The organism is uncultured Nostoc sp. (genome assembly GCF_937863485.1).
Taxonomy (GTDB): Bacteria; Cyanobacteriota; Cyanobacteriia; order Cyanobacteriales; family Nostocaceae; genus Nostoc.
The window spans coordinates 1-54,348 of record NZ_CALMFY010000118.1 but is presented as its reverse complement, the minus strand read 5'-3'; the positions used below and the strand labels follow the sequence as shown (position 1 = coordinate 54,348).

Sequence of the window (54,348 nt, the reverse complement as noted above, 5' to 3'; positions counted from 1 at the left end):
TCAAGTCGGGAAACCCGCCCAGACGGCTGGCTCCCCTACATATACTTAGATTTTTGAAAAAATCAAATCGGATTACTATATATGAAAAATGTCTTCGTAAAGCCTCTCTTGATCCCCTGCATTTGGTATACAAAGCAATTTTATTGATTCCTGCATCTGTGAACAAAAGTTTTTCATTTTATCACTGAGTGGCTTAAATGTCAAGCAAAATTTAAGAGATTAAGAGTAGCCAAAACAAAAACACGCCTTAAAACTGGAATTTATTTCGCTTTCCCCAAAGATTGGCAAGATGGAAGTCAAAACACCGATAATGGAAAATCGAATTCTTTACGTTCGCCTTCCTTGTAACCCTATCTTTCCCATTGGGGTTGTCTACCTGAGCGATCACGTCCACAAACAGTTTCCTAATATCGAACAGCGCATTTTTGATTTGGGAACAGTGCCACCTTTAGATTACACTTTTGCCTTAGATCGGTGTATCGATGAATTTAAACCGACACTGCTAGTATTTTCTTGGCGGGATATTCAAATTTATGCTCCAGTTGGTGGACGTGGTGGCAACCCACTGCAAAACGCTTTTGAATTTTACTATGCTAAAAATCCTCTTTTGAAACTACGTGGCGGATTGGGCGGTTTACGAATCTTCACCGCTTACTATGTAGAGTTATGGCGTAATCAGGGTTTAATCAAACGCGGTTTAAAGCGTGCCCAAAAATATAATTCTAATGCTCGTGTAGTTGTAGGTGGTGGTGCAGTCAGTGTATTTTATGAACAGCTAGGTAAAAGCTTACCCCAAGGGACAATTATTTCTGTGGGTGAAGGGGAAACCCTGCTGGAAAAACTTTTAAGTGGCAGAGATTTTCGAGATGAACGCTGTTACATTGCAGGAGAAACTCAACCACGCAAACGACTAATTCATGAACAACCCACTCCACTAGAAAAAACAGCCTGTAACTACGACTATATCGAAAGTATTTGGCCGGAATTTAACTATTATCTGCAAGAGCAAGATTTTTATATAGGTGTACAAACTAAGCGTGGTTGTCCTCACAACTGTTGTTATTGCGTCTACACTGTTGTTGAAGGCAAACAAGTACGCATCAACCCAGCAGATGAAGTAGTTGCGGAGATGCGCCAATTATACGATCGCGGCATTCGCAACTTCTGGTTTACCGATGCCCAATTTATCCCAGCGAAAAAATTTATCGACGATGCCATAGAACTCTTGCAAAAAATCGTCGATTCTGGTATGACAGACATCCACTGGGCAGCATATATCAGAGCTGACAATTTGACACCCCAGTTGTGCGACTTGATGGCGAAAACCGGGATGAACTACTTTGAAATAGGGATTACCAGTGGTTCTCAAGAACTCGTGCGGAAAATGCGGATGGGGTATAACCTGCGAAACGTCTTGCAAAACTGCCGTGATTTAAAAGCAGCTGGTTTCAACGACTTAGTTTCTGTCAATTACTCCTTTAACGTCATTGATGAACGTCCCGAAACCATCCGTCAAACCATCGCCTATCACCGGGAACTAGAACGGATTTTTGGTGCTGATAAAGTCGAACCAGCCATCTTCTTTATTGGACTGCAACCCCATACCCATTTAGAAGAATATGCTTTCAAAGAGGGCATCCTCAAACCAGGGTATGATCCAATGAGTTTGATGCCGTGGACAGCCAAAAAACTCCTCTGGAATCCTGAACCCCTGGGTTCATTCTTCGGAGAAGTCTGCTTGCAAGCTTGGCAACAAAACCCCAACGATTTCGGACGTGAAGTCATGAAAATCTTAGAAGAAAAGCTGGGTTGTGCCGACTTAGAAGCAGCACTTACAGCACCAATAGAAACGAAAGAAAAACAGTTAGCAGGTGTATCCTAGAAAATACGAACTCTGAATTTCTCCCCCTCTCTTCCTCTGTGTCGCGCCAGTTGCTTTAAGTCGGGAAACCCGCCCAATGCACTGGCAACTCTATTGCCTCTGCGGTTATTTTTACCAAATCCCATGTTAGAAGGTTCAATCTTACAACAGTTAGAAACATCCCATCGCCATACCACCAGGCCAATTCGATTCGGTGTTTACTACAAAAATACCCTAGTTGCCCTGTGCCATGCTCTAGAAGACCATATCTTAACCGACGACGGTACACCCCTAGTTATCACAGCCTTCCAACAGGGTAAATGGTATCTACAAGAAGCTGGGCGATATGCAGACATCGCCCAGCGCAGCCGCCAAATTGCCATCATGGCTGCTGCTGAATCCGGCTTTGCTGAACATCCTACCAGCCAGCTAGCCAATGTAGACTTAGTAGCATTAGATCGAATTGATCCAGTAGCGCAGGAGTGGCACTTAATTATTTTATCGCCTAAATACACAGCGATGGTGATTTGTCAAGAATTATCAGAGGCTGATTATGGCAGCGCTGGAGTCCCGACATCAGACTTAGAGCGTAAATTCTATGGCTTGTGGACATTTGAGCCAGAGTTAGTGCAAGAGACAGCAGAAATAGCGATCGCTCACATCAGAAAATACAACCCAGAACTGGCGGATAAACTCACAGTTGATAAACAACAAATTGTACCGTCAATTGCCAGATCCCAAAATTTAGGTGCAGTTGTCTCCCGTGTAGTAGATTACCTCCAGACTGAGCAAGATAATTTATCCATACCAATAGCACTTCGCCAACAAACGCTAGATCGCAACTTGATTTCTAACGAAATCCAAGCCTTTTTGCGAATGGCGCAACTGATGGATATGGCAGATGTCAACAATCCAATGGCAGCTGCGGAAGTAGTGGTACTTGCTGAAACGATCGCCCAGCTTTTGGATCTTCCTGCATGGCAAATTAAAAGATTGCGGCTGGCGAGTTTGTTGCATCGCATAGATCCATTACAGAAAGCAGAAAGCGTTCTGACTGGCGGTATATCCACACGTTACCAAGAAGATGCCCCTAGTTCTCCCTTAACTTGTCCCTTAGTACCGGGGGCGCAAGTATTGCGAACCATGCCACGACTACGAGCAGTTGCCCAAATTATCACTCACCAAACCGAGTGGTGGAATGGCACAGGGGAACCAGCAGGTTTAGCTGGAGATGAAATACCCCTAGAGTCGAGAATTTTGGCATTATTGGCAGACTTTCAGTGGCGAGTCAATCAGCGAAAATTGTCAAATCAAAGCCAGGAACAGATATTTTCTCAAGCTTTAGATGAGTGCAGACAGCAGCAATCTACCCGCTTTGACCCTAAACTTGTAGATACCCTAGCTTTGTTAGTTATGGGTTTACAACAGGGACTAGACTTACCTGTAATCACACCCAAAGTCAGCGCCGGCATTTGGATACTTGATTCCCAATGGGATAGCCACAGCAAGATAAGTGAGGAGATTGGTAGTTACTTTACATGAATATTGAAGCCATTAGATTAGGAAAACTCAAACAACTTCCAGGGGCAAATTTAGAAGACGAGGAACTCTCCCGACTGGATTTAAGCCGGATTAATCTTGCTGGCGCTACCCTTGTCGGCACTAATTTTGCTGGTTCTAAACTCGAAGGTGGGCATTTGGAGGGGGCGAATTTGATGGGAGCCAACCTTCAACAAACTGACTTGCGGGCGAGTTTGATGGGAGCAAATCTGATGCAAGCAGATTTAACAGGTGCTGATTTACGGGGTAGTAATTTGCGCGGCGCTAACTTAATGGGAGCGAGACTCAGTGATGTATCATTGGCGGGTGCTTTCTTGAGTGGTGCCAATTTGATGAACGTTAACTTGCAAGGTGTGGACTTGCGCGGTGCTGACTTGCGCGGTGCAAACCTGACTGGGGCAAATCTCAAAGGTGCAGACTTGAGTCGCGCTGATTTACAAGGGACGTTGTTGAGTGAAGCAAACCTGGAAGAAGCCGACTTGCGGGGGGCGAATTTAGCGGGGGCGAATTTTTCAGGGGCGAATTTGCTTTGTGCAGAGTTAGAAGGTGTAAATTTGAGCGGCGTTAATTTGAATAAAGCGTGTTTGGTGGGTACAGTTGTGGAGGCTGCGTTTTGAATAAGGGTTAATTTATGCAAACTGCAATGAATAATATACTATACCACCCCAATGTATACCCTCAAAGTAGCCAATTTTCTACACTTAGACCAGGTACGCGCTCAAATTTGCGGACATTTGCTGTAACAAGCGTCAGGTTAAGGGCTAGGGTATGGGCAGCAATCAGTAAGTCATTGGGGCCGATGAGTCTTCCTGTTTGCTCTAAGTGTGTACGAATTACCGCATAGTGCTGATCCACGGGAGGCGATAGCGACAAAATAGGTAATACTTCAAGAATGCTTTCTAGTTGCTGAAGAAGACGGAGAGAGCCGCTTTTAGCTGCACCAAATCGCAGTTCACACACCACAATAATGCTGGTACAAATGCAGTTTTCCTCTACGGCTGCGAGTCGCTGAAACACCAAACCTTGAGGATGTCTTACCAAATCTGAAATGATGTTGGTGTCTAGCAGGTATTGATAAGTCATTGGACAGGATTAAAGCACAATATCATCAAGTGGCAGTAACCCTTCATCTATGTTAGGAAAGTTTTCTGTAATGTCTTCCAAAGTGGCAAGCAGTGAAAGTAGAGAACCGGAAGAAATGGGTTCGATGATTAATCGATTACCTTCTTTGCGTAACAAAACTTCTGTGCTGGATAGAGCAAATTCATCAGGAATGGTTAGGACTTGATGTTGCCCATCCCGTAAGAGGTAAACATGGCATGAGTTTGGCATCAAGCAATCTCCTTAAAGTCATAATTATTTAATTATTTTGCCGCAGTGTGTTACTTTACAATATCATGTCAAGTTTTATCCTGCACGGTCGAAATAACTGATGGGTATTAAGCGTTAATTCTTGGGTTTCACTTGGTTGAACTGAAACGCTTTTGCAAAGTTGTATGTGCCTTCAAAATATCTTCTAATAAATCTTGTGGCAATTCTGATATTAAAGCAACTCTATCAGGATTTTGCTTATGTAATATGTACTTTTTTTGAATTGACGATAAACACAATACCAGCCCTGTGAATTCATAAAAACTTTCTGGTGTTGCCCATCTATATATATTAAAAATCCTATCAGTGATACACAAAAAGTCCAGAAAACTAACTCGGTAATCCGAATCAAGACTGACTAAATAAGTTTGGTTAAACTCATATCTAGCAATTTGCCAGTAGCGCAGGTTTTCCAGAAACTCCGCTTCATCAGTTAAATCAGCGACCCACTCCCATTCACTAGATTCATTGCTATCGTCAACAAATAAGTTTGTATGGAACTTTCGTAAATCCATTTCTCTTACTCCGATGGAAAACACTAGCTCAACTCTTGGTTGATGATACACTTAATAAGCTGTAATTTGAACAGCTTATCTACTACAATTTAAGTAGTAAGTAGCTGGGCAAAAATAAAGTTCACTTTTAAATTTTTAATTCTTAACAGTTCGCCCTCGTATCCACAAAGCTAGTACACTCATTAACAACACTCCCATCACTCCTTGTAGGGGATTATTATTTACACCAGTTACCCAATCAGGAACTTGACCAGAATATTTCACTAATTTACCTACATTAATAATGTAGTAACCCCAAACTAAACCACCATGTAAACCAATTGGTAAACCCAAACGCCCCCTCCGCCAACGCTTTCCCCATACTTGCGTTAACCCCAGCAGTACTAAAGCTGGAAATTGCGGCAGTGTATGAATAATTGCCTCCAAGGGTTTAATAAAGTGCAATGTAGCAAACGCAGTTGCATCTGTCCACAGTGCCACATGCGGACTGTAATCTCGTTGTAATTCGTTTAGCAACCAGCCTCGGAATAACAATTCCTCAGCAAATCCAATACCTAAGCCAACAAGTAAACCCTCTACAATTACTTTCAGCAAGAAAACTTTCGGTTGTTGCCACACCAACCAACCTAACAAACTTTCTACCCCAAAAAGTATCAGAATATTAATTACGCCCATAGCCAAGCCACGCACTAAATCCACACCGTTTTGTCGCGTGAATTCTAAGCCATAATGCCGTAGAATTTGGGGTTGCTGGTAGACATATTTACCCCATAGTTTTAAGAGAAAAATAAATCCTGCATATAACAATACCAATGTCAATATACTTTCTAAGTTTGAATCATGCACTAGTAAGTATATTGGTGCAGCTAAGGGTAACCATAGCAGCAATAAAGTCACAATAAAAGAACCCAGCCTAATGGGGGCAGGGCGTTCAGCTAAACGGACAAGGTTTTTTTTCATACTAAATAGGTCAATAATCAGAAGTCAATACTCCAGATTATGACTCTTGATTATTGACCAATGACTATTCGTCAGGTTCAATCGTGCTACTTAAACCGTGACTTATCAATGTTTCGCTATAGAACTCAGCGTGTTCCAAAGCACAAGTAATAACTAAAGCTAGCCCGTTAGTATGGGCTTCCATCATGATGCTAACAGCCTGGGGTTGGGTAAGGCTTGGCACAGTGGCTATTAGTGACTGCACAACATGCTCCATAGAATTGTAGTCATCGTTATGGAGCAAAACGCGATACCGAGGCGCTAGCTTACGGATTGTGGAAGGTTTTTCAATAGTTTCAACTGACACGGCTCTTTGCTCTTTTCTTGTTGATTCACCACTACAAAGTGTCTGTGTAGCGATCGCTTAACAGTTATTTACCTATTCTATAGTATTTCTGTTCAGATACTATGCTAGGAAAACCCTTTACTGCCAAAGATTGGTCGTATTAGCTTTGCGTAGCCACTTGTGAGGCAGATGTCTTAGACATCGTTGCCGTGAGAGTGCTAACCTAATGTTACATAAACTTCCTTAAACGTAGCGCATTTTCACTTTTAAAATTAAGGAAGTTGCAAAATAATCCTTGCCCCTGCCCAAACTGCGTAATGATGGACATTAGCCTAGATTTTCTTCAACCAGGACAAATTGTGTCTTTAGAGTATGGCGACAGGAATCTGTATGCAGAAGTCATTCAATTTATAGTTTCCCGCCAGTTGTGCTGGGTGCGTCCTTTATTGATGGTTACTTTGATTCAAGAATCGCCGCTAATTACCGATTTGCGAGATGCGTCTGACCTGCTTTGGCCTGCCAATTTATTTCGGCCAGCCCTAGACACAGAAGTAATTACCTTCTTGAGCCAAGTTTTAGCAAAAGAACCAAAAACTGAACCTGATTTAGGTGCCAAGCAACAACTCAATCAGTTTATTCACCAACTTTGGCAAGCATATCAATAAGCATTGGTCAAACAGGGCATTAGGTATTAGTTATCCTTCCTTGTCCCCCTTGTCTCCATCAGGCGTAACGGATGCCAGCATCTTTCATCCGTTCTAATTCCTTCTTGCAACCGCTCATCGCTAATAGTTAAAGCAATTCAGAAAAGCCTTCTCCAGATGCACTGTAACCCTTACTTTTATGCACAACAATACCATATTTGTCAAGTAGTAACGTTACAAATTCTGCTAAGGAATATCCTGGGGGAAGAGGTGTCAGACGTAAAGGATAGTTTTCGGAGGCTGAATCGCCCAAGCTAGAGATTGCAGCCCATTAACAATAGTATCACGGCGATTTTGGGAAACCAACATTATGGTTTAGAATTCTGCTTCAGTGGTAGGAGAATAAGCTGCGCTCGCACATCTTGAATTACCTTAAATTACCCCAGAATCAACGTTATTTTTTACCTGTGCCAAGCCTTTAATACCAACAACACAACCAACTCGCCAGCCTGCCATATTGTACGACTTAGACAAACTGTGAAATTTGATCGTTACATCTTTCGCGCCCGGAATTTGCAGCACACTAGTACGCTAGGGCGTAAATAGAGCAACCATTTAAAATCCCTAAAAAGCCTATTCCATAATACTTTTGAATGCATGACTTTTGAATGCATGACTTCCGCCTTGCGGTACTAAGCGGTTTATAGCAAGGCTATTTCATTCTAAAATGTCACGATTTTATGCTTACGGGCTAATTCTCACAAAATGGACATTTTTGAGGGGTAGGTTCGTTAATTATTTAAATAATCAACCTCATAGAAAAATGCAAACAATGATATCGTCCTTCTTATCTGCCCTGCCTTTACTAAAACTTGTTTTATCTATTTTAAAGTTTTATTGCTTCAGTCTTAATCAAATTCACTTGATAAAAGCAAGAAACCTTTATGCCTAAGCAATTAGGAATATCCGAAGCTAGGAACCAACTGAATTCTCCCAGCATCCATCTCTGCCATTAATAATTCTAGAGCTTCGTAATCAACATCGGAAATGTAACCCAGTTCCGTCAGTTCTGAGTTGATTTCATTTTCTATCTCAGGAGTTAGTTTTTTAATGTCAAGAGCTTTTTCTACCAATTTACGAATAGCGTACTTAGTTCTCATAAGTAATAATCCAACTGTATATGATACTAATTATCCCAGAGACATCTCAGTATAAAGAATGATCTAAATACTACTTTATTAGTGATCTAGATCACAATTTAATTAGTTAGATAGATGATAATTCGCTGTGACTATGCCGTATACCATCAGCAACGCTAAAGCGGAAGATTTAACTTACCGTTAAAACTTGGCTAAATTAGCTTGAGTTATATATCAATAGGATTTGATTGCGTGAAAAAATTTAAGTAGATGTAGAGGAGCTAGCCGTCTGGGCGGGTTTCCCGACTTGAGCGGACTAGCGTTGTGTTATCGCCCTTGAGTACGGCACTAAAACCTTCAACAAGTGCCTTACGCTTTGCTAACGTAACGCCAGTTGCTTCACTTGGGGAAACCCCTCTGAGCGCTGGCTCCCCTACGTAAATTTCAAAATCAAATATGAGTCTTATAGACTAAGTAAGTTTTCTCAGCATAGTTACGGATGTATTTCTCTCTTCTAAGGCTGTCTATGTTGATTGTTTTTGAACTGGGATAAAAAAAAAGTATATATAAACACATTTCAAACTGGAATTATGACAATCTTTAAACAGAGATACTAAAGCAATAAAGATTCAGCAAAGAGACCTAAGACGTATGGTCGATGCAACAAAAAAAAGTTTATGTTCAAATAATTCTCAGCTTGACGCTTTAATAACTCTCAATAGGATGTAACTATGCAGGCAGTGCTTCACTATCCCAAGGTCGCAGTTATTAGTCCCCAAGGCTGTTTGAATGCTGCAAACGCCTTGGAATTTGAACGAGATATGACCACAGCGTTGGCACAAAATGGTATTTCCATCTTGGTGGTGGACCTAGCAGCAGTAGAATCGTTAGACAGTGCGGGGTTGATGGCATTGTTATCTACACACAAGCTGGCTCTTAGTTTAGGACGGAGTTTCCGACTTTGCACTGTTGCTCCGTCAATTAAAATTATTTTTGAACTGACGCAACTCGATAGGGTGTTTGAAATATTGGACGGTGAAGCCGAGTTGGCTGCAAGATAACTTTATCTAAAAGCAGAAAAGTTTGCGTCAGGTCTGGACTTTATGTGAAGGAGTTATAAGTTGCAACGATAAACTATGTTATAAAACCTAATTCAATGCTAAGGTTGGGGTTGAGTAGCTGTAATTAAGGTAGCTAGAAGATAGCACAGTGGCTGTTGCAGTTGAAAAATTAATAACATCGGATATTTTAAAACCTGGGCGTTACCTGGGTAATGAGCGTTTAGCAGTACACAAAGCTTGGGATACGACAGCAATACGCTGGGTTTTAACCTACCCAGAAGTCTATGAAGTCGGTGCATCCAATTTAGGGCACATTATCCTATACAACATCTTGAATGCCCAACCGCGTCAATTGTGCGATCGCGCCTACCTCCCAGGACAAGACCTGGCAGCCAAACTACGCGAAACTAATACGCCATTGTTTGCGGTAGAGTCAAAGCGATCGCTCACAGAATTCGACATTTTAGGCTTTAGCCTCAGTTACGAACTGGGTGCAACTAATATCTTAGAAATGTTGGATTTGGCTGGAATTCCCTTGACGTGGCGAGAGAGGCAGGGGAACAGAGGAGAATTTACTAATCTCCAGTCTCCATTTCCGTTGATTTTTGCTGGTGGACAAACAGCGACATCGAATCCTGAGCCTTACGCTGACTTCTTCGACTTTTTCGCCCTTGGAGATGGAGAAGAACTACTGCCAGAAATTGGTTTGGTGTTAGAAGAAGGCAAACAAGCAGGATTGAGTCGGGAACATCTGTTACTGGATTTGGCACAGATACCAGGCGTATATGTCCCTCAGTTTTATGACATGGCAGAGGATGGCTCGGTTCATCCTCGTCGGCCGGACGTGCCAAAACGAATTTTGCGACGGGTTGCAACTCCCATACCAGCATATTCCATTGGATTAGTTCCCTACGTAGAAACGGTGCATGACCGCTTGAGCATTGAGATTCGGCGTGGTTGCACTCGTGGCTGTCGCTTCTGTCAACCAGGAATGCTAACTCGACCAGCACGGGATGTAGAACCCGATAAGGTGGTAGAAGCGATTGAACAGGGGATGCGGGCAACTGGTTACAATGAGTTTTCCCTACTATCTCTGAGTTGTTCTGATTATTTGTCCCTACCAGCAGTAGGGATGGAAATCAAAAATCGCTTAAAAAATGAAAACATTTCTCTGACTCTACCAAGCCAACGGGTAGACAGATTTGATGAGAATATTGCCAACATCCTTGGAGGTACGCGGCAAGGTGGACTGACTTTTGCTCCAGAAGCTGGAACTCAGCGGATGCGAGACATTGTAAATAAGGGTTTGACAAATGAAGAACTGTTGCGGGGGGTGAAAACGGCTTGGGAGCAAGGCTGGGATAAAATCAAGTTGTATTTTATGATTGGCTTACCGGGTGAGACGGATGCTGACGTTTTGGGCATTGCGGAAACAGTAAGCTGGCTACAGCGAGAATGTCGGGGCAAGGGCAGAAAACCTCTAAACTTTAACCTGACGATTTCTAACTTTACGCCCAAGCCCCATACACCATTCCAATGGCACTCAGTTTCTACCGCTGAATTTAAGCGAAAACAAAACCTGCTGCGGCAAGAATTCCGGCGGATAAAGGGAATGAAGGTAAATTTTACCGATGTCCGCATTTCCGCAATGGAAGATTTTGTGGGACGAGGCGATCGCAGTTTGGGCAAAGTAGTGCGCCGTGCCTGGGAATTGGGTGCAGGGATGGATTCCTGGTATGAAAATTTAGATCAGGCTTTTAGCGCTTGGGGAGATGCGATCGCCCAAGCCGGTCTAGATTGGAAATACCGCCAAGTAGAAAATGGCGAATGGAATTTGTTTCCCGCACAAGATCAGAAGAGATCAAAACATGCGGAAAATACCCAATTCCTAACTCCTGTACAAACGCAATTAATCGCGTCTCTCCCAAGTACAGACGCGATTAATCGCGTCTCTACCCACTCCCTCGATACTCCCCTGCCTTGGGATCATATTGATACCGGGATTGACAAAAAGTGGCTCAAAGAAGACTTGCAACGCGCCTTAGAAGCTGCAATTGTACCTGACTGCTCTTTTGAAGGTTGTTCTCACTGTGGCGTCTGTGGCACCGACTTTGGGCATAACGTCGTGATTAAACCACCTGCTATCCCGAAATTCGCTGGCGAGTTTGTCCCCAACACAACTAAGGCACAACGACTGCGAGTTTGGTTTGGGAAACAGGGTAATATGGCTCTGGTAAGCCACCTGGATTTAATCCGTTTGTTTGACCGAGTTGTGCGGCGAGCAGGCTTGCCAATTGCTTTCACCGGTGGGTTTCATCCAATGCCGCGAATTTCTCTAGCAACTGCTTTGGCTCTAGGGGCTACTAGTAGTGGTGAAATTGCGGATTTTGAGTTAACTGTGCCAGTGGCAGTTGATAGTTTTCGAGAACAGTTAGTTCGGGAAATGCCCACAGACATACCTATATATAATGTGGCGCAGATAGATTTAAAAACTCCGGCAGCTACCCAACTGCTAGAGACCGCAGAATATTTAATTACCGTAGCAGCACTTGAAAAAACAACACCTATACAATGGCAAGAATGGATTGATACCATCAAAGCAAAAGACACGCTCTGGTACGAGCATACAACTAAGTCAGGCAAGAGCCAGTTAATAAATCTGCGCGCTCGCTTATTTGAACTGGAATTAGTAGAAAACTACAATTGCATTGCAGAATCTATATCTGTTATCCGTTATCTAGGTAGCTATCGCCAAGATGGTTTTCTATTGCGTCCTGAACAAATCCTGTTTATGCTAGGGATAGTGGCTAGTGGAGAATTTCAACTCCTGCACATCCACCGCAATCGGCTAATTTTAAGGGTATAATCCCTGTAGGGCAGCTTGCTAGTAGTTGTCCTAACATGGCACATCCTCGGAATTGATTTTTAGTAAGGTTGCGTTAGAATGGGGTGAAGAGAAATTTTCTGGCGCTGCATTGAATTAGCTGGTTCATTACCCTGGTGTTCAGGGGGCGAAAGCAAAGATATTAGAGTGCAACTTCTAGGATTTTATCCCAGACAAACTGAGGCAGATTAAAGAATACACACTCTTTCTACAGCTACCTTGTGAATCAGTAACTAACAGCAGGCTCGGTTAGCTTCTCTAAATCCATGCTTTTTAAACAACTACTGAATGTCTAATCCACAGTAGTGCCCAAGAGCCAGTGGTTACTCTTCTAGAGTTGTTCGCCCTTGGCGTTCTCGTAGGGTAAGCAACTGCCGTCGGTTATGCGGATTTGCAGATTTTCACAGACGCGCAAAGCACGGCTTAAGGTAAGGTAGCAGCTGACGTTGCTAAATATAACCCTAAGGATAAATCCGGGGAATGGAAAATAGAAATAGTTTCTTTTTGTTAACGACTTCAGTAGGTTACTCTCAAATGAAGCTTCCTGAGTTAAAAACTCACTCAGGATTCAGAACTTTCAACTCAGAACTCTCTTTATTGAGGGTATTGCATCACAAATCAACCACGGACAGTTGATTTAATTGCTTAAACATGCAGCCGTTCTGGAATAATCCGCCGTGAAAACGCTCTTAAGAGCGCCAATAGCTATTTAACTTAGAACATCAGGTTTACGATTTTTATTACCAGTAGCGCCTTTTGAGGGTTGCAGGGGCAACAAAGGTATAACAAACCTCCAGACCTATTGGTGCTGCCGATTTTTGAGGAAATTGAATGCCAAAACAAATTATCATCGCGGAGCAGCACCAAATTGCTGCTGTCTTTTCTGAAGATCAAATACAGGAACTCGTTGTTGCTACCGGTCATCACCAAATAGGTGATATCTACTTAGGAGTAGTAGAAAATGTATTACCTGGGATAGATGCGGCTTTTGTCAATATTGGTGACCCAGAGCGCAACGGTTTTATTCACGTCACCGACTTAGGACCATTGAAGCTAAAGCGTACCGCTGCGGCAATTACAGAACTACTTACACCACAGCAGAAAGTTTTGGTGCAAGTAATGAAAGAGCCAACAGGGACAAAAGGGCCCAGGCTGACGGGTAATATCACCTTACCTGGACGCTATGTAGTACTAATGCCCTATGGTAGGGGCGTAAATTTATCCCGACGGATAAAAAGTGAAAGTGAACGCAACCGCTTGCGGGCACTGGCAATTTTGGTCAAACCAGCGGGAATGGGTTTGCTCGTGCGTACAGAAGCCGAAGGCAAACCAGAAGAAGCGATTATGGAAGATTTGGAGGTGCTGCAAAAGCAATGGGAGGCTATCCAGCAGGAAGCGCATTCCACCCGGCCTCCAGCACTGCTCAATCGGGACGATGACTTTATCCAGCGCGTATTGCGGGATATGTACGGCGCGGATGTAAATCGGATTGTTGTAGATTCTAGTACTGGTTTAAAGCGTGTAAAGCAGTACTTGCAGAACTGGAGTGGAGGTCAAACACCGCAAGGATTGTTGATTGACCATCATCGCGATCGCTCCCCAATTTTAGAGTACTTCCGGATCAGTGCTGCGATTAGAGAAGCCCTTAAACCGAGAGTAGACCTACCTTCTGGAGGTTACGTCGTTATCGAGCCGACGGAGGCATTAACCGTAATCGATGTTAACTCAGGTTCCTTTACGCGATCGGCAACAGCTAGAGAAACAGTTTTGTGGACAAACTGTGAAGCTGCAACAGAAATTGCTCGCCAGTTGCGTCTGCGGAATATCGCTGGGGTGATCGTTGTTGATTTTATTGATATGGAATCGCGACGTGATCAACTGCAAGTTCTCGAACACTTTAATAAAGCACTCAAAGCAGACAAAGCTCGTCCCCAGATTGCCCAACTCACCGAACTGGGTTTGGTAGAACTGACCCGCAAGCGTCAGGGTCAAAATATTTACGAATTGTTTGGTGAAACTTGTCCCACCTGCGGCGGTTTAGGACATACTGTGCGTCTGCCTGGAGAAATCGAAAACCGATTGCCAATACCAGCAGAAACACCAGAGCGTGAGCGTTTTGTATCCCTGCCTCACAGAGAACCACGTCAGCCATCTGCCCGTATCCCAGAACCACGAGAAACCTATGATGGATTTGGGGAAGCATTTGAGGGTGACTCGGAATTAAGTAACCTAAATCTGATCAATCATCCTAGTTATCAAGAACTTAATGATAATAAGCGTCGTACCCGCACTCGCCGCAGTCGAATTGGCATCAATGGGTTAAACGGGAAAGATGAAGCTCGGGTTATTGCCAATCCACTGGCTTTTGTCAACGAGCCAGACTTAGACCTTGATGTCGAACCAGAACTAGGAATTGCACCAGAGATCCCCTTACCCACCCTTGGTAAACCAGGTTGGAGTGAAAGAGTAGAGCGCACTAAAATTATCAAGGCAGAACCAGTTAAACCAGTGGTAGAACCACCGGAGATTAGAACTGTAGAAATGAGCCTCCCAGAACAAGATATGTTTGCCTTGATGGGAATCTCTCCTTTGGTGAAGTTAGAGCAAGAAGTTAAAAATACCAAGTCTGTGATTATTAATGTGATTCAGCCTGGTCAACTGCCAACGACGCCAACTGAATCAACTTCAGAATCAACTACTGCCCAAAAAGCAACACCTGAAGTAACCGCAAGCAAGATACCGACACCAAAAGTTATTGAGCCAGAACAAAAATCTTTGATAGAAGAGACAACTGAACCATCGGAGTTGACTGCGAACCCAACGGATCGCTTGTCTGCGAAAGCCTCCGCCGCCAACGAGATCGTAGATGAAAGTGATGCGAACAGCGCCGCCACTGCCAGCCGTCGCCGCCGCCGTCGTTCCTCAGCGATCGAGGATAATTAATTTGCTTTATGGTAGAAACGTCGCCAACGCCCTTGGAACAATCCAGTTGGCTAGAGTTTTCTACCTTTTCAGGGATTCCAGGGTTGGTTGCAGGTGTGGATGAAGTCGGGCGAGGTGCTCTATTTGGCCCTGTAGTGGCGGCAGCAGTGATCCTACCAGATCATGCTTTGCCAATACTAATGGCAGCTAAAATTAAAGACAGTAAAAAGTTGTCTAGTTCTCGGAGAACTCAGCTAGCACAGCAAATTTGTAGGCTGGCTATAGACTGGAAAATTGGGTTTGCTTCTACTGCTGAAATTGACAAGATAAATATTTTGCAAGCAACGCTGTTAGCAATGAAGCGGGCTGTGTTGAAGTTAAAGGTACAGCCTGCACTCTGCCTGGTTGATGGCAATCAGTTAATAAAAGACTTCCTATTGCCGCAACAAACAATAGTTAAAGGAGACGAGCGATCGCTCACTATTGCCTCTGCTAGTATTGTCGCTAAGGTTTGGCGTGACGAGTTGGTAATGCGTCTAGCATTAAAATACCCTATGTACAACCTGGAGTGTAACAAGGGTTATGGTAGCCAGCGGCATTTGCTGGCTTTGCAACAATATGGGTCATCGCCTCTACATCGTCAGTCTTTTCGTCCTTGCCAAATCAAAGTACCGAGTGTTGAGTGATTAAATCATTACTCAGCATTCAGGATTGGCAATTCAGTACTGTCACCGTCAAGTCCTCTATCTTTGGTTTGTGATATCACCCAGTAGCGATAATCCGCCAAAAGTTGATTTAATAACCGTTGCTTGACCGATAACAGCACGCTTTTGAGCAAACCATTGCCAGTAGCTTCTAAAATCGGCTTAGGAGTGAAGGAAAATGGCGGTGGCAAATCTACCAGCACTTCTAAATCAGCTCTTCCTTGCAGGCGAGTGCCAGTGCTAAACTCTTTGGGAGATAAATACCCTTTTAAATTGAGAGTAAAGCGCTGGTTAATATACTCGAAACCCAGGATTTCACAGCCTAGCGATCGCAAATAAATTATTCCATTTGATTCTGCCCAGACTCTCATGTCTACAGTTGGTTGAATACTTAATGACATAAAAGTTAGCGGACGCATTTTCAAGCGAAATACTTCCTCAGAAAGCTGCTCAATGCGGGTGTTGTCAGCCAAAGCCTTAACTAAACGTTGAGGCTGACGCAAGTAGTGCTGAATGGGAATAGGCTGCTCTGGAACAGCGATTTCAACCGATTGGGAGGCAGTAAACCGGGTAGCCATGAGCGGATAAAAATATCTGTTTCTTAATTTTAATATTTTTTAATAAATTAGTTCTGATTATTATAAAAATACAAAATTTATTGAGCGTAAAAATGATTGTTGCTTATCAGCTATACATTATTAGCAAAAAGTTGCTACGCTCATTACTATCTTTAGTTCAAGAAATATAGATTAGGATTAGCCCTTTCAAGCTGACTCCTAAAATCTATTTTTTTCTCTGACACCTCTGTGTCTAGAGCAAGTTAAAAGTAATTTATTTAACTCTTGATACGCAGAAAACACAGAGTTAAGAGATTAAAGAGGAATTTTTTAACCAAAATTTTTACTCAGCTTGAAAGGGCTAATATTAGGATTTAATGATTGACACAAAATCAATAATATGCATTGCTATTTGGTCAGAAACCAATATAATTGCTTTTAAATCTTCAGAGGAATTTAGCAAAAAACTCTCAGGAAATTTATCTGCTAGAAGGCTGATTTCCATAACTTATTTTCCTGAATACATATTTAGGTCTATTCGTTCAGTGCGTAAATTTTAGAGATAACAGTGTTCACTAAGAGTAAATATTGGATATATTTGCCAAACCCAAAATATCATAATCTCTGTTTACACATTAAACTCACAACTCAAGGCTAAAGGCATGACTTTATTGATCGCACATTTAGGGCCTCCCGGCACTTACGCAGAACAGGCATCTGTTCTTTATGTCAACTGGTTGAGCAAAAGTACGGGAATTGAAGCTACGTTATGCCCCTATCCCACCATCTCGCAGTCACTGCACGCCGTTGCTAACTCTCAAGCCCAGTTGGCTGTTGTGCCAGTGGAAAATTCTATTGAAGGGAGTGTTACCACAACACTGGATACACTATGGCAGTTGGACAGTTTGCAAATTCAGTTGGCTTTGGTATTACCGATTGCCCATATGTTAATTTCTTGCGCGTCTAGCTTAGATAGGATTAAAACTGTTTACTCTCACCCACAAGCTTTGGCACAATGCCAGGGATGGTTAGAGCGGTTTCTTCCGACTGTACAAATTATTCCCAGCAATTCCACAAGCGAAGCGCTACAGGGATTGGAGCAAGAGACAACAACGGCAGCGATCGCCTCTAGTAGAGCAGCTCAACTCTACAACCTGCCCATACTTGCCAGTAACATCAACGACTATCCAGAAAACTTTACTCGTTTTTGGGTAGTAAGTCAGGGTGAAGCGGACGCTGGATATCAGGCATCAACAACACCTGCCAGTCACACATCGCTGGCTTTTAGTATGCCTGCCAACACACCCGGAGCATTGGTCAAACCTTTGCAAATTTTTGCTCAGTTAGGGATTAACCTCAGCCGGATTGAATCTCGTCCGACGAAGCGATCGCTAGGCGAATACTTGTTTTTCATGGATCTAGAAGCGGATGCCAAAGAAGCACAAATGCAATCTGCTTTAGCAGAATTAACTATCCACACAGAGATTTTAAAAATTCTTGGCGCTTACAATGTTTTGCCGATCAGCGCTCTTTAATCATTTGTCATTTGCCACAAGTTTTGACTGAGGATTACTCATCACTTTTCATTAAATGTGTCTTTGAGAACAGCGCGAGCTGCCAAGTGATTCCGAGTAGAGGTTAAAATTTCTGCTTCCCGCTCTAAACGAGTTGCAGTATCTTGCATTTCTAGCAATAACTGCTGCTCTGCGGCGACACCATAAAGGTTGCCGGCTACCCAATAAGATAACTCTGTTGGTAGGTCAGGCAAATCTTCTGGCAGTTCGATATTTTGTTCGGTTAATTTGGCTGATAGACGCACAACATCTCGCAGTAGTTGTTCTACTTCAGTTGACAAAGGACGCAAATCTTTAATTGGTGGTTGGTCTTCAATCCACTCAACTAAGCCAACGCGGTATGGCTTTTCACGAACATACTCTAATACACGAAATCTTTGCTGCCCTAAAGTCAACATCTTGATTCGGTCATCTGGTAGCCGTTGATGATGAACGATTTCCGCACAGCAACCAGTGTTTGCAATTGTACCTTTGACTGGATCAACCATTAAAACACCGAACCTGCGATCGCTTTCCAAAATCGTGTTCATCATGATTCGGTAGCGAAATTCAAAGATGTGCAGAGGCAATGGTCTGGTAGGAAACAGAACTACTTCAGGTAACGGGAACAGAGGTAGTTCGCGAACTGCAATTTTAGAAGATGATGTCATTGTTACCTTGGTATAAACTTAATCTTTAAAATTTATTTTTCTCTGCTTTTCCCGTTCTTTGTCTACATTCTATCATTTGTTTCCTAGCTAAATAAAAGCCCTGAGATATATTTCTTCAGGGCTATGTAAATATTCATACTAATATCATTTGTCTGAGTACTAATGACTAATGACTAATTAAAGTTTGACTTCGATATCTACACCCGATGGTAGATCCAATTTCATCAGGGCATCAATAGTCTTAGAAGAGGGCTGGTAAATGTCAATAATCCGGCGATGAGTACGGGTTTCAAAGTGTTCTCGTGAATCTTTATCTACGTGAGGCGATCGCAGCACACAATAGATCCGGCGTTTTGTTGGTAAAGGAATTGGGCCTATGGCTGTAGCATTGGTGCGGTTAGCTGTGTCTACAATCTTCTCGCAAGATGTATCCAATAAGCGTCGGTCAAAAGCCTGTAAGCGAATTCTAATCTTCTGCTGCTGTAGAGTTGCCATCTTTAATTGTCCAGGTTCTGCGTAATTAGGGGATGTAGTTGCAGGGTAAAGGTTACAGAAAACTATCACCTGTCGTCTGTAACCTATTACCTTATTTATAAGAGGGAAGAGAAAAGAGCAGAGAGGCATTATACCATCTCTGCTCCTTTGTTATGAGCGAAAAGGTGCTACTTCAGAATTTTGGAGACGACACCAGCACCGATGGTGCGCCCACCTTCGCGGATAGCGAAGCGCATTCCTTGTTCAATAGCGATCGCGTTGATCAATTCTACTGTCACCTTAATGCGATCGCCTGGCATCACCATTTCCACCTCAGTGCCATCATCAGCAGTGAAGGCTCTAATCGTGCCGGTTACATCCGTTGTCCGCACGTAGAACTGGGGACGGTAGCCAGCAAAAAATGGAGTCTTGCGACCACCTTCTTTTTCAGTTAGGACGTACACTTCACCTTCAAATTGAAGGTGAGGTTTAATTGAACCTGGTTTGGCGATGACCATACCTCGTTCAATATCAGCCTTTTGGATACCCCGGAGTAGTACGCCGGCGTTATCTCCAGCCATCCCTTGGTCAAGACTCTTCTTGAACATTTCAATACCAGTTACGGTAGTGGCACGAGTATCTCTAATACCCACTAGTTCAACGTTATCGCCGACTTTGACAATACCCCGCTCAATCCGACCGGTGGCGACAGTACCACGACCTGTGATGGAGAATACGTCTTCTACAGCCATCAGGAAGGGTTTATCCACATCCCGCTCAGGGGTGGGAATAAAAGAATCTACAGCATCCATCAATTCGTAGATTTTGTCTACCCATTCATTTTCACCCCGTTTGGTCTTGGGATTCTTGGTCATTGCTTCAAGAGCTTGCAGACCAGATCCTTTGATAATCGGGATATCATCGCCAGGGAAATCGTAGCTGGTAAGCAATTCTCTCAGTTCTAGTTCCACTAGTTCTAAGAGTTCTGGGTCATCCATCAAGTCTTCCTTATTCAAGAAGACGACCAGACTGGGAACGCCTACCTGTTTTGCCAACAGGATGTGTTCGCGGGTTTGAGGCATAGGACCATCGGTAGCAGCAACTACGAGGATGCCACCATCCATCTGAGCAGCGCCGGTGATCATGTTCTTCACATAGTCAGCGTGTCCAGGGCAGTCTACGTGAGCATAGTGCCGATTAGCAGTTTCATACTCAACGTGGGCGGTATTGATGGTAATACCGCGTGCCTTTTCTTCTGGCGCGTTATCGATTTGATCGTAGCCTTTAGCTACAGCCTGACCAAGAGCTGCCAAGGTCAGGGTGATGGCTGCTGTTAACGTGGTTTTACCGTGGTCAACGTGGCCAATGGTACCGATATTGATGTGGGGTTTATTCCTTTCAAACTTTGCGCGTGCCATGAATGCTCATTTCCTTATTTTAACTAAGCGTTCCCTTTGCTTTTAGCAATGATAGTTTCAGCTACGCTGCGAGGCACCTCTTCGTAGTGGCTGAACTCCATCGTGAAGATACCCCGACCTTGCGTCTTCGACCGGATATCAGTGGCGTAGCCAAACATGGTCGCCAGTGGAACTTTGGATGCGACCTTAGCAAGTCCCTGTTCAGTGCTTTGGCTTTCAATCTGCCCTCGGCGGGAGATCAAGTCGCCAATGACGTTCCCGATATAGTCTTCAGGAACTTCAACCTCAACTTTCATCATAGGCTCTAACAGGACGGGTGAAGCTTTCAGCACAGCCTCTTTCATCGCCATTGAGCCAGCGATTTTGAAAGCCATTTCCGAAGAGTCTACATCGTGGTATGACCCATCAGTTAGCGTCGCTTTGACGTCAATCAACGGATATCCAGCCAGGACACCAGATTCGCAGCTTTCTTTCATTCCTTGTTCTGCGGGGCCAATATACTCTTTCGGTACTGTACCACCAACAATTTTGGAGACGAATTCAAAGCCAGTACCAGGTTCTCCTGGTTCCAAATCGATCACAACGTGACCGTATTGACCTTTACCACCACTTTGACGGATGAACTTGCCTTCCACTTTGGAGACACGTTTCCGAATCGTTTCGCGGTAAGCTACTTGTGGCGCACCGACATTCGCTTCCACTTTGAATTCTCGTAACATCCGGTCTACTAGAATTTCTAGGTGGAGTTCTCCCATCCCTGCGATCACGGTTTGGTTTGTTTCCGGATCGACGTGGACACGGAAGGTGGGGTCTTCTTCTGAGAGAGATTGCAGAGCCTTGGACAGTTTGTCCATATCATTCTTGGTTTTGGGTTCAACCGCCACCGAGATCACAGGCTCAGGAATGAATAAGGATTCCAGGATTACTGGCGATCCTTCATCACAGATTGTGTCACCTGTCAAGGTGTCTTTCAATCCAAGAGCTGCTCCCAAATCACCCGCTCGCAGTTCATCGACATCTTGCCGATCATCTGCCTTCATTAGAACTAAGCGGGAAATTCGTTCTTTTTTATTCTTACTAGCGTTGAGGACGTAGCTGCCCTTTTTCAGAACACCAGAATAAACGCGAACAAATGTGAGGCGACCGTAAGGGTCAGCCATAATCTTGAATGCCAGAGCCGCTAGGGGTTCGCTGTCATCAGCCCGCCGCTCAACAGTATCGCCATTCGCCAGTAAGCCTTGAATTGGAGGCACTTCACTTGGTGCTGGCAGGTAATCTACAACAGCATCCAGCATCAACTGCACGCCTTTGTTTTTGAATGCTGAACCGCAAAGTACTGGCACAATTGTCCCGGCAATTGTTCCTTTACGCAGGGCAGTCCGAACTTCCTGTTCTGTAAGTTCTTCGCCATCGAAGTACTTAGTCATCAGAGCATCATCGGTTTCTGCCGCCGCTTCTATTAGCTTGGTGCGGTATTCTTCTACCTGCGCTTGCAATTCTTCTGGGATATCGGTTTCCTGGATATCGGTTCCTTGGTCATTGGCGTAAATATACGCACGTTGCCGTACTAGGTCAACGATACCTTGGAAGTCGTTTTCACTACCGATTGGTAGTTGAATGGCGATCGCATTCGCCCGCAGGCGATCGCGGATTTGCTCGTGAACTTTATAAAAGTTCGCTCCAGTCCGATCCATCTTGTTGATAAAGGCTATCCGAGGAACTTTGTAGCGTTCTGCTTGACGCCACACTGTCTCGGACTGCGGTTGCACGCCGCCCACAGAACAAAATACTGCGATTACACCATCCAACACGCGCATGGAACGCTCAACTTCAATTGTGAAGTCTACGTGACCCGGAGTATCGATAATGTTAATTTGATGATCTTTCCAACTGGTACTGATAGCAGCCGCAGTAATGGTAATTCCCCGCTCCCGCTCCTGCTCCATCCAGTCTGTGACGGCAGTTCCTTCATGAACTTCGCCAATTTTATGAATTATCCCAGAGTAAAATAATATTCTCTCTGTTGTTGTTGTTTTGCCCGCATCTATATGCGCCGCAATACCAATGTTGCGTACTTTCTCTAGCGGGATCGTGCGTGCCACAGCTACCTCCTATAGTTTTTGCCTCATGATATCTTGTATATTACTCTTTGTTAAGATTCTATACTTTTAGGGAAAACCGTCTTTTTTTTGTAAATCCACGATATAACGCTTCGGTAAGGCGATATATCGCTTTTCTACTTAGTAACGATAGTGTGCAAATGCCTTGTTAGCTTCCGCCATCCGGTGCGTTTCTTCTCGTTTCCGAATCGCATTTCCAGTTTCGTTGGCAGCATCCATTAACTCATTTGCCAGTTTGCTTGCCATTGTCCGGCCTGGTCTAGACCGGGAATATTGCACTAACCAACGCAGCGCTAGGGTAGTGCCCCGTTCTGAACGCACTTCCATTGGTACTTGGTAGGTTGCTCCGCCAACTCGCCGAGCTTTTACTTCTACTAAAGGCGTGGCATTTCGCACTGCTCTTTCAAAGGTTTCCAAGGCAGCGCTACCAGTGCGTTCCTCAATAGTTTTCAATGCTTCATAAACAATCCGTGCAGCAAGTGATTTCTTGCCATGACGCATGATCCGCCTGATAATCATGCTCACAAGGCGACTGTTATATACGGAGTCAGACGGAACTGGGCGCCTTTGAATAACACCACGACGAGACATACTTCACCTTTAATTCGGAATTGGCAACGAAATTATATGCTATCAGACACCGGAAACTAAAAGCGGTGCAACCCAACCCTCAGACTTCCTCATTTTTTTCGACAGTTGCAGCGAGGTTGACCTCTCTACTGCCAATTTTTGATTTTTGATTTTTGATTTTGGATTAAAAGTTTTCGCTATATGTTCCGATCCCAAGGGTCGGAACAAATCAAAAATCAAGAGTCTGTAAGCCTTATCCCCTTGTGGGTTCGACCAATCCAAAATCGCAAATCGCAAATCTAAAATTGTTTGACCTCCTACCTGCAACTAAATACTCAAGGCGACAAGATTGTAAACCTTAATGTCCAGATGAGAATTATGCTGTCAGTTACAGCCTTCTCCTCAGAACTTCTACACTTGCTCGCTTAGTGTAGGTGTAGCTTGCTTGATTTTTTTAAACAGACTTTACCAGCCTTCATAACTGCTGTTAGAACACAGACCCTGATAGTTTTTTTGTCCTTCAGCGCTTCTAAGCTAGACGATTAATCGTGTTGGATGCGATTAATCGCCTAATTTTATTTTTTCGCTTCTTTGGGACGCTTGGTTCCATACTTGGAACGGCCTTGCTTGCGGTCTTTGACTCCGGCTGTATCTAGGGTGCCACGGATAATGTGGTATCTCACGCCTGGTAAGTCCTTAACCCGACCGCCACGAATCATCACAACTGAGTGTTCTTGTAAGTTGTGACCAATGCCTGGAATGTAAGCTGTAACTTCAAATCCAGAGGTAAGTCTTACTCTTGCTACTTTGCGTAGAGCTGAGTTAGGCTTTTTTGGTGTAGTCGTGTATACCCTGGTACAAACTCCCCGACGTTGGGGACATTGCTTCAGAGCCGGGGACTTGGTTTTCTGACGCGCTTGTTCGCGCTCATTACGTATTAGCTGCTGTATTGTTGGCATGAGTTACAGCGCGTAAAGCTGCTTATATGTCTAAGTTTTAACAAATCCTGATTATATCGTTTTTTCCGGTTTTATGTCAATTGTGATTTTTCCTTTGTTATTGGCAAATGATCACTAATTAACGACTATGAACAATTCGTGATTACGTTCTGGATAGGGATTTAGACCTCAACCATAACTTTTTCAACCTTCGATCCAAGTCTCAGACTCTGACCCATTCTTTAATTACGCTAGCGAGTCCGCGAACGCAAAAGGTTTCCTAGAAAGCGTCATTACAAATTACGAATTAGTAATTATTTGTTAACTAGTTATGGAGAAGGAATTGCCACAGCCACAGGTAGCGATCGCCTGAGGGTTGTGGAAGCGAAAACCACCACCCATTAAGTCTTCTGAATAATCCACCCTCAAACCGTTGAGGTAATTTAAGCTTGCTTTATCTATGACCACTTGAATCTCATCCAAGTCGAAAACCTGGTCGCCAACTTTTATTGCTTCATTGAAGGACATATCATAAAAAAACCCGGAACAACCACCTGGTTTTACTGCCAATCGAAACAAGACATTTGGCTGCTGCTTGGACTTTATTCGCCCAATCTCACTCACGGCGGCTTGACTCAGATGAATCATGGAACTCGTTTTTTGCAATAGAATATCCCATCTTCATTTTATAGATGGGTTGGGCCTGGCTTCTGTAAAATTCCAAATTACCGAAGGCATGAGCGCGATCGCTATTACTACATTTATAGCACAACATGCTTCAGTCCCCACCTTAACTAGGTAGGGACATCTGGGGTGTAGTAGCTACCAAAGACGGTTTGCCCAAAAATCTATTCAGTTTTGGAATTAGAGCTTTAATAACATTCTTTTGATTTTAATCCTTAGTACGGGCATAGTCATCTTGGTAGCGAATAATGTCATCCTCTCCCAAATATTCGCCATTTTGCACTTCAATCAACACCAAGGGGATCACGCCAGGGTTCTCTAAACGATGAGATGTACATTGGGGTACATAAGTTGACTCATTATTGCTCAGTAGTACTTCTAGCTCACCGCAAGTTACCCTAGCTGTACCAGATACGACAATCCAGTGTTCGCTGCGGTGGTGGTGCATTTGTAGACTGAGGCGGTGTCCGGGTTTAACTTCGATGCGCTTGATTTTGTATCCGCGCCCTTCTTCTAAAACTGTAAAAGCACCCCAAGGACGTAACTCAGTTGCAGCAACGCCTCTAGAAGTGATAGTTGAAGGTAGGTGTAGAGTGTCAGTCTGTGTAGTTTCTTGATATCGAGCCATAGTTACCTCATTTGAAGACATAACAAACCGTCGGTACTCTTAACTATTGATAAAAAATCTGGCGCTATGTTGCAACGTTGGAAATCAGCAATTTTGTCGCACCTTGATAAACATAGCAAAGTCAGATGTAATGGTGTAAATCATCACTACTAAAACTCTTGTATCTACACCAAGTCTTCATCAAGCAAAATGATAGCTTGTTCTAAACTTTAAAAAAAGGATGGGACATTGGTGATTAAGAGATTTCACTTCCCTATTCCCTACTCCCTGATGATCGTGGTTTCAGGAAAATACCAATTCCATTATGAACACGAGCAGCAGTACTAGGCGATCGGTCGAGTAGTTGCCCTCCTAAGTAAAGGCTGGTTGAACTACCACCGTCTAAATTTAGGGCATCAACACAGCCCATCAGTTGCATCAGTTGGGCATGTTCTGCCAAATTAGGGCCATAACCGCCTGCACGATTATGCACGGCAGTAATCATTAGTGTGCCTGTTGCCGTTGTGCAAATACCGCTACGAATAGCCTTTTCGGCAATAAAGGCATTGCTGAATTTTTCGGCTTTGGCATCAAGGACAATTTGACGATTTTGGACTAATAGCGGCCCGGCTCCGATAATGTGGGGATAACGACTAAAATCAGTGGGAGTAGTGGCGCTGGAAATAGTTACTCCGGTTCCAATAGGTAACTGTGAGGCAGCAGTAACAGCGTTGGCGCGTAAGATTAGTATGTAGCCATCCTGAGGAATCGGAACCGCCGTCTCACCAACTTTGCCGCCTGGTAACTGTTGAATAATTTGGTCTTTCTGTACCACTAGGATAATTTCGTTATCTGTCAAGGGCGTGTAAGTTGATCCCCAAGCTGGGGTGTAACGAGCAATACCGCTCTGGACGTAGCCGCTGTTGAGAAACAGAATTGGTAAGCGCTGGTCACTTGCAGTGATTAAAGTTTCTTCCAAGGTGAGACGACCGAAGTAAAATTGGCCAGAATCATTCCAAGCGATCGCACCTCGGTTAAGAATGGGGCCTGATAACCACTGACCATCCCGACGAATCGCACCCAATGGCAATCTGTTATTGCGGTTAAAATAACCACCATTAATTCCAGCTACTGCTAAGTAACGTTGTGCTGTTTGAATTAAGGGAGCAGTACCCGCAAGCCCATCAGGACTAGCCCACATAGGTTTCAGTGTTAGCCCAAATTTACGAGGATTAACTTCTAACCAGACCACCGGAAAGCGTTCTGTGCCTAAGTTTACATAATGCTGTCGCCAGCGCAATCCTGGGGCCCAAGTAATATCTCGTTCTTCTAAAGGATCGGGTCGAATATCGATAATCAGGCGATTGGGGCTACCGACAGTACTAACTTGAGGCGATAAACCAAAGGGAACGCTCAGAGAAATAATGGTTTGGTTTTTCACCACCTCCACTTGTTGAATCAGTGGTTCAGGGGCTGGTGTTGGTGTAGCTGGTGATAATTGTTTGAGCAGGTTTGGCAGTAATATTGCTGGTGCTGGTGGCTGCGGGGTATAGCGTTCTATCAAAACGGGATCGGCTATTCCATCCAGGGTAACTGTCCACTCTCGATTTGGCGGTACAGTGGATTTGGGGATTAATGTGTCTGGATCAGAAGATGGAGGTTGAATTTTTTTAACAGTTGACCCTTGTGTAACTTGCCAGGGAGTTGGACGATCTAAATCGACAAGAAGGCGAACTTGTTGCAAAGGATTTACACTCGTGTCTGAAGATTGCTGACTCTGAACAATATTTGTCACTTGCGCCTTTGGAGTCGCAATCACCAAAATGTTACCATTGGCTTGGATTTGCCATCCAGATGTTTGAGCAAAATTAGTAATATCCAAATAGCGATATGCTCCTAGTAGCTTGGTGGCTAAAACTAGTGGCGTTGTCACCGACGAAAACCACTGTACTGGTTGCCCACCTGAATTACTAGTGTTTAAGAAATTAACTCCAATTAATTGCCTGAATGCCCCGTCACTGAGATGAGTTATGATCTGACCAGATTTTCCAGGTCGCTGCAACCAAGTTCCTGGTAAAGTACGACCATTGAGGGAAATTTGATTACCAGAGGATGCTACACCTGTTAAAGGGGGTGCAGGTGACTGTGAGATTAACCTGCGGATTAATTTGATGGTTTTCGGGGACTCCTGGGCGTTGGTAGCACAGGTAGTAGTTAAGCACAGTACTGTTAAAAGTATTGGTGAGACAGTAGCCCGGAAAAATCTGCGTTCGCCCTTGGCGTTGGCGGAGCCATCGCTAATCCCTGATTGCCAACAATTCGGCATTTTTACCATAATTTACTAGGTACTTTTGAAAACTCTCACCCAAGGTATAAACTAACTAATTATTTGGAACTATAAAAAAACATGATTTTATTTTTTAAAAAACATGGTATTCTATATATTGGCTAGTTATCTCTTTTAGACAAAAAACAATTTAGACGCCAAAGCCACTGCAATCAAGTGTTTTAACTAGCACTAATTATAACCACACTATACACGGTAGTCTTGGTTATCAAAACTGGATTAAGATATTCAATCCTCACTGAACGTTGCTAGTGTTGCTAGTTCAGTAAGGTCAAGTTAATAGTAAGATATGTGGCAACTGGTAAGCAGCAAAACTCCAGACAACAACAAAAATATTTGGGAATTGTCAAATGGATATATATTGTTGTAATACGCTGATTTTATTGCCGGATCAGGATGAGTTTGGCTTTCAAACATAGGACAGCGTTCAGTTTTATTTTTGTTTCAGGTGAGCCGAAATAGGCTCTGTGAGTAGCTACCGTGCATCGGGAAAAAGTAATTGAGAAAATACTTAGTTTCACAATATAAAAAAGAAACTGTCAGGGCAAAAATCATGTCTTGGCGGAGGTAGCTTATCTAACACCGCATAAATACATAAATAAGACGCAATTATTTTAACACGGGTGAACTAATAAAGTAAAACCGAAGTTAAAATTTTTTTTCCCTAAATTTCGGTGCTTATATATTTCTCCATCGCTGAATTTAGAAATTTTTCCCAATGATGTAGTGGCAAAATTGGTAACTCAATACTTCAGGAACAGGGTATGAATAATAAACCGATGAATCAAGACCAGAAAATCACAGCGGATATAATCTCAAGAGATACCTATCAGGGGCAAAAGTGGCTAGTAGAGGAACGAGATGCCTGTGGTGTCGGTTTTATTGCTCATCGTCAGAATCATACCAGCCATGAAATTGTAGAAAAAGCCTTAGCTGCTTTAACCTGCTTAGAGCACCGGGGAGGTTGTAGCGCTGATCGAGACTCTGGTGATGGTGCAGGAGTATTGACAGCTATCCCTTGGGAGTTGTTCCAACAAGACTTTACCCAAATAGGGAAGGAATTTTCATCCACTAATAATATAGCTGTGGGGATGATCTTTCTACCACAAGACCAAGAAGCAGCACAAAAAGCGAGGACAACAGTTGAGCAAGTAGCTGTTGAAGAAAAATTGATTGTACTGGGTTGGCGAGTAGTCCCAGTACAACCTGATTTACTCGGTGTACAAGCAAGAGAAAATCAACCTCAGATTGAACAAGTTTTGCTAGCTTCTGTTGACAAAAATGGCGATGAATTGGAACGACAGTTGTATATTAGCCGCCGCCGAATTAGTAAAGCAGCAAACAACATCTCAGAAGAATTTTATATCTGCTCCTTGTCAAATCGCACAATTGTCTACAAAGGCATGGTGCGTTCCGCTGTATTGGGAGAATTTTATCAAGATTTAAAAAATCCGGTTTACAAAAGCGCCTTTGCTGTCTATCACCGCCGCTTTAGTACCAACACGATGCCCAAGTGGCCCCTAGCTCAACCAATGCGGCTTTTGGGTCACAATGGCGAAATCAATACTTTGTTGGGTAACATCAACTGGATGATGGCACGAGAAGCTAGCCTGAATCATCCTGTATGGGGCGATCGCATCAATGAACTCAAGCCATTAGTTCATATTGATAACAGCGACTCAGCTACCCTAGACAACGTACTGGAATTGCTGGTGTGTTCTGGACGCAGCCCCTTGGAAGCTTTAATGATTATGGTTCCAGAGGCTTACCAAAATCAGCCTTCTTTACGTGACTCTCCAGAAATTATCGATTTCTACGAATATTACAGTGGTCTGCAAGAAGCCTGGGACGGGCCAGCACTTTTAGTATTCAGCGATGGCAAAAAAGTTGGTGCAACACTAGATCGTAATGGCTTAAGACCAGCTCGCTACGTGATCACCAAGGATGACTATATTGTTGTAGCTTCCGAAGCTGGTGTAGTGGACTTTCCAGAAGCCAATATTGTTGAGAAAGGTAGACTCGGCCCAGGGCAAATGATTGCCGTAGATTTAGTAAACCATGAAGTGCTGAAGAATTGGGAGATTAAGCAGCGGATCGCCAAGCAGCACCCATATGGAGAATGGCTGCAACAGCACCGTCAAGAACTCAAACAAATTGTCAGTAGTCAGTCGTCAGATGTGAATGGAAATGGACATCTAGCTGCTGAAAATGGTAACGGGCATAGTACTACTGACCAAATTGACAAGCAAACCTTGCTTCAGCGTCAAATGGCCTTTGGCTACACCACAGAAGACGTAGAAATGGTGATTCACCCAATGGCGATCGCAGGTTCAGAGCCGACTTTCTGTATGGGGGATGATATTCCTTTAGCAGTGCTGTCACAAAAGCCGCACCTGCTTTACGACTATTTCAAACAGCGCTTTGCTCAGGTGACGAACCCGGCGATCGATCCGCTACGAGAAAAGCTAGTAATGTCTTTGAAAGTCGAATTGGGTGAACGGGGTAACTTATTAGAACCCAAGCCAGAATATGCTCGGAGATTGAAGCTGGAATCACCAGTGTTAACGGATGCTGAATTAGAGGCGATTAAGCTGTCAGGATTTGCCACAGCCGAGTTGTCAACCTTATTTGCGATCGCCGCTGGCCCCGAAGGATTGAAAGCCGCAGTCCAGTCTTTACAAGCACAAGCAGCTGAATCAGTCCGGGCAGGTGCAAAGATTTTAATCTTAAGCGACCAGATCCCAGCAACTCTTAATAAGGAGGACAATGAAGGGATCAGTACAGAATATACTTACATTCCTCCCCTGTTAGCAGTGGGTGCTGTACATCATCACCTGATTCGTGAAGGGTTGCGAATGAAAACATCCCTGATTGTCAATACTGCCCAATGCTGGAGTACTCATCACTTTGCTTGTCTGATTGGCTACGGTGCTGGTGCAGTTTGCCCGTATATGGCTTTGGACACGGTGCGTGATTGGTGCATTGATCCCAAAACCCAAAAGTTAATGGTTGTGAAGAAAATTCCTACCCTGACCGTAGAGCAAGCTTTAGGAAACTATCGCAAAGCGGTAGAGTCAGGCTTGCTAAAAATTCTCTCCAAAATGGGAATTTCTCTACTGTCCAGCTATCAAGCAGCCCAAATCTTTGAAGCTATTGGCATCGGTGGGGATTTAATAGAACTAGGATTTCAAGGTACGACTTCCCGCATTGGTGGTTTGAGTGTTAGCGAACTCGCTGACGAAGTACTTTCCTTCCACAGCAAGGCTTTTCCGGAACTGACGACCAAGAAGTTAGAAAACCTCGGCTTTGTGCAGTACCGTCCTGGCGGCGAGTATCACATGAATAGTCCAGAAATGGTTAAGGCGCTGCATAAAGCTCTAGATGGCGAAAACTACGACCACTACGAAATTTACAAAAAGCACCTCCAAGGTAGACCAGTAACAGCCTTGCGGGACTTGCTAGACTTCCAAGGCGAGCGCACACCGATTCCCATAGAAGAAGTGGAGTCAGTATCTGAAATTGTCAAGCGCTTCTGCACCGGTGGCATGTCTTTAGGCGCTTTGTCAAGAGAAGCCCATGAAACTTTAGCGATCGCCATGAACCGCATTGGCGGTAAATCAAACTCTGGAGAAGGCGGCGAAGACCCAGTGCGCTATACAGTTCTAGATGATGTAAACGATGGTCACTCGCCAACCCTACCGCATTTGAAAGGATTGCGGAATGGCGACACCGCCTCTAGTGCTATTAAGCAAGTCGCATCAGGACGCTTTGGTGTCACGCCAGCGTATTTAAGCAGCGCCAAACAAATTGAAATCAAAATCGCCCAAGGTGCCAAGCCTGGGGAAGGCGGACAGCTGCCAGGTCCCAAGGTGAGCGAATACATTGCGATGTTAAGACGCTCCAAGACAGGTGTGACGCTGATTTCACCGCCACCACACCATGATATATATTCCATTGAAGACCTAGCACAACTGATTTTTGATCTGCACCAAATTAATCCGAAAGCAAAGGTATCGGTGAAGCTAGTTGCAGAAGTTGGTATTGGCACGATCGCTGCTGGTGTCGCTAAGGCAAACGCTGATATCATCCAGATTTCTGGTCATGATGGTGGTACAGGTGCATCGCCATTAAGTTCGATTAAACATGCTGGTTCACCGTGGGAATTGGGCTTAAGTGAAGTGCATCGCGTCTTGATGGAAAATAGCCTGCGCGATCGCGTGATTTTACGGGTAGATGGCGGTCTGAAAAGTGGCTGGGATGTGGTAATAGGTGCATTGATGGGCGGTGAAGAATTCGGTTTCGGCTCCATCGCCATGATTGCTGAAGGCTGTATCATGGCGCGAGTTTGCCACATGAACACCTGCCCTGTGGGTGTTGCTACTCAGAAAGAAGAACTCCGCAGGCGGTTTACGGGAATGCCGGAACAGGTTGTCAACTTCTTCTACTTCATCGCCGAAGAAGTGCGTAGTCTGCTAGCACGACTAGGTTACCGTTCTTTGTCAGAAATTATTGGACGTGCAGATTTGTTGAAACTCCGCCCAGAGGCAAAACTTACCAAAACGCAATCACTGAACCTCGACTGTTTACTTCAATTGCCAGATACCAGAGACAATCGTAGTTGGTTGCTGCATGAAGAAGTTCACAGCAACGGCGTGGTTTTGGATGACAAATTGCTTGCCGATCCCGACATTCAAGCTACCATTCGCAACCAGTCTACTGTCACCAAGACTTACCCAATTGTCAATACTGACAGAACAGTAGGCACCAGATTAGCGGGAGCGATCGCTTCTCAATACGGTGACAGCGGCTTTGAGGGACAAATTAATCTCAACTTCACAGGCAGTGTTGGGCAAAGCTTTGGTGCGTTCAACCTCCCAGGCATAATTCTCACCTTAGAAGGAGAAGCAAACGACTACGTAGGTAAAGGGATGCATGGTGGTGAAATCATCATCAAAGCTCCAACTGATGCTACCTATAACGCTTCACAAAACGTGATAGTTGGCAATACTTGCCTCTATGGTGCTACTGGTGGCATATTATTTGCCAACGGTCTAGCAGGAGAGCGCTTTGCTGTAAGAAACTCCAAAGGCATAGCAGTGATTGAAGGCGCTGGGGATCACTGCTGCGAATATATGACTGGTGGTGTGATTGTCGTCCTCGGTAAAGTAGGACGTAACGTCGCAGCTGGAATGACTGGTGGACTGGCATACTTCTTGGATGAAAACGACTCATTTCGTGAATTAGTCAACCCAGAAATTGTCAAAATCCAGCGGGTGATTACAGAAGCAGGTGCAAAACAACTGCAAGAGTTAATCAAAACTCATGCAGAACGCACTGGTTCACCAAAGGCGAAGAAAATTCTGCAAAATTGGCAAGAATTCTTACCGAAATTCTGGCAGTTGGTTCCACCTTCTGAAGCTGATAGTCTAGAAGCTGATCCTGAAAAAACAACTGAGTTCAGTTTAGTAACTAGTCATTAGTCGCTGTAACCGTTCTCATCCTCTGCCTTAAGCCATTCTCCTGTCGGAGAAGCTGCATAAACAGGTACTGTGCGAAAACCCTTTGGATGCCCAAAGTAGTCGCCTGAATTTACTCTTTAAAAAGAGCGTAGAGAGAAAAAAAATATTCTCCCTTTTTTAGGGAGAATATTCACTAACTGATTCACAACTGGACTTTGGACGGTCAAGAGTTTTGGTAGAATTTTCTTGACTATGCGCCTATAGTTGGCATTAAGTGCGTTAAGTAGCTGTTAATGCCGCCAAAAATGCCAACAATCCGATGTGCCCAACCGTTAAATAAGTAGAATTACTTGTAAAATAGTCAAGCAGATCAAAACTTTACCCACCACTAGAACCATTACCGAGAAGGTAGTTTACAAGTTTCTGCTCTTGACACCATTCATTTGACATTCTTACAAAATGGAAGATAATTACCTTGAATACAAAATGTCTGAAGAAGAACGTTTTCAATCAGACTGTTATTCCTACTTGGAACAGCCGGAAAATGCTACCCGCTATACACTACCAGTTCATTTTCTAAAGGATGCTTTTAAAGAAAGGTCGTTCTCTTTATTGGATCTGGGCTGTGGGAATGGGGCTTTGCTCAAGTATCTACCTTCTCAATGCGACTACGTTGGGGTAGATCACAGTGAATATGCTATTAAATACTGTTTAAACCTATACCCCAACAGAACCTTTGTGTGCGAAGACTTATGGGTATTTCTGCGTCAACTTGCTACAGAAAATAAAAAGTTTGATGCAGTGGTACTATGCGGCATGATATATCATACCGTTGATAAGGAAAGCCAACAACACAAGGATGAGCAGGAAATTATTCAATTTTGTCTGGACAAGATAATAAGCGACAAAGGATATGTGGTCATAATTGTAGGACTTAATTATGGCAACCATCCAGATCATAATCTGTTTGTTCGAGCGGAATGGCTACAAAAGTTAGTAGAAAAAATGCTGGAAACTGCGAAGGCAAACATTGTTTACGAAAATCTCTGCCTACAGATTGGCTTGGAAGAAAAAATTGCACAGCAAAAAGCGATTCCTGAGTGGTTTGTTCCGGATGCCTCTACTGACTATTCAAGTAAGTTCGTTGGAACATATTGGGCAAGTTGGACATTCATTGCCTCTCCCTTATGTGTGACAGGTTAAAAATAGTTGATGGAATTTGACTGCGATCGCAGGAATTATGCTTAACTAGTCAAAAACTTGGTTTCTTTAACCTAGTTTTTTGCATACGATTTGTTGTCTCGAAATTCATCACCTGAAGGAATGAGCAATTATCCTTTGAATGAAATGGAGAGATGAGAAAAATCTAAAAAATATGGCTCGATTGACTGTTATCCGTTGGCTAATTCTTGGCTTAAGCTGTTTATTTCTGCTTTCAGGTTGTAGTTTCACGAACGGTTCCACTGCTGGTAAAACACTTACGGTGGCAGTAGAACCTACGTTTCCACCTTTCGAGTTTCAATCTGCAACTAGTGAGTTGCAGGGTTTTGACGTTGACTTGATGAATGCGATCGCGCAATCTGCTGGCTTTCAAGTTAAGTACCAAAATATGCCCTTTACTGGTATGATTCCAGCATTGCAGACGCAAACTGTAGATGCGGCAGTTGCGGCTATGGCAATTACTGCTGAACGGGTGAAGATAATTTCCTTCTCGCGTCCTTACTTCAAATCTGGTATAGCGATCGCCACCCGCACAGACAATCAAAATATTACCAATTTCGACAGTCTTAAAAACAAGATTATTGGTGTGCAAATTGGAACCACCGGCGCACTCAAGGCTAAAAGTCTTCCAGGATCTGAAATTCGCACTTTTAATGATTCACCCTTAACTCTTCAGGCATTAATTAACGGCAATGTCGATGCCGTTCTTAACGATCAAGTCGTTATCTTATACGGCATAAAGAGTGGCAACTTGAACCGACTCAAAGTAGTCAGCAGTCTGCTTACAGAAGAATTCTATGGCATTCCTACACCCAAAGGATCGCCTAACCTAGACCTGATTAACCAAGGTCTGGCAACGGTGCTGAAAAATGGTACTTACGCCCAAATTTACCAAAAGTGGTTTGGTATTCAACCGCCACAACTCCCAGAAAAATCGCCCATTGAAAACCAGACTAGCAAAAAAGGCGTATCTGAGCTATTTACCTCACTAAGCATTATTTTCAAGTCACTACCCGTCCTGCTGGCTGGGGCTTTAGTGACTCTTGAACTCACAACACTTTCAGTATTGCTGGGAATAGTCGGCGGTTCACTGATTGGGATTGTTCGCCTTTCTCCTGCTTTGCCTTTGCGCTTTTGTGCCGGAGCATATGTGGATTTTTTCCGAGGAACACCGTTGCTAGTGCAGATTTTTATGATTTACTTTGGGTTGCCTGCTTTAGCCCAAACTTTTGGTTTCACCTTAAATTTAAATCGTCTGGCGGCAGCGGTGATTGCATTAAGTCTCAATAGTGCTGCCTACATTGCGGAAATTGTCCGCGCAGGTATTCAATCAATTGAGCCGGGGCAAGCAGAAGCCTCCCAATCACTGGGCTTGAGTTCAGTGCAAACGATGCGCTATGTGATCTTTCCTCAAGCCCTGCGGCGGATGCTGCCACCCCTTGGCAATCAGTTCATTAGCCTGCTTAAAGACACTAGCTTAGTTGCTGTCATCGGCTTTGAAGAGTTGTTCCGCAAGGGGCAGCTGATTGTAGCAGAAAGCTATCGCTCGTTTGAGATTTACGCCACCGTTGCCTTGGTTTATTTATTTCTGACACTGCTTTTTTCCCAAGCGTTTAGTCGCTGGGAGCGATCGCTCAATCCTATTAAAAAACAGAGTAAATGAAAAAGGATAGATAAGGGAGAAGTGTTTTACAATTCATTTAGGACTGCTATAGAGAAGCTAAATTTATTCTTATTCATGCCTCTCCATCGCTGGGTTAAACCATCATCTAAATAGCCAAGATTATTCATCAACTTAAAAGTTGATTTTTTCTTTAGTTTTGCATTAGTAACTAGTCTAAACTCCAGTCACAAATAATACATCTTAACCACAAAACATAATTTTAGTTTTTAGCCAATTACTATTAACTAATTACCGATAATTAAGAATTATTACTTTTTGTGAACGAGCAACTTTTGGTCTGTATCTTCTATTTGTAAAAGTTCTGGAATAGTAACAAAGTGATAGCCTTGCTTTCTAAAGTAGCTAATAATTTCTGGTAAAGCTTGTACAGTTCTAGAACGGTTACCACCACCATCATGCATTAGCACAATACCACCAGGTTTGGAATCTTTAATCACGTTATTGATCAACTTTGGTACAGCTGGTAATTTATAGTCTGTGGAGTCAGCTGACCACATGACTACAGTATATTTCTGCCCTTTAGCATAAGCAGCTAATCCATTGTGCATGATGCCACCAGGTGGTCGGAACAGATTTGTTTTAGCACCTGTAATTTGATAAATTAAGTCTGTTGTGCGATCAATTTCATAAGCTGCTGCTTGTTGATTAAAGAAGTGATACCAGTGATGCCAAGTATGGTTGGCAATGACGTGACCTTGAGCGACAACTTGCTTTCCTATTTCTGGATAATTTTTTAGGTTCTGCCCGACGACAAAAAACGTCCCTTTGATATTATTTGATTTCAGAATATTTAGCACTTGCTCTGTACTCTGTGGCCAAGGGCCATCATCAAAGGTGAGAGCAATCACTTTTTCACCCTGAGTGAGTTTTGCGGCTGCAATTATTGCTCCTTGAAAACGTGGTGGTATAGCATAGGATAGTCCTTTTGTTTGTGCTTCTTGCTGCCAACTTGTAAGCATCGCCGCCTTTAATTTCTCAATGCGCTGCTGAGTTCCTACGTTTGCAGCTACATCCTTTACATTTATACTTTGTCTACTCTGAGCCTCCGAAGCATTTGGCCTTAGAAGCATCATGAAAGCAACGCTAAAAACACCACCTAAGGCAAGCAACGCAATTAATATTCCTTCTGGCCACAGAAACGATTTATTGTTTTCCACCTCATAGCTCCTTCAAAGATCGAACCATCAACCACGGTGATGGCGGTACGTTATAGCATATTTTTTTTAGAGATTTAGATACCAGTTACTTTCTGGTAATCCTGAAAATTGGAATTGGGACTAACGGAAATTTAGAATCGAGAAAACAAACTATACGGCTTTAACTGAAATCTAGATGCTCTAGATTTGGACGAACGCTTATACAATACTTGGTACTATCTAATATCAACCCATTTACAAAAGGCAAGGTCTGCACTTCCACATTCTTACTACTAGCTCTAAGAAGGAGCACAATTAGACAATTAATCACACCCCAAAATCCTCTTAATAGAGTTCTGAATTAGTTACTGCCTTTCACTTCACTGGTAAGGTAGCATTATCCTTTCAAGTTTTATAGCTTTACAAATAAGATGAGCTAAACTTTTGCACCTACAATTTGCACTTACTTTTTGCAGGTTGAAGTTTTTATCATCAGACTTTTGACAGGAAAGTTGTATAATTTACAACTTAGTGAATTATTTGATTAACATCCAAAACTACTTACCAGGGACGAGGTATCTTTCAAAAAAGAGTCTAGTCAACTATTAGTTCTATTCTTGATAAGATATATTCTACTGGCTGCTGTGATTGCTTCCTTTTTAAGAAAAAGTTAAATTTCCAACTGACAGAATCTTACCTTGTACTTTCTCTGAAATAGACTGACGAAAATTGATTGAATATAGTTTCTCATTGCCAAGGGGCACTTATTCGTTAATTTAGATACTTTTGACTCATTCAGCAAAAATAATTTTCTCCGCAGTTTAATTCTATTTTTGATAGTCATACTTTAGTCGAAATTGCTAGTGGCTTTTTGTCTGTTAATGTTTTTCTAGATAATTAAAGAAATTTATATCTCAATTATATAGTACAATTTTATATTCACTGTCACCGTGTAATTACGGAAAATAATCGCATATATAATAGGCAAGTTGTTAGTTATCAAAAAACGCCTATATTTAAGTACATAATCAGAAAATTTAGTATTTAACAATACTAAAAATCAATGTTTTTGTCAGATGCTAATACCATCCGAGGCACTAACTAGCAACTTACGTTAATAGTATGGCATCTATCTATTGAACCATTAAATTCTATATTTAAGTGTAATATTTTTTACTGGCAATATTTAAGTGAGTTAAGTTTTTGTATTTAAAAGTACATTTAAATCTTTCAATTTATGTAATATGACTTAATAATACATATCAAAATATATTTTCTTTCAACTCAGCCTCCAGCAAGACTGCCCTCTGCCTTTTTTCGGTAAAGTAAAGCAGATATTGTCAGACATCTGGTAGACTGCTTTGCCATCCAACGACCAATTTTCTGCTCAAAGAAAAAACCGACTGGCTGTATCGCTCTACCAATCGGTAACTAACTTTTTTAGCAGGAGAAAGCAAAACTGAAAATTATCTAATAACTTGCCTTATAATTGCAGCAATTAGAATTAGGATTTTTAATTATCTATCTAGTAATCCTAATCGTTAGCTTATATTGCCTTAGACAGGTCATGCTTTATTTATAGTACTTTTGCTTGTCTTTGGTAGATGCGATAACTGTATTATTTAATATCTGTATGGGTTTATGCAGTACCCAGCTTGTTTATCAGTATACCTTTTAAGTCAAAATAATCAAGGTATTTGTCCCACTTCTGAAACTGGCTAGAAACTTTTATGATTCCTCACGAAAGTGATGCAAAACAAGAGCGTGCGTCGTTAAAAGTATGGCGTAGTTGGCAAGAAAACCTGATTTTAATTGCGATCGCATTGTGTTTGGCATTCCTGATCCGGACTTTTATCGCCGAACCCCGCTTTATACCTTCTGATTCGATGTTGCCTACCTTACATACTGGCGATCGCTTGGTAGTTGAAAAAATCTCTTACCATTTTCACCCTCCCATAACTGGGGATATTATTGTTTTTCAGCCACCCGCAGAACTACAACGTCGAGGATATCCCAAAGACCAAGCCTTCATTAAGCGGGTTATTGGCAAGTCTGGTGAGGTAATTAGTGTTGCTTCTGGCAAAGTCTATCTCAACGGTCAACCCTTGGCAGAAGACTATATCGCTGAACCACCAAATCAACCATATCGACCAGTGAAAGTTCCAGAAGATGAGTTTTTTGTTATGGGCGATAACCGCAACGATAGTAATGACTCTCGCTATTGGGGCTTTTTACCTAGAAAAAATGTCATCGGTCGGGCAACATTTCGCTTTTGGCCTCTCGACCGCATTGGGTTCATTTAATCAATTTTGGATTTTAGATTTTAGATTTTTCCTTCAATCCAAAATCCAAGTTGCGCCGTCAACGCACCAAAAGTGCGACCCAAAATCTAAAATTGGCAGAGTTAGGAGTTATTTTAAAACTTCTAACTTTTAATTTAAAACCTTAAATAATACATCATCTGGGCGATCGCATCACCAGGTAACTCCAACCGCCGCCCAAAATCAGCCAGGTTACGGTAAGGCCCAGCTGATTGCCGATTTTGAACCACTGCTTGTGCTAAAGACAAATCTATAAATGGGATTTGTGCTAACTTTTCAACTGTTGCTGTATTCGGATTGACTAAATAGGTCGGATTTTCTAGAGATTCGTGGTCATAGTAAATAAAATTCAGCAGAGGCTTTAATGGCTCTAGCCGTTGCGCTGGCATAGCCAAAGCCGCAGCGATGTCTTCAATACAGTAAAATTTCACACCCGAACGTGAAAGTTCCACAAGCGATCGCGCTTGGTGAATTGACAAACCTGGTAGGCGTAACCAATCATCTACAGTTGCTTGATTAGCATCAATGCGAATACCTAATTTTGCCGCTATCTGAATTTCTTCCCCAGATTGTAAGCGATAGTAAGGATCGTTGAGGAGCTTGGCCCGGAGTTTTTGCAGCCTTGAGTTTAAAGGTAGCCAGTTATTCATGATTGTCGCTTACCTTAAGAAATCTGATCTAGCAATTGGCGGCGCTTTTGCTCAAACTCATACTCTGAAATCAGTCCATCCTGGCGCAGAGCATCTAATTCACGCATTGCGTCAGCGATCGCTCCTACCTGATTACTCACCCCCTGTAAATTCCTTACCGCTGACTTACCTAAATTAAAATTACGATCAAAAGCTTCTTCGTCTTGGGCTAAATACCAAACTCCCTCAATGGCACTAGCTACCTTGGGGATAGGCGTCCAGGAAAGCAAAACATACAAAACACCCCACAGAGGCTGTCCCAGATAAAATTTATGCAATCCTGAAATTGTCAGCGTGCCAGAAAAAGCTAAAACAGCGGCAACGCTTCGGCTTTTGCGCTTAGTCAACATATTTATAATAAATCTACCATTACCACAGTTTCTACAACAAGATAGCCATAAGCCATTCAAAATTTAAAATGTTTGCGTAGCGTTTCGTAAAGCCTGCGGCATAGCTACGCTTAGGGCGCAGCCTTTCGTAGAGAAGAGAAGAAATACAACTCTGGTAATAATCATCCTGGCTATATTGCCAAATTTTTACTTACCAGTAATCATATAAATTCATTTTAGTCAACTACCGTCCCTTGCCCTTCAGTCCCACGCACAATTTAGTATTTGAATAAATTTGAGTAAGTTTCACATGACTATGCATTGAGCTTTGATGCTAATTTTAAGTTTTTAACGGATCTAGATTACTACGATGTCACAGACCTTTCTACCGCCAAAATGGCTTGAACAGCTTTGTGATCCTTACGCTGTGCTAGGAATTTCTGTGAGTGCTGATGATCGTCAGATTTGCAAACGCTATCACACCTTAGCGAAGTTTCTCCATCCCGATCGCTATACCAAAAGCAGCAATCTCGACCAAGAATTAGCAACGGCAATATTTAGCCGTTTAATCAATCCAGCTTATGAACACCTGAAACATCGGCACAAGCGCTTGATTGCCATAGCCATGCTGCGATCAGACGCAAGAGCCTTACAGCAGCAAGCTTTGTCTTCTCAAAGTGCCATAGCTGAGGAAATTATGGAAATGTCTCCACCCCAAGCAGAATTGTTTTACGAAGAAGCGATCGCCTCCTATGCAGAAGCTCAATACAAATCACTACATGAGTTTTATCAGGTGACGCAACAGATTAGTATACTGAATTTAGTTTACTTACGGTTGCATAAACCAGACCTGTCACTACCGCAAAAAACTGTTCCCATCATCCCTGAGGTAGAAGTCAAGCCAGTTGAATTGACATTAGATGAAAAACCTAATGTTAAACCAGTTTTGACAGACTACGCTCAACGTCACTACCAGCGAGCTATTGAGTACGTCAGATTAGCCAACTGGACGTTAGCTGTACAAGAACTGCGTGATGCCATCAAGTTAGAGCCAAATAACAGCGACTTTTATGCCTTATTAGGTTTAGTACATATCCAACAGAAATTTCTAGGGATGGCTAGGGTTTACATCTGTCAAGCATTAAAACTGAACCCGCAAAATTCACTAGCTTTGAAATACGCTCCCAGACTGAAAATTCAACCGGGTGAAAACACCAATCCTAAATCAATAGCTAAAGCTATGAGTATTGCGGCTTTATTAAGTCGGTTTACACAGGGGAAAGCTTCTCAAGTCAAGTGTTGAAATTTCGGTAAAAAACCGTGCTAAAACCGAAGCTTTGTTATTAAATTACTCCTCTAGACTAAGATAATAAATAGAAGTAAAACTATTAAGCTACTGGGTCTGGGCGCTCAGTTTAATATAAGCAATATGGGATTCTTCGATTCCGAGATAGTTCAGCAAGAAGCAAAACAGCTGTTTGACAATTATCAAGCGCTGATCAAGCTTGGTAACGGCTACGGCAAATTTGACCGCGAGGGCAAAAAGGTGTTTATTGAGCAAATGGAAGCCATGATGGATCGGTATCGCATCTTTATGAAACGCTTCGAGCTATCAGAAGATTTTATGGCACAAATGACAGTAGAGCAGCTGAAAACCCAATTAGGTCAGTTTGGTGTCACTCCGCAACAAATGTTTGACCAAATGCACCTCACTTTAGAACGGATGAAAGCCGAGCTAGAAAAACAGGTCTAGTCAATTTTAGATTTTAGATTTTGGATTAATTGCCAATCCAAAATCTAAGTTGCGCTGTCAGCGCACCAAAGGCGCTACCTAAAATCTAAAATTATTGTGACTTGGGGCGAGAAAACTGGGAAGTTGACTTAAAGTTTTCTACTGGTACATTCTTTAGTGCCTTCTGCATAAAATCTTTCCAGATCGGAGCGACCATAACACCACCGGTTGCATGGTCAGCCAATTGTTTGTTGTCGTCTCTCCCTACCCAGACAGCAGTTGTTAACTGTGGCACAGTACCAACAAACCAAATATCTTTTTCTGATGATGTTGTTCCCGTCTTGCCTGCGGCTGGGCGGCCTATAGCAGCACCTTTACCAGTACCTTCAGTAATTACCGATCGCATCACATCGAGAATTGCTGCTGATGCCCAAGGATCGAGAACTAGCTGAGGCTTGGGAGTATTGTCTAGCAAGACGTTACCACTACTATCAGTGACACGGGCAATTACAGTTGGTGGTGACTGCCAGCCATAATTAGCAAAGGTAGCATATGCACTAGCCATTTCCAAAGGTGTGACACCAATTGCACCAAGAGGCAGGGAGCTAACAGGTTCCATCGGACTCATAATGCCCAAGGTACGGCAAGTTTCGATCACTCTATTCATCCCCACAGCCTTACCAACCTTGATTACAGGAATGTTGCGTGACTGAGCTATAGCTGTGCGGATTGGCATCGCTCCCCTAAAAGTGCCATCATAATTTCTGGGAAAGTACCAACCGTTACCATCTCGATAGCTGACTGGAGCATCTACCACCGTTGAATCTGGTGAAAACTTACCAGTAGCGAAAGCAGTATAGTATACAAACGGTTTAAAAGAAGATCCGGGCTGGCGTTGAGCTTGAGTTGCACGATTGAATTCACTGGTCTTAGGATCTATACCGCCCACCAGGGCTTTGATAAAATGTGTGCGCGGATCAATTGCCACCAGAGCCATTTGATTCTTAGATAATCCCTGCTCTAAAAGTGTTTTATGCCACTTGGTGACGGTTTCCTCTGCCATCACTTGGAAGTTGGCGTCAACCGTAGTTTGCACCCGCATCCCGCCTTTGAGTAGTGTCTCACGCCCAAACTTTTTAGCCAATTCCTGCGCTACAGTATTGGTTACATAAGGTAGGGCACTACCTTGAAAGGATTTGATTTTACCAAGTTTGATTTCTTGCTTAAGCGCATTGTCGTACTCTGACTGGTTGATCCAGTTTAATTCCAGCATCCGTCCTAGCACTTCTTTTTGTTTCTGTTTTGCCAGCTTCATGCTCACAAACGGGCTGAATTCTTCTGGCGCTTGGATCAAACCCGCCATCATTGCTGACTCACCCAAGGTTAAATATTCTGCTGACTTATTAAAGTAACTGCGGGCTGCCGTTTGTACACCATAATTGTTATGACCCCAATAAACTTGATTGAGGTACATTTCTAAAATTTGGTCTTTGGTGAGAATTTGCTCTAACCGGATTGCCAACACCCCCTCCGCTAACTTTCGGGTAAAGGCACGCTTGTGAGACAAAAACAGGTTTTTTACCAATTGCATAGTAACAGTAGAGCCACCTTCTCGGACTCCACCCGCTACAGCGTTAACTACTACAGCCCGACCAACACCAGTCGGGTTAATACCGTGGTGATCGTAGAAGTGGCTATCTTCACTTGCTAATACCGCCCGTTTTAAATTCGGGGAAATTCTATCCAGGGGTACGACTTCCCGGTTGGCTTCCCCGTGGATACTCGTTAAAAGTTTACCCTTAACGTCATAGATGTAAGTTGTTTCTGAAGGAAAGAAGTTACGTAGCTGTCTCACATCTGGCAAATTACGGAAACTAATGGCTAAACCAACCAGTCCTCCGGCTACAATGGAACTTGCCAGCATGGTGATTGAGAGGAGAGTACCGCCAGTTACCTGACCGACTCCTTTCAAAAACTCAAAACCTGATGAAGCCCGACGTTGTGGCTGTTTATCTTCAAAAGTCCTAGAAGACGACACGGCGATTTCACTTCCTCACTTGTAAAGTTAACTGTAATTGATTGGACGAAGCAAGGCGGTTAATTTTTTGCAATTATAGTAGTTTGGCAGATGAGAAAGCGGATAAATTGCAAGTGTTTATAACCAACTTAACTTCTAGTGTGCAAAACATAGCTAACAGTGAATGTTCTAGTATGACGCAAGATTTTGCTTGGCTGCGTCGTGGTGTAGTAGAAGTTTTCCCACAACCAGTTGATGTTAACAGTGAAAGTCTAGAAAAGCGTTTGGCAACCACAAACCAACCTTTGAGAATCAAATTGGGGATTGACCCTACGGGTACTGATATTCATCTCGGTCATAGCATACCAGTACGGAAACTGCGAGCGTTTCAAGATGCAGGTCATATAGCAGTTCTAATTATTGGCGATTTTACAGCACGCATTGGTGATCCGACTGGGAAATCTGAAGTCCGCCGTCAGCTTACAGAAGCAGATGTAGCGCACAATGCTCAGACTTATCTTGACCAAGTACGTCCTATTTTGGATTTTGACACACCAGGAAGGTTAGAGGTGCGTTATAACTCCGAATGGCTCTCTGGGCTAAACTTAGAGAAAATTTTGGAGTTACTCTCCACGATGACGGTGGGGCAGATGTTGGCTAAGGAAGGATTTGCCGATCGCTATAGAAAAGAGAATCCGATTTTTATCCATGAGTTCCTATACCCGTTGATGCAAGGTTTTGATTCCGTTGCCGTTGAGGCAGATGTGGAATTGGGAGGGACTGATCAGAAATTTAACATTGCTGTGGGCAGAGATTTGCAGCGCCATTTTGGTCAAAAGCCCCAGTTTGGGATGCTGCTGCCAATTTTGATTGGCACGGATGGGGTGCAAAAAATGTCCAAGTCTTTAGGTAATTATATCGGGTTGTCGGAACATCCGGCACAAAAGTATCAAAAGTTACAGGGAGTTCCAGATCATCTGCTGGAGCAGTATTTTGAACTGTTGACGGATTTACCTTTGGATAATCTGCCAGAAAATCCCCGCGATCGCCAAACACTTTTAGCATGGGAAGTTGTCAAACAGTACCACGGCGAAACAGCAGCTCAAGAGGCAAAAGAAGCAGCCCAAAGCGGCGGCAAGGATGGTGCAGTTCCAGAATTTTCTCTAGCTGACGTGCAGCAGTTTCCTACTAAGTTAGCGTATATTCTCAATGTCACTGGCTTATGCAAAAGTACAGGTGAAGGAAAGCGAAAAATTCAAGAAGGTGGCGTGCGCTTAGATGGCGATCGCATTACTGATGTTGATACTACTTTTGCTGATCCTGCTGAGTTACAAGGTAAGGTTTTACAAGTTGGGAAAAATAAGTTTGTGCGTTTAGTGCCTTAAATGGGGAGTGGGGAGTAGGGAATGGAGAATCGTGAACAGGCAGAACGAAGAATTATTGTGCCTTTGGATGTGCCAGATGAAGAAAGTGCGATCGCTCTTGTGGATCAACTCCCGCAAGTGGTTTGGTGGAAGGTAGGCTTAGAGTTGTTTACCAGTACTGGCCCGAAAATTTTAAAAGTGCTAAAGTCTCGGCAAAAACGCATCTTCCTGGATTTAAAGTTTCACGATATCCCTAACACAGTCGCTGGTGCAAGTCGTAGTGCAGCTAGTTATGGCGTGGATTTGTTAACAATCCATGCTACATGTGGTACTAATGCTCTCAAAGCTGCAAGAGAAGCGGCACAAGAAGGGGCAGCTCAAGCAGGGATAAAACCGCCTAAATTAATCGCTATTACTTTGTTAACGAGCATTTCTGCAAGACAGCTGGCGTTTGATTTAAAGATTCCTTTAGAATTACCAGAATACGCCCTAGAAATGGCATTGCTGGCTCAAGAGGCAGGATTGGATGGGGCAGTTTGTTCGCCCCAAGAAGTGGCACAACTACGGCAAACTTGTGGAGATGACTTTTTGCTAGTTTGTCCGGGGGTTAGACCAACTTGGGCAGATAAAGGTGATCAAAAGCGATCGCTCACCCCAGCACAAGCAATCATTGCTGGTGCAGATTATCTAGTGATTGGGCGTCCCATTACTACTGCTACTGAGCCGGAGTTAGCCTGGAAGAGGATTTCTGAGGAGTTAACCACGGTGGCATGAAGCTAAAAGTCAGTGAGAAACCGGGGGATAGGGTGCAGGGTGTAGGGGAGAACAATCTTACCTCTTCGCTCAGGAAGAAAAATTATAATTGGCTTTTAGCTTGTGCCTTCTGGGTTTTAGGATCAAATAGCCTTGCTTACCCAGCGTTATCGATAAACCTCACCCCTAAACCCTCTGTGCTAGCAGAAAGGGAAAATGTCAACGGTGGGGCAAGGTCTTTGTGTTCTGAGCAAAATTTAGAAACATTTACTATACAGCTACTGGAAGATTTACCTAGTTATACCAATCGCGTTAGTCAACGTGCCCGCCGCCTCAGTAGAAGCAGTGATGTTTACAGTTATATGCTAGTGGCAGGAAGACCTGAGTTTACTCCTCTGCCCCTTAACCTTGAAGAATATAGTACAGACGCGAAAACTGCTGCATCAAGAGTTGAGCAAGTTTTTTTTACTACCTTAGAGCGACAGTACATAGGAAAGAAAGCGGTAGAATTGGAGGAATTCCACTGGCTGTTGTTGACTAAAAGTAAAACTGGTTGGCGTCTAGTGATGATGTTTTCTCAAACTGGTTCCCATTCAGCACAGCAGCCACTGTCTCCGCCACGCGATAGTAGTAACGGCACTGTTGCCCAAGCGGTTAATACTTGGTTACGCGATTGTGAAGCTGGAAGTGTACGACGGATGCGTACTGTGAATATGGGAGACAAAATTGAACTTCGTCGAACTCACATTAATATCAAAGCAGAATAGCTATGACTCGAACAAAAATACTTCGCCTTGAAGATATTTGCTACATAATCTCTCAGTAACGTAGGGTACAGTTTTTAACAAGTAATCGTGTTCATTTGGCTGCGACGCTAAAAAAGCAAAATTGTTTACCATTGCTCCGAGAAAGAACGCCTCCAAGATCCTTTGATACTTATCAGACAGTTGACGCACGCTTTGATAACCACTAAGGAACGATCTACGGTTTTCGGGAGACAGATGCAACAGGGTATGGGCAATGTCACAAAGGTAGTAGCCGAAGCCACAACAGGAAAAGTCGATGGGCCGCGCCTCACCTGCATAAAAGATGTAATTATTTTCATTCAGGTCTGCGTGAATCAAACCCCAATTGGTGGGTGTTTTTTCTAATGCTGTGATCACATTACTAATTCGTTGAACCACATTTTCAAGCACAACGAAATCAGTAACAGATATCGTACCAGTATCTACTAGCGATCGCAGCTCCATGAGTGAGGTGTGTAGTTGCTCCCAGTCGTATTTTGGTCGCGTGAAGCCTGAAGGCAATTCCCAAAGGCTGGTGTGCTGGTGCAACTGAGCCATAAGTTCCCCGACTTGCCTAGCCTGCGTCGATGTAGGTTCGCTGTCGAGGGGTGAACCATCGACCCAGTTTAGTAACGTACAGTTGAGTGTTGTGCTGGTATCATCAATTGCTACAGAGGTAATGAAAGTGCCACTGAGGTTCTGCAAGGGGTATGGGACGACCAAATTAGTATCTTGATGCAAAGCAGTCAGCCACATGAGTTCCGACTCAATGACGGCCTGTTGTTGCCAGATGCGATCACGGAATTGAGCGATTGGATGATGAATACGGAGTACTTTAAAAGTAGCAGAATTTTCACCATCCCTAATGTCAACGCGAAACGTCACATTTTCGCTATGACCCAAGAAAATCAATTCATCTGTACCAACATTGTACTGAGCCAGCGCGGTTAGAGCGAGGCGATTCCAATCGATTTTACCCTGCATCAATTTCTGAGTCAGATACTTATTTAAAACAAAATAAATTTACATTACCCAACTAGCTTATATCAGTGGAATTACGCCTATATCTTTGGGAATATTTTTAGGAAATATAGCTGAGAAACAGCGAAAAAAAGCAGACATTATTTAAAAACGAAGACTGGCTTGAATTTAAGCGTTGTGACTCCCGTTTTTTGGCGATAACATGGGAATAAGTTTATTTCATGCTTCTTCACACCGCGTTTAGCGTCAGTTTTTTTATGGAGATTCAGTTAATCAACATCGGCTTTGGTAACATCGTGTCTGCCAACCGAGTAGTTGCCATTGTCAGTCCAGAGTCTGCTCCAATTAAGCGGATTATTACCGATGCACGGGACAGAGGTCAACTGATTGATGCAACTTACGGGCGTCGGACTAGAGCTGTAATTATCACCGATTCCAGTCACATAATTCTGTCAGCAATTCAGCCGGAAACGGTAGCGAATCGCTTTGTGATTTCCCGCGATCATCAGACTGTAGATAATTAATTAGCAGTGGGTTATTCCTACTCTTCTTTGCATCATATCGGCAGTACCATGTGAATTATATAAGTTTTCTCTCACTCATGCTAGAAATTCTTTAGTCAATAGTGGACTTGGCCAGGAACACAAGACTAATGAATAATATCTATTGATTGATTCACAGGTTGAAGGGATGATGCCAGTTTTACCCATCCAGAGTAATGCTACTACCGAAGAATGCTTACATCTAGGCAGGTTGATTGTTTTAACTGGCCCCAGTGGGGTCGGTAAAGGTACTTTAATGCGATCGCTCCTACAACGTCATCCAGAACTGTATTATTCTGTATCGGTGACGACTCGTTCTCCGCGTCCAGGGGAAATCGATGGCAAAAATTATTACTTTATCAGCCGTAGTCAGTTTGAACAATTAGTGGCTGAAGGGGAATTTTTGGAATGGGCAGAATTTGCTGGTAACTATTACGGTACTTTGCGTGAAGCTGTGCTTAACCAAATTCATTCCGGCAAATTGGTGGTGCTGGAAATTGAGTTAGAAGGGGCAAGACAAATTCGTGCTTCCTTCCCCAGTGCCTTCAGCATTTTTATTTTACCGCCTTCCTTTGATGAATTGGAGAAACGAATACGCGATCGCGCCCAAGATTCTGAAGAAGCGATCGCCCGTCGTCTACTCCGTGCCCAAGTAGAAATTCAAGCCGCAGATGAATTTGATATTCAAATCGTTAATGACGATTTTGAAACTGCTTTAAATGATATTGAAGCAGTTTTGTTTAAATAAGTTAGGAGTTAAGAGTTAGGAATTTAAACTCCTAACTCCTAACCGGAGGCGGAGCGTCTCCGGCTCCGCTCTTAACTCCCAGGAATTAACCAAACAAACCTTGAATTGATGCTAGATTGCTAGTTAAAAAGTAAGCAACTACTGCACCACCAATACCACCAATCAAGAAATAAAAGGCGAAGTCGTTCCAGCTTTCTTTAGAGTTAAAAGCATCTGCCGGAGGTTTGGGTACGGTAACACTAGGAAGTGCTTTGGGTGGATTGCTATTCGCATATAGGGATAGAGAGCCGGTAAGGACAACAACCAAGCCTATGGCTGCTAATAATCCAGCTAAGTTAGCATCAGCTGTGTCCCGCAGTGGGCCCAATTTGGCAAAGGGGCCAAATATCCAGTAACCATGAGCCATGCCAATTTCTACTGCACGTCTACCAGGGCTAATACCTTGACGATAGGCAGGTAAGTTATTAATGAACCACTTGCTCAAGGGAGAAGCATTAATCGGGGTTTCTAGGTTGCCTAGCTGTGGATCGCCGAGTGCGGGAAAAACAACTTCCCGATTTCTGGGATCGCTGGGAAGATTCTTTGATGCATCTACTGCTTGTGCCATATTTTTATGTTCGCCTCTAAATTAAAATGGTGGCATTTTTATATTAATAATAATTGAGGCTAAAGATGCTTTTTGATAGAGAAGTTTAGAAAAATTAATTTAGCTGCTTTCAAAAATATGAAACTCGTGATGCTGGGATCAGCTTACGAGTTTCATAGAACTATTTTGTTAGTAGTTACTAGTTATTAGTTAATTATCAACTAACAGCTAACAAAATTTTTTAATCCTGTCTTCAACTTATGGTAGTGGGTGGAAAAGTAGGTCAGGAAACCAGTTGTTAAAGAAAATCAACAAAACGGCTGTAAAAATCAAATTGACAAAAAGTAAAACTGGTCCCAAGGATAGATATTTCACGAAATAATTCTGTTGCATGAATCATTCTCCCAAATAAATCAAAAGTTGCAGGAAGGGTTAGCGTGGCGAAATGGGAATTTCTGTATCTTTAGCTACTAATTCCCCAGACAGAAATTCTTTTACGGCTGCTACAGGCCAAGTAAAGCCTGAGAGCATAATTGGCAGTGCCAAAGGCACTTCAATGATTACTTCTTTCAATTCCACGTTGCTGCCTTCTTTCTTGATCGCTTGTAGGTAAGCACGACCTACCCAACCAATCCAACCAGCAATATAGAGAAAGAGAATGCTGGGGATCAGGAAGTCACCAGCATGATTTAGACTACCATCAACAATCAAGTGGGGGTAACCCTCAGGACCACACAGTTCTTGAGAATAACGCTCAAATCGCTTTATCCCTGATTCCGGGTCACCTGTGGTATTACGGGCATTAGCTGCTAGCTGTTGAAAAGCGGGATTGTCCCTGCACGGTGTCAAATTAGCCCCTAAAGCTTTTGCTGGGGGGGCAAAATTGAACCAAAGACAAATCGCTAAAATCAAAGCAAACAATCGTCGCATAGAGTTGTTTCCTTTTATTACAAAACAAAAAGTTCTTTGTACAAAACGAAGCGGCTTGTACAGTTGTTTATTTGCATAACTAGGTAGTCATCATACTCTTGGGTGGTGACCGAGTAAAGTTTAAGTAAATAAAAGTTAAAGCTTCTCAACCAAAATGGAGTGCTGAGTGCTGAGTCACGAGTGCCAAGGATAAGAATTGTTGTTGTAGGGTAGTAAAGAAGCAAGATTTTGTCTCTACTACTCAAGACTCAGCACCTAGCACTCAAGACTCAACACTCTCAATGGCAACCGTTTTAGCAATAGAAACCAGCTGTGATGAAACTGCCGTCGCAATTGTTAACAATCGTAAAGTTTGCAGTAGTATTGTAGCCTCGCAAATTCTAGTCCATCAGCAGTATGGCGGGGTAGTACCGGAAGTAGCATCTCGCCAGCACTTGGAAACAATTAATGAAGCGATCGCACAAGCCCTAGAGCAAGCCCAACTAGACTGGGAGAAAATTGACGCAATTGCCGCCACTTCTGCCCCAGGACTGGTAGGAGCGCTGTTGGTGGGGTTAACTGCTGCCAAAACCCTGGCGATGGTACACAACAAACCATTTTTGGGAGTTCATCACCTCGAAGGTCACATTTACGCAACTTATTTGAGCGAATCAACTTTAAATCCCCCTTTCTTGAGTTTATTAGTTTCTGGCGGACATACAAGCTTGATATATGTCAAAGGTTGTGGTATGTACGAAACACTGGGACAAACCCGTGATGATGCTGCGGGTGAAGCCTTTGATAAGGTGGCACGATTGTTAAAGCTGGGTTATCCGGGTGGCCCAGTGATTGACAAGTTGGCACAACAGGGGAATTTCCAAGCCTTTAGCCTACCAGAAGGAAAAGTTTCTTTACCTGGTGGGGGATTTCATCGTTACGATACGAGTTTTAGTGGGTTAAAAACGGCTGTATTGCGTTTAGTGCAGCAGTTAGAGAAAGATGGTGGACAAGTACCAGTAGCGGATGTAGCGGCTAGTTTTCAGGAAACCGTAGCGCGATCGCTAACTAAAAGAGCGATCGCCTGTGCCCTGGACTATGGTCTAGACACAATTGCTGTTGGTGGCGGTGTAGCAGCTAATAGCGGGTTGAGAAAAAATCTCCAAGCCGCCGCCGTTGAACATAATTTACGCGTCCTATTCCCACCTTTGAAATTCTGTACCGATAACGCCGCCATGATCGGCTGTGCCGCCGCTGACCATCTATCCTTTGGTCATACATCTCCCTTCACACTAAGCGTTGAGTCTAGGTTAGCGCTTACCCAAGTGATGAAGTTGTATCATCCGAAGTCATAAGGGGCAGAGGGGCAGGGGAGCAAGAATTTTAGATTTTAGATTTTGGATTTTAGATTGAAATTTAATTCAAAATCGTCAATCCAAAATCCAAAATTGAATTGCCCAATACCTATTGACTATTGACAATCGACCGGATGTGATCAGCCACTGCATCCGGCTGTTCCAGCATAGCCAGGTGTCCGCAATCAGGAATTTCCAAAACATTGTCACCACAATATTGGAACAGTCTATGAAAGCTAGCTAAATGGCGCACATACTTGGGTTCCATAACCTTGTCTTCGGCACCAGCCAAAAAATAAACTGGCTGCTTCAATTGGGATACTAGCTCAGGTAAACGATTGATTTCTTCCTCAGTTGTGGAGTCTAACAGACTTCCCAGAGATGCTTCTGGGTCAGCCACGACGAAATCAATCAGCCGCTGACGTGCCCAATAGCGCTCCAAAGGACGAGCCACACTGGCTCTGGTAAAGAGCAAATCAATCAAAGGCACTTGGGACAGCCAGCGCGGGCGGACTTGCAAAAATTTCTGACCCGCCGAGCGAAACTGCTCAAAGGCTTCTTTGAGGTAAATACCACCACCAGCGTTGATACAGATGACTCCCTTAACACATTCAGGTATTTGATCTGCTCCCCAGAGAGCGATCGTGCCTCCCAAGGAGTGACCAATTAGCCAAGCACTGGTAATATTCAGCTGTTTCAAGAGAATTGCTAAATCCTGAGCATAGGCAACAGGAGTGTAAAGAGAATCGATTGGTGAGCCAACCGCACTACTGGAGATGGGCATCAGGCTCAGAGACGTTTGTGCCCGACTAAAATCGGTTTTTACCTGGGACTGGGATTCACCGAAACCCCGCAAATCATAGGACAGGCACTGCAAATCATCTGATAGGCGGGAAATCACAGGTTGCCAATACCCACGGCTATTGAGCCAACCGTGGATAAATACTAAAGCATGGGGGCAAGAAGTGGGAGCCGTTAGCTCGTATGCGTGTGGAACGCCCAAGATTTCGATAGTTGCCATACTTATATCGTACCCCGAAGGGCGGGTGCGACTAAATACGGAATGCGAAGAGTTAGGAGTTAAGAGCGGAGCCGGAGACGCTCCGCCTCCGGTTAGGAGTGAGGAGTTGTTAATTTTTAACTCATAACTTATAATTCATAACTTTTTTCATTTACCCAGCAACCTCTGTCGCACCCCTTCAGCAATTTTGTGACCGAGATATTCAGGAATGAGGCTTTCATTTGGCCCCAACAAGTAAAGAATTAGGCGTGTACGTCCCCGCCAAACCAGTAAATTGGCATTGACTACCAGCAGGTCTTCCTGCCAGATGGCGTACATCACTTTGTAGAATAATCCTGGTTGATTATCGGCTTCAATCACTAAGGCAGGGAGATGAAAGACCGGATCGACATAGAACTCAGTTTGTACCTGCTCTAAGCCAGTGTCAAGATTGAATTCCACTGCTAGCATCTCTTCTACCTCAAACCGACCTCCTAAAGCCTCACGAATGGCGCGACAGACATTTTCTGCGGTTTTCTCGGTCAAGGCTTTACTACCACGAGACACCAACAGTTTGATAAAAACTAACATCGGCGGACGGATCTGACCGTATAGACTCAGACCGTGGATAGTCAACCCATAAGCTGCTAGCACACCAAAAATATCGCTGAGGAGAAAAGACTGGTTGCGGTAAGCGAAATGCAGGGCACTTTTGCTACCTTCCGGTTTCAGCTCAATAACAGCGCGTCTAGTTTTATAGAGACGGTAGGCTAGGCGCAAATTTTGCAGTTGAATCTCACTGCTGACGAATTGCTCATAAAACTGGGGAAACGCTCGGTTAAAGCGCTTTAGGAG

Annotated in this window: 47 protein-coding genes and 1 pseudogene; 21 read left to right on the top strand and 27 right to left on the bottom strand. The window is 43.4% G+C overall.

What is annotated here, in order from left to right; all coding sequences use genetic code 11:
* Positions 1-289 precede the first annotated feature (289 nt).
* The 3 genes from Q0541_RS15940 to Q0541_RS15930 all read left to right on the top strand — a co-directional run bounded on the left by Q0541_RS15940 (position 290) and on the right by Q0541_RS15930 (position 4,038).
* Positions 290-1,882 (top strand): photosystem II high light acclimation radical SAM protein, encoded by a 1,593-nt coding sequence (locus Q0541_RS15940; protein WP_298911715.1) that lies wholly within the window; start codon positions 290-292, stop codon positions 1,880-1,882.
* Between the two features lie 123 nt (positions 1,883-2,005).
* Positions 2,006-3,403: a DICT sensory domain-containing protein gene (locus Q0541_RS15935; RefSeq protein WP_298911714.1), complete on the top strand. Its 1,398-nt coding sequence runs from the start codon at positions 2,006-2,008 to the stop codon at positions 3,401-3,403.
* A complete protein-coding gene (locus Q0541_RS15930; protein ID WP_298911711.1) occupies positions 3,400-4,038 on the top strand; it encodes a pentapeptide repeat-containing protein in 639 nt (212 codons plus the stop codon). The genes Q0541_RS15935 and Q0541_RS15930 overlap by 4 nt, the downstream gene beginning before the upstream one ends.
* Before the next feature lie 61 nt (positions 4,039-4,099).
* Here the strand turns inward: Q0541_RS15930 and Q0541_RS15925 are convergent, their stop codons facing one another.
* The 5 genes from Q0541_RS15925 to clpS form a co-directional block, all read right to left on the bottom strand.
* Positions 4,100-4,504 (bottom strand): type II toxin-antitoxin system VapC family toxin, encoded by a 405-nt coding sequence (locus Q0541_RS15925; RefSeq protein ID WP_298911709.1) that lies wholly within the window; start codon positions 4,502-4,504, stop codon positions 4,100-4,102.
* 9 nt (positions 4,505-4,513) lie between these two features.
* On the bottom strand, positions 4,514-4,753 hold the full coding sequence (locus Q0541_RS15920; protein ID WP_298911707.1) for an AbrB/MazE/SpoVT family DNA-binding domain-containing protein: 240 nt from the start codon (positions 4,751-4,753) through the stop codon (positions 4,514-4,516).
* A 128-nt stretch (positions 4,754-4,881) separates the two neighbouring features.
* Positions 4,882-5,307 (bottom strand): hypothetical protein, encoded by a 426-nt coding sequence (locus tag Q0541_RS15915; RefSeq protein ID WP_298911705.1) that lies wholly within the window; start codon positions 5,305-5,307, stop codon positions 4,882-4,884.
* 135 nt (positions 5,308-5,442) lie between these two features.
* Positions 5,443-6,267: a type II CAAX endopeptidase family protein gene (locus Q0541_RS15910; RefSeq protein ID WP_298911703.1), complete on the bottom strand. Its 825-nt coding sequence runs from the start codon at positions 6,265-6,267 to the stop codon at positions 5,443-5,445.
* Between the two features lie 64 nt (positions 6,268-6,331).
* On the bottom strand, positions 6,332-6,613 hold the full coding sequence (gene clpS, locus Q0541_RS15905) for an ATP-dependent Clp protease adapter ClpS (protein WP_298911701.1): 282 nt from the start codon (positions 6,611-6,613) through the stop codon (positions 6,332-6,334).
* Between the two features lie 299 nt (positions 6,614-6,912).
* Between clpS and Q0541_RS15900 the strand changes: the two genes are divergently transcribed.
* Complete coding sequence (locus Q0541_RS15900; protein ID WP_298911719.1) at positions 6,913-7,257, top strand: hypothetical protein; 345 nt, start codon at positions 6,913-6,915, stop codon at positions 7,255-7,257.
* A 58-nt stretch (positions 7,258-7,315) separates the two neighbouring features.
* Here Q0541_RS15900 and Q0541_RS34475 read toward each other — a convergent pair.
* Positions 7,316-7,824 (bottom strand): annotated as a pseudogene (locus tag Q0541_RS34475) (aminotransferase class I/II-fold pyridoxal phosphate-dependent enzyme); the annotation flags it as partial.
* A 368-nt stretch (positions 7,825-8,192) separates the two neighbouring features.
* A complete protein-coding gene (locus tag Q0541_RS15890) occupies positions 8,193-8,396 on the bottom strand; it encodes a hypothetical protein (protein WP_273763802.1) in 204 nt (67 codons plus the stop codon).
* Positions 8,397-9,106: 710 nt separating this feature from the next.
* Here Q0541_RS15890 and Q0541_RS15885 point away from each other — a divergent pair.
* From Q0541_RS15885 to Q0541_RS15870, 4 genes are all read left to right on the top strand, one after another.
* Positions 9,107-9,436: an STAS domain-containing protein gene (locus Q0541_RS15885; protein WP_298911697.1), complete on the top strand. Its 330-nt coding sequence runs from the start codon at positions 9,107-9,109 to the stop codon at positions 9,434-9,436.
* 148 nt (positions 9,437-9,584) lie between these two features.
* Positions 9,585-12,302 (top strand): TIGR03960 family B12-binding radical SAM protein, encoded by a 2,718-nt coding sequence (locus tag Q0541_RS15880; protein ID WP_298911695.1) that lies wholly within the window; start codon positions 9,585-9,587, stop codon positions 12,300-12,302.
* Between the two features lie 849 nt (positions 12,303-13,151).
* Positions 13,152-15,263 (top strand): Rne/Rng family ribonuclease, encoded by a 2,112-nt coding sequence (locus Q0541_RS15875; RefSeq protein ID WP_298911693.1) that lies wholly within the window; start codon positions 13,152-13,154, stop codon positions 15,261-15,263.
* 8 nt (positions 15,264-15,271) lie between these two features.
* Positions 15,272-15,928 (top strand): ribonuclease HII, encoded by a 657-nt coding sequence (locus Q0541_RS15870; protein ID WP_298911691.1) that lies wholly within the window; start codon positions 15,272-15,274, stop codon positions 15,926-15,928.
* Positions 15,929-15,936: 8 nt separating this feature from the next.
* On the opposite strand, the gene Q0541_RS15865 is transcribed toward Q0541_RS15870, so the two are convergent.
* A complete protein-coding gene (locus tag Q0541_RS15865; protein ID WP_298911689.1) occupies positions 15,937-16,524 on the bottom strand; it encodes a DUF1997 domain-containing protein in 588 nt (195 codons plus the stop codon).
* A 641-nt stretch (positions 16,525-17,165) separates the two neighbouring features.
* On the opposite strand from Q0541_RS15865, the gene pheA reads away from it, so the two are divergent.
* Complete coding sequence (pheA, locus tag Q0541_RS15860; RefSeq protein ID WP_298911687.1) at positions 17,166-18,038, top strand: prephenate dehydratase; 873 nt, start codon at positions 17,166-17,168, stop codon at positions 18,036-18,038.
* A gap of 41 nt (positions 18,039-18,079) precedes the next feature.
* On the opposite strand, the gene Q0541_RS15855 is transcribed toward pheA, so the two are convergent.
* The 9 genes from Q0541_RS15855 to Q0541_RS15815 form a co-directional block, all read right to left on the bottom strand.
* The gene (locus Q0541_RS15855) at positions 18,080-18,727 is read right to left on the bottom strand and encodes an LON peptidase substrate-binding domain-containing protein (protein WP_298911685.1); all 648 of its coding nucleotides are present in this window, start codon (positions 18,725-18,727) and stop codon (positions 18,080-18,082) included.
* A gap of 177 nt (positions 18,728-18,904) precedes the next feature.
* Positions 18,905-19,222 (bottom strand): 30S ribosomal protein S10, encoded by a 318-nt coding sequence (gene rpsJ, locus Q0541_RS15850; protein ID WP_008232935.1) that lies wholly within the window; start codon positions 19,220-19,222, stop codon positions 18,905-18,907.
* A 167-nt stretch (positions 19,223-19,389) separates the two neighbouring features.
* Entirely contained in the window at positions 19,390-20,619 is a 1,230-nt protein-coding gene (gene tuf, locus Q0541_RS15845) for an elongation factor Tu (protein ID WP_298911644.1), read from the bottom strand.
* Between the two features lie 23 nt (positions 20,620-20,642).
* A complete protein-coding gene (gene fusA, locus Q0541_RS15840) occupies positions 20,643-22,721 on the bottom strand; it encodes an elongation factor G (RefSeq protein WP_273763822.1) in 2,079 nt (692 codons plus the stop codon).
* Positions 22,722-22,859: 138 nt separating this feature from the next.
* Positions 22,860-23,330, bottom strand: coding sequence for a 30S ribosomal protein S7 (gene rpsG / locus Q0541_RS15835; protein WP_273763823.1), 471 nt, complete (start codon positions 23,328-23,330; stop codon positions 22,860-22,862).
* 554 nt (positions 23,331-23,884) lie between these two features.
* Positions 23,885-24,268, bottom strand: a complete 384-nt coding sequence (gene rpsL / locus Q0541_RS15830) for a 30S ribosomal protein S12 (RefSeq protein WP_012410236.1) — start codon at positions 24,266-24,268, stop codon at positions 23,885-23,887.
* Positions 24,269-24,568: 300 nt separating this feature from the next.
* A complete protein-coding gene (locus tag Q0541_RS15825; RefSeq protein ID WP_298911643.1) occupies positions 24,569-24,895 on the bottom strand; it encodes an iron-sulfur cluster assembly accessory protein in 327 nt (108 codons plus the stop codon).
* Between the two features lie 244 nt (positions 24,896-25,139).
* Positions 25,140-25,559 carry a cupin domain-containing protein gene (locus Q0541_RS15820; protein WP_273763827.1) on the bottom strand — a complete coding sequence of 140 codons (420 nt, stop codon included), beginning with the start codon at positions 25,557-25,559 and terminating at the stop codon, positions 25,140-25,142.
* Between the two features lie 253 nt (positions 25,560-25,812).
* Positions 25,813-27,864, bottom strand: coding sequence for a phosphodiester glycosidase family protein (locus Q0541_RS15815; protein ID WP_298911642.1), 2,052 nt, complete (start codon positions 27,862-27,864; stop codon positions 25,813-25,815).
* Between the two features lie 785 nt (positions 27,865-28,649).
* Between Q0541_RS15815 and gltB the strand changes: the two genes are divergently transcribed.
* The 3 genes from gltB to Q0541_RS15800 all read left to right on the top strand — a co-directional run bounded on the left by gltB (position 28,650) and on the right by Q0541_RS15800 (position 36,228).
* Positions 28,650-33,365, top strand: a complete 4,716-nt coding sequence (gene gltB, locus Q0541_RS15810; RefSeq protein ID WP_298911641.1) for a glutamate synthase large subunit — start codon at positions 28,650-28,652, stop codon at positions 33,363-33,365.
* Between the two features lie 465 nt (positions 33,366-33,830).
* Positions 33,831-34,547: a methyltransferase domain-containing protein gene (locus Q0541_RS15805; protein ID WP_298911640.1), complete on the top strand. Its 717-nt coding sequence runs from the start codon at positions 33,831-33,833 to the stop codon at positions 34,545-34,547.
* Between the two features lie 172 nt (positions 34,548-34,719).
* A complete protein-coding gene (locus Q0541_RS15800; RefSeq protein ID WP_298911639.1) occupies positions 34,720-36,228 on the top strand; it encodes an ABC transporter permease subunit in 1,509 nt (502 codons plus the stop codon).
* Positions 36,229-36,497: 269 nt separating this feature from the next.
* Here Q0541_RS15800 and Q0541_RS15795 read toward each other — a convergent pair whose 3' ends face one another.
* Positions 36,498-37,406 carry a polysaccharide deacetylase family protein gene (locus Q0541_RS15795; RefSeq protein WP_298911638.1) on the bottom strand — a complete coding sequence of 303 codons (909 nt, stop codon included), beginning with the start codon at positions 37,404-37,406 and terminating at the stop codon, positions 36,498-36,500.
* A gap of 1,709 nt (positions 37,407-39,115) precedes the next feature.
* On the opposite strand from Q0541_RS15795, the gene lepB reads away from it, so the two are divergent.
* Positions 39,116-39,688, top strand: a complete 573-nt coding sequence (gene lepB / locus Q0541_RS15790; protein WP_298911637.1) for a signal peptidase I — start codon at positions 39,116-39,118, stop codon at positions 39,686-39,688.
* A 134-nt stretch (positions 39,689-39,822) separates the two neighbouring features.
* Here lepB and Q0541_RS15785 read toward each other — a convergent pair whose 3' ends face one another.
* The gene (locus Q0541_RS15785) at positions 39,823-40,356 is read right to left on the bottom strand and encodes a ComEA family DNA-binding protein (protein ID WP_298911636.1); all 534 of its coding nucleotides are present in this window, start codon (positions 40,354-40,356) and stop codon (positions 39,823-39,825) included.
* A 14-nt stretch (positions 40,357-40,370) separates the two neighbouring features.
* Positions 40,371-40,745, bottom strand: coding sequence for an NINE protein (locus Q0541_RS15780; protein ID WP_298911635.1), 375 nt, complete (start codon positions 40,743-40,745; stop codon positions 40,371-40,373).
* A gap of 349 nt (positions 40,746-41,094) precedes the next feature.
* Here Q0541_RS15780 and Q0541_RS15775 point away from each other — a divergent pair, with 349 nt between their 5' ends.
* On the top strand, positions 41,095-42,027 hold the full coding sequence (locus Q0541_RS15775) for a DnaJ domain-containing protein (protein ID WP_298911634.1): 933 nt from the start codon (positions 41,095-41,097) through the stop codon (positions 42,025-42,027).
* A 126-nt stretch (positions 42,028-42,153) separates the two neighbouring features.
* Positions 42,154-42,477, top strand: coding sequence for a DUF1825 family protein (locus Q0541_RS15770; protein ID WP_273763838.1), 324 nt, complete (start codon positions 42,154-42,156; stop codon positions 42,475-42,477).
* A gap of 91 nt (positions 42,478-42,568) precedes the next feature.
* Here Q0541_RS15770 and Q0541_RS15765 read toward each other — a convergent pair whose 3' ends face one another.
* Positions 42,569-44,494, bottom strand: a complete 1,926-nt coding sequence (locus Q0541_RS15765) for a transglycosylase domain-containing protein (RefSeq protein ID WP_298911633.1) — start codon at positions 44,492-44,494, stop codon at positions 42,569-42,571.
* Between the two features lie 173 nt (positions 44,495-44,667).
* On the opposite strand from Q0541_RS15765, the gene tyrS reads away from it, so the two are divergent.
* The 3 genes from tyrS to Q0541_RS15750 are packed head-to-tail and all read left to right on the top strand — an operon-like array spanning position 44,668 to position 47,357.
* On the top strand, positions 44,668-45,858 hold the full coding sequence (gene tyrS / locus Q0541_RS15760; protein ID WP_298911632.1) for a tyrosine--tRNA ligase: 1,191 nt from the start codon (positions 44,668-44,670) through the stop codon (positions 45,856-45,858).
* A 21-nt stretch (positions 45,859-45,879) separates the two neighbouring features.
* Positions 45,880-46,611 carry an orotidine-5'-phosphate decarboxylase gene (gene pyrF, locus Q0541_RS15755; protein WP_298911631.1) on the top strand — a complete coding sequence of 244 codons (732 nt, stop codon included), beginning with the start codon at positions 45,880-45,882 and terminating at the stop codon, positions 46,609-46,611.
* A complete protein-coding gene (locus Q0541_RS15750) occupies positions 46,608-47,357 on the top strand; it encodes a hypothetical protein (protein ID WP_298911630.1) in 750 nt (249 codons plus the stop codon). The genes pyrF and Q0541_RS15750 overlap by 4 nt, the downstream gene beginning before the upstream one ends.
* Here the strand turns inward: Q0541_RS15750 and Q0541_RS15745 are convergent, their stop codons facing one another.
* Positions 47,358-48,359: a phosphotransferase gene (locus tag Q0541_RS15745; RefSeq protein ID WP_298911629.1), complete on the bottom strand. Its 1,002-nt coding sequence runs from the start codon at positions 48,357-48,359 to the stop codon at positions 47,358-47,360.
* Between the two features lie 254 nt (positions 48,360-48,613).
* On the opposite strand from Q0541_RS15745, the gene remA reads away from it, so the two are divergent.
* Complete coding sequence (gene remA / locus Q0541_RS15740) at positions 48,614-48,880, top strand: extracellular matrix/biofilm regulator RemA (protein ID WP_273769630.1); 267 nt, start codon at positions 48,614-48,616, stop codon at positions 48,878-48,880.
* A 166-nt stretch (positions 48,881-49,046) separates the two neighbouring features.
* On the top strand, positions 49,047-49,646 hold the full coding sequence (gene gmk / locus Q0541_RS15735; protein WP_298911717.1) for a guanylate kinase: 600 nt from the start codon (positions 49,047-49,049) through the stop codon (positions 49,644-49,646).
* Positions 49,647-49,731: 85 nt separating this feature from the next.
* Here the strand turns inward: gmk and Q0541_RS15730 are convergent, their stop codons facing one another.
* The 3 genes from Q0541_RS15730 to Q0541_RS15720 all read right to left on the bottom strand — a co-directional run bounded on the left by Q0541_RS15730 (position 49,732) and on the right by Q0541_RS15720 (position 51,162).
* Positions 49,732-50,253, bottom strand: coding sequence for a photosystem I reaction center protein subunit XI (locus Q0541_RS15730; RefSeq protein ID WP_298911628.1), 522 nt, complete (start codon positions 50,251-50,253; stop codon positions 49,732-49,734).
* Positions 50,254-50,490: 237 nt separating this feature from the next.
* Positions 50,491-50,625, bottom strand: coding sequence for a Photosystem I reaction center subunit IX (locus Q0541_RS15725; protein ID WP_298911627.1), 135 nt, complete (start codon positions 50,623-50,625; stop codon positions 50,491-50,493).
* A gap of 39 nt (positions 50,626-50,664) precedes the next feature.
* Entirely contained in the window at positions 50,665-51,162 is a 498-nt protein-coding gene (locus Q0541_RS15720; protein WP_298911626.1) for a Photosystem I reaction center subunit III, read from the bottom strand.
* Positions 51,163-51,443: 281 nt separating this feature from the next.
* Here Q0541_RS15720 and tsaD point away from each other — a divergent pair, with 281 nt between their 5' ends.
* Complete coding sequence (gene tsaD / locus Q0541_RS15715; protein WP_298911625.1) at positions 51,444-52,493, top strand: tRNA (adenosine(37)-N6)-threonylcarbamoyltransferase complex transferase subunit TsaD; 1,050 nt, start codon at positions 51,444-51,446, stop codon at positions 52,491-52,493.
* A gap of 109 nt (positions 52,494-52,602) precedes the next feature.
* Here the strand turns inward: tsaD and Q0541_RS15710 are convergent, their stop codons facing one another.
* Positions 52,603-53,514 carry an alpha/beta hydrolase gene (locus tag Q0541_RS15710; protein WP_298911624.1) on the bottom strand — a complete coding sequence of 304 codons (912 nt, stop codon included), beginning with the start codon at positions 53,512-53,514 and terminating at the stop codon, positions 52,603-52,605.
* A 147-nt stretch (positions 53,515-53,661) separates the two neighbouring features.
* A partial coding sequence (locus Q0541_RS15705) for a hypothetical protein (protein WP_298911623.1) occupies positions 53,662-54,348 on the bottom strand: 687 nt, incomplete at its 5' end.

Excerpts from the sequence above, each read along its gene's own strand:
- Q0541_RS15940 (WP_298911715.1), top strand. The coding sequence starts at position 290 with ATGGAAGTCAAAACACCGATAATGGAAAATCGAATTCTTTACGTTCGC.
- Q0541_RS15935 (WP_298911714.1), top strand. The coding sequence starts at position 2,006 with ATGTTAGAAGGTTCAATCTTACAACAGTTAGAAACATCCCATCGCCAT.
- Q0541_RS15930 (WP_298911711.1), top strand. The coding sequence starts at position 3,400 with ATGAATATTGAAGCCATTAGATTAGGAAAACTCAAACAACTTCCAGGG.
- Q0541_RS15925 (WP_298911709.1), bottom strand. The coding sequence starts at position 4,504 with ATGACTTATCAATACCTGCTAGACACCAACATCATTTCAGATTTGGTA.
- Q0541_RS15920 (WP_298911707.1), bottom strand. The coding sequence starts at position 4,753 with ATGCCAAACTCATGCCATGTTTACCTCTTACGGGATGGGCAACATCAA.
- Q0541_RS15915 (WP_298911705.1), bottom strand. The coding sequence starts at position 5,307 with ATGGATTTACGAAAGTTCCATACAAACTTATTTGTTGACGATAGCAAT.
- Q0541_RS15910 (WP_298911703.1), bottom strand. The coding sequence starts at position 6,267 with ATGAAAAAAAACCTTGTCCGTTTAGCTGAACGCCCTGCCCCCATTAGG.
- Q0541_RS15900 (WP_298911719.1), top strand. The coding sequence starts at position 6,913 with ATGGACATTAGCCTAGATTTTCTTCAACCAGGACAAATTGTGTCTTTA.
- Q0541_RS15890 (WP_273763802.1), bottom strand. The coding sequence starts at position 8,396 with ATGAGAACTAAGTACGCTATTCGTAAATTGGTAGAAAAAGCTCTTGAC.
- Q0541_RS15885 (WP_298911697.1), top strand. The coding sequence starts at position 9,107 with ATGCAGGCAGTGCTTCACTATCCCAAGGTCGCAGTTATTAGTCCCCAA.
- Q0541_RS15875 (WP_298911693.1), top strand. The coding sequence starts at position 13,152 with ATGCCAAAACAAATTATCATCGCGGAGCAGCACCAAATTGCTGCTGTC.
- Q0541_RS15870 (WP_298911691.1), top strand. The coding sequence starts at position 15,272 with ATGGTAGAAACGTCGCCAACGCCCTTGGAACAATCCAGTTGGCTAGAG.
- Q0541_RS15865 (WP_298911689.1), bottom strand. The coding sequence starts at position 16,524 with ATGGCTACCCGGTTTACTGCCTCCCAATCGGTTGAAATCGCTGTTCCA.
- pheA (WP_298911687.1), top strand. The coding sequence starts at position 17,166 with ATGACTTTATTGATCGCACATTTAGGGCCTCCCGGCACTTACGCAGAA.
- Q0541_RS15855 (WP_298911685.1), bottom strand. The coding sequence starts at position 18,727 with ATGACATCATCTTCTAAAATTGCAGTTCGCGAACTACCTCTGTTCCCG.
- rpsJ (WP_008232935.1), bottom strand. The coding sequence starts at position 19,222 with ATGGCAACTCTACAGCAGCAGAAGATTAGAATTCGCTTACAGGCTTTT.
- tuf (WP_298911644.1), bottom strand. The coding sequence starts at position 20,619 with ATGGCACGCGCAAAGTTTGAAAGGAATAAACCCCACATCAATATCGGT.
- rpsG (WP_273763823.1), bottom strand. The coding sequence starts at position 23,330 with ATGTCTCGTCGTGGTGTTATTCAAAGGCGCCCAGTTCCGTCTGACTCC.
- rpsL (WP_012410236.1), bottom strand. The coding sequence starts at position 24,268 with ATGCCAACAATACAGCAGCTAATACGTAATGAGCGCGAACAAGCGCGT.
- Q0541_RS15825 (WP_298911643.1), bottom strand. The coding sequence starts at position 24,895 with ATGATTCATCTGAGTCAAGCCGCCGTGAGTGAGATTGGGCGAATAAAG.
- Q0541_RS15820 (WP_273763827.1), bottom strand. The coding sequence starts at position 25,559 with ATGGCTCGATATCAAGAAACTACACAGACTGACACTCTACACCTACCT.
- Q0541_RS15815 (WP_298911642.1), bottom strand. The coding sequence starts at position 27,864 with ATGCCGAATTGTTGGCAATCAGGGATTAGCGATGGCTCCGCCAACGCC.
- gltB (WP_298911641.1), top strand. The coding sequence starts at position 28,650 with ATGAATAATAAACCGATGAATCAAGACCAGAAAATCACAGCGGATATA.
- Q0541_RS15805 (WP_298911640.1), top strand. The coding sequence starts at position 33,831 with ATGTCTGAAGAAGAACGTTTTCAATCAGACTGTTATTCCTACTTGGAA.
- Q0541_RS15800 (WP_298911639.1), top strand. The coding sequence starts at position 34,720 with ATGGCTCGATTGACTGTTATCCGTTGGCTAATTCTTGGCTTAAGCTGT.
- lepB (WP_298911637.1), top strand. The coding sequence starts at position 39,116 with ATGATTCCTCACGAAAGTGATGCAAAACAAGAGCGTGCGTCGTTAAAA.
- Q0541_RS15785 (WP_298911636.1), bottom strand. The coding sequence starts at position 40,356 with ATGAATAACTGGCTACCTTTAAACTCAAGGCTGCAAAAACTCCGGGCC.
- Q0541_RS15780 (WP_298911635.1), bottom strand. The coding sequence starts at position 40,745 with ATGTTGACTAAGCGCAAAAGCCGAAGCGTTGCCGCTGTTTTAGCTTTT.
- Q0541_RS15775 (WP_298911634.1), top strand. The coding sequence starts at position 41,095 with ATGTCACAGACCTTTCTACCGCCAAAATGGCTTGAACAGCTTTGTGAT.
- Q0541_RS15770 (WP_273763838.1), top strand. The coding sequence starts at position 42,154 with ATGGGATTCTTCGATTCCGAGATAGTTCAGCAAGAAGCAAAACAGCTG.
- tyrS (WP_298911632.1), top strand. The coding sequence starts at position 44,668 with ATGACGCAAGATTTTGCTTGGCTGCGTCGTGGTGTAGTAGAAGTTTTC.
- pyrF (WP_298911631.1), top strand. The coding sequence starts at position 45,880 with ATGGAGAATCGTGAACAGGCAGAACGAAGAATTATTGTGCCTTTGGAT.
- Q0541_RS15750 (WP_298911630.1), top strand. The coding sequence starts at position 46,608 with ATGAAGCTAAAAGTCAGTGAGAAACCGGGGGATAGGGTGCAGGGTGTA.
- Q0541_RS15745 (WP_298911629.1), bottom strand. The coding sequence starts at position 48,359 with ATGCAGGGTAAAATCGATTGGAATCGCCTCGCTCTAACCGCGCTGGCT.
- remA (WP_273769630.1), top strand. The coding sequence starts at position 48,614 with ATGGAGATTCAGTTAATCAACATCGGCTTTGGTAACATCGTGTCTGCC.
- gmk (WP_298911717.1), top strand. The coding sequence starts at position 49,047 with ATGATGCCAGTTTTACCCATCCAGAGTAATGCTACTACCGAAGAATGC.
- Q0541_RS15730 (WP_298911628.1), bottom strand. The coding sequence starts at position 50,253 with ATGGCACAAGCAGTAGATGCATCAAAGAATCTTCCCAGCGATCCCAGA.
- Q0541_RS15725 (WP_298911627.1), bottom strand. The coding sequence starts at position 50,625 with ATGCAACAGAATTATTTCGTGAAATATCTATCCTTGGGACCAGTTTTA.
- Q0541_RS15720 (WP_298911626.1), bottom strand. The coding sequence starts at position 51,162 with ATGCGACGATTGTTTGCTTTGATTTTAGCGATTTGTCTTTGGTTCAAT.
- tsaD (WP_298911625.1), top strand. The coding sequence starts at position 51,444 with ATGGCAACCGTTTTAGCAATAGAAACCAGCTGTGATGAAACTGCCGTC.
- Q0541_RS15710 (WP_298911624.1), bottom strand. The coding sequence starts at position 53,514 with ATGGCAACTATCGAAATCTTGGGCGTTCCACACGCATACGAGCTAACG.